Annotated in this window: 50 protein-coding genes and 1 pseudogene (1 of these 51 cut by a window edge); 24 read left to right on the top strand and 27 right to left on the bottom strand. The window is 57.7% G+C overall.

Annotation, left to right across the window (positions count from 1 at the left end):
• From GIR22_RS16830 to GIR22_RS16810, 5 genes are all read left to right on the top strand, one after another.
• Positions 1 to 3022 (top strand): condensation domain-containing protein (locus GIR22_RS16830; RefSeq protein ID WP_246208420.1); only part of this gene is annotated, 3022 nt, incomplete at its 5' end.
• 615 nt (positions 3023 to 3637) lie between these two features.
• The gene (locus GIR22_RS16825; protein WP_154744430.1) at positions 3638 to 4459 is read left to right on the top strand and encodes a helix-turn-helix transcriptional regulator; all 822 of its coding nucleotides are present in this window, start codon (positions 3638 to 3640) and stop codon (positions 4457 to 4459) included.
• Between the two features lie 75 nt (positions 4460 to 4534).
• The gene (gene adeC, locus GIR22_RS16820; protein ID WP_154744429.1) at positions 4535 to 5953 is read left to right on the top strand and encodes an AdeC/AdeK/OprM family multidrug efflux complex outer membrane factor; all 1419 of its coding nucleotides are present in this window, start codon (positions 4535 to 4537) and stop codon (positions 5951 to 5953) included.
• A 742-nt stretch (positions 5954 to 6695) separates the two neighbouring features.
• Positions 6696 to 7757, top strand: a complete 1062-nt coding sequence (locus GIR22_RS16815) for an HlyD family secretion protein (RefSeq protein ID WP_154744437.1) — start codon at positions 6696 to 6698, stop codon at positions 7755 to 7757.
• Complete coding sequence (locus GIR22_RS16810; RefSeq protein ID WP_154744428.1) at positions 7747 to 8787, top strand: DUF2955 domain-containing protein; 1041 nt, start codon at positions 7747 to 7749, stop codon at positions 8785 to 8787. The genes GIR22_RS16815 and GIR22_RS16810 overlap by 11 nt, the downstream gene beginning before the upstream one ends.
• Positions 8788 to 8863: 76 nt before the next feature.
• Here GIR22_RS16810 and GIR22_RS16805 read toward each other — a convergent pair whose 3' ends face one another.
• From GIR22_RS16805 to GIR22_RS16770, 9 genes and pseudogenes are all read right to left on the bottom strand, one after another.
• Entirely contained in the window at positions 8864 to 11074 is a 2211-nt protein-coding gene (locus GIR22_RS16805) for an LTA synthase family protein (protein ID WP_154744427.1), read from the bottom strand.
• A 183-nt stretch (positions 11075 to 11257) separates the two neighbouring features.
• Positions 11258 to 11788 (bottom strand): HvfA family oxazolone/thioamide-modified RiPP metallophore, encoded by a 531-nt coding sequence (locus tag GIR22_RS16800; RefSeq protein WP_154744426.1) that lies wholly within the window; start codon positions 11786 to 11788, stop codon positions 11258 to 11260.
• A gap of 309 nt (positions 11789 to 12097) precedes the next feature.
• Positions 12098 to 12280, bottom strand: a pseudogene (locus GIR22_RS26450) (acetamidase/formamidase family protein); the annotation flags it as partial.
• Positions 12281 to 12289: 9 nt separating this feature from the next.
• A complete protein-coding gene (locus tag GIR22_RS16795) occupies positions 12290 to 13099 on the bottom strand; it encodes an HvfC family RiPP maturation protein (protein ID WP_154744425.1) in 810 nt (269 codons plus the stop codon).
• Complete coding sequence (locus tag GIR22_RS16790; protein ID WP_246208426.1) at positions 13092 to 13958, bottom strand: HvfB family MNIO-type RiPP peptide maturase; 867 nt, start codon at positions 13956 to 13958, stop codon at positions 13092 to 13094. The genes GIR22_RS16795 and GIR22_RS16790 overlap by 8 nt, the downstream gene beginning before the upstream one ends.
• 114 nt (positions 13959 to 14072) lie before the next feature.
• Complete coding sequence (locus GIR22_RS16785) at positions 14073 to 14579, bottom strand: HvfX family Cu-binding RiPP maturation protein (protein WP_154744423.1); 507 nt, start codon at positions 14577 to 14579, stop codon at positions 14073 to 14075.
• Between the two features lie 23 nt (positions 14580 to 14602).
• Entirely contained in the window at positions 14603 to 15229 is a 627-nt protein-coding gene (locus GIR22_RS16780; RefSeq protein ID WP_154744422.1) for a ferric reductase-like transmembrane domain-containing protein, read from the bottom strand.
• A gap of 203 nt (positions 15230 to 15432) precedes the next feature.
• Positions 15433 to 16743 (bottom strand): ATP-binding protein, encoded by a 1311-nt coding sequence (locus GIR22_RS16775; RefSeq protein WP_154744421.1) that lies wholly within the window; start codon positions 16741 to 16743, stop codon positions 15433 to 15435.
• Positions 16740 to 17480: a response regulator gene (locus GIR22_RS16770; protein ID WP_154744420.1), complete on the bottom strand. Its 741-nt coding sequence runs from the start codon at positions 17478 to 17480 to the stop codon at positions 16740 to 16742. The genes GIR22_RS16775 and GIR22_RS16770 overlap by 4 nt, the downstream gene beginning before the upstream one ends.
• Positions 17481 to 17772: 292 nt before the next feature.
• Here GIR22_RS16770 and GIR22_RS16765 point away from each other — a divergent pair, with 292 nt between their 5' ends.
• The 5 genes from GIR22_RS16765 (at position 17773) to GIR22_RS16745 (ending at position 21730) form a co-directional block, all read left to right on the top strand.
• On the top strand, positions 17773 to 18021 hold the full coding sequence (locus GIR22_RS16765; protein ID WP_154744419.1) for a hypothetical protein: 249 nt from the start codon (positions 17773 to 17775) through the stop codon (positions 18019 to 18021).
• Between the two features lie 37 nt (positions 18022 to 18058).
• The gene (locus GIR22_RS16760; protein WP_154744418.1) at positions 18059 to 19285 is read left to right on the top strand and encodes a cytochrome c biogenesis protein DipZ; all 1227 of its coding nucleotides are present in this window, start codon (positions 18059 to 18061) and stop codon (positions 19283 to 19285) included.
• Positions 19286 to 19588: 303 nt separating this feature from the next.
• Positions 19589 to 19807 carry a phage infection protein gene (locus GIR22_RS16755; protein WP_154744417.1) on the top strand — a complete coding sequence of 73 codons (219 nt, stop codon included), beginning with the start codon at positions 19589 to 19591 and terminating at the stop codon, positions 19805 to 19807.
• A gap of 381 nt (positions 19808 to 20188) precedes the next feature.
• The gene (locus tag GIR22_RS16750; RefSeq protein WP_154744416.1) at positions 20189 to 20452 is read left to right on the top strand and encodes a DUF2790 domain-containing protein; all 264 of its coding nucleotides are present in this window, start codon (positions 20189 to 20191) and stop codon (positions 20450 to 20452) included.
• 66 nt (positions 20453 to 20518) lie between these two features.
• Positions 20519 to 21730: a PAS domain-containing sensor histidine kinase gene (locus tag GIR22_RS16745; RefSeq protein WP_154744415.1), complete on the top strand. Its 1212-nt coding sequence runs from the start codon at positions 20519 to 20521 to the stop codon at positions 21728 to 21730.
• 117 nt (positions 21731 to 21847) lie between these two features.
• Here GIR22_RS16745 and GIR22_RS16740 read toward each other — a convergent pair whose 3' ends face one another.
• From GIR22_RS16740 to GIR22_RS16730, 3 genes are read right to left on the bottom strand one after another with little or no spacing between them, the layout of a single operon-like run.
• Positions 21848 to 22624, bottom strand: coding sequence for an alpha/beta fold hydrolase (locus GIR22_RS16740; RefSeq protein ID WP_154744414.1), 777 nt, complete (start codon positions 22622 to 22624; stop codon positions 21848 to 21850).
• Between the two features lie 23 nt (positions 22625 to 22647).
• Positions 22648 to 23154 carry a cytochrome P460 family protein gene (locus GIR22_RS16735; protein WP_154744413.1) on the bottom strand — a complete coding sequence of 169 codons (507 nt, stop codon included), beginning with the start codon at positions 23152 to 23154 and terminating at the stop codon, positions 22648 to 22650.
• A 25-nt stretch (positions 23155 to 23179) separates the two neighbouring features.
• Positions 23180 to 24256 (bottom strand): alpha/beta fold hydrolase, encoded by a 1077-nt coding sequence (locus GIR22_RS16730; protein WP_154744412.1) that lies wholly within the window; start codon positions 24254 to 24256, stop codon positions 23180 to 23182.
• Positions 24257 to 24630: 374 nt separating this feature from the next.
• Here GIR22_RS16730 and GIR22_RS16725 point away from each other — a divergent pair, with 374 nt between their 5' ends.
• Both GIR22_RS16725 and GIR22_RS16720 read left to right on the top strand, forming a co-directional pair.
• On the top strand, positions 24631 to 25149 hold the full coding sequence (locus GIR22_RS16725) for a Rid family detoxifying hydrolase (protein WP_154744411.1): 519 nt from the start codon (positions 24631 to 24633) through the stop codon (positions 25147 to 25149).
• 33 nt (positions 25150 to 25182) lie between these two features.
• Positions 25183 to 26118, top strand: a complete 936-nt coding sequence (locus GIR22_RS16720) for an MBL fold metallo-hydrolase (RefSeq protein WP_154744410.1) — start codon at positions 25183 to 25185, stop codon at positions 26116 to 26118.
• Between the two features lie 43 nt (positions 26119 to 26161).
• On the opposite strand, the gene GIR22_RS16715 is transcribed toward GIR22_RS16720, so the two are convergent.
• A complete protein-coding gene (locus tag GIR22_RS16715; RefSeq protein WP_154744409.1) occupies positions 26162 to 27112 on the bottom strand; it encodes a GlxA family transcriptional regulator in 951 nt (316 codons plus the stop codon).
• Positions 27113 to 27216: 104 nt separating this feature from the next.
• Here GIR22_RS16715 and GIR22_RS16710 point away from each other — a divergent pair, with 104 nt between their 5' ends.
• The 6 genes from GIR22_RS16710 (at position 27217) to GIR22_RS26770 (ending at position 32338) form a co-directional block, all read left to right on the top strand.
• On the top strand, positions 27217 to 28017 hold the full coding sequence (locus tag GIR22_RS16710) for an SDR family NAD(P)-dependent oxidoreductase (RefSeq protein WP_154744408.1): 801 nt from the start codon (positions 27217 to 27219) through the stop codon (positions 28015 to 28017).
• Positions 28018 to 28146: 129 nt separating this feature from the next.
• Positions 28147 to 28566 carry an organic hydroperoxide resistance protein gene (locus GIR22_RS16705; protein ID WP_154744436.1) on the top strand — a complete coding sequence of 140 codons (420 nt, stop codon included), beginning with the start codon at positions 28147 to 28149 and terminating at the stop codon, positions 28564 to 28566.
• A gap of 79 nt (positions 28567 to 28645) precedes the next feature.
• Positions 28646 to 29014: a response regulator transcription factor gene (locus GIR22_RS16700; RefSeq protein WP_154744407.1), complete on the top strand. Its 369-nt coding sequence runs from the start codon at positions 28646 to 28648 to the stop codon at positions 29012 to 29014.
• Between the two features lie 84 nt (positions 29015 to 29098).
• Positions 29099 to 29728 carry a response regulator gene (locus GIR22_RS16695; protein ID WP_178122316.1) on the top strand — a complete coding sequence of 210 codons (630 nt, stop codon included), beginning with the start codon at positions 29099 to 29101 and terminating at the stop codon, positions 29726 to 29728.
• Positions 29729 to 29865: 137 nt separating this feature from the next.
• Positions 29866 to 31191, top strand: coding sequence for an epoxide hydrolase family protein (locus GIR22_RS16690; protein ID WP_154744406.1), 1326 nt, complete (start codon positions 29866 to 29868; stop codon positions 31189 to 31191).
• 535 nt (positions 31192 to 31726) lie between these two features.
• On the top strand, positions 31727 to 32338 hold the full coding sequence (locus GIR22_RS26770) for a TetR/AcrR family transcriptional regulator (RefSeq protein WP_154744405.1): 612 nt from the start codon (positions 31727 to 31729) through the stop codon (positions 32336 to 32338).
• Positions 32339 to 32421: 83 nt separating this feature from the next.
• On the opposite strand, the gene GIR22_RS16680 is transcribed toward GIR22_RS26770, so the two are convergent.
• The 7 genes from GIR22_RS16680 to GIR22_RS16650 all read right to left on the bottom strand — a co-directional run bounded on the left by GIR22_RS16680 (position 32422) and on the right by GIR22_RS16650 (position 39122).
• Complete coding sequence (locus tag GIR22_RS16680) at positions 32422 to 33387, bottom strand: transporter (protein WP_154744404.1); 966 nt, start codon at positions 33385 to 33387, stop codon at positions 32422 to 32424.
• 272 nt (positions 33388 to 33659) lie between these two features.
• A complete protein-coding gene (locus tag GIR22_RS16675) occupies positions 33660 to 35039 on the bottom strand; it encodes an MFS transporter (RefSeq protein WP_154744403.1) in 1380 nt (459 codons plus the stop codon).
• A gap of 10 nt (positions 35040 to 35049) precedes the next feature.
• Positions 35050 to 35532 carry a VOC family protein gene (locus tag GIR22_RS16670; protein WP_154744402.1) on the bottom strand — a complete coding sequence of 161 codons (483 nt, stop codon included), beginning with the start codon at positions 35530 to 35532 and terminating at the stop codon, positions 35050 to 35052.
• Positions 35533 to 35543: 11 nt separating this feature from the next.
• On the bottom strand, positions 35544 to 36578 hold the full coding sequence (locus tag GIR22_RS16665; protein WP_154744401.1) for a zinc-dependent alcohol dehydrogenase: 1035 nt from the start codon (positions 36576 to 36578) through the stop codon (positions 35544 to 35546).
• On the bottom strand, positions 36575 to 37426 hold the full coding sequence (locus GIR22_RS16660; RefSeq protein ID WP_154744400.1) for a fumarylacetoacetate hydrolase family protein: 852 nt from the start codon (positions 37424 to 37426) through the stop codon (positions 36575 to 36577). Before GIR22_RS16660 ends, GIR22_RS16665 begins: the two co-directional genes overlap by 4 nt.
• Positions 37427 to 37486: 60 nt before the next feature.
• Entirely contained in the window at positions 37487 to 38248 is a 762-nt protein-coding gene (locus GIR22_RS16655; RefSeq protein ID WP_154744399.1) for an SDR family NAD(P)-dependent oxidoreductase, read from the bottom strand.
• A 103-nt stretch (positions 38249 to 38351) separates the two neighbouring features.
• On the bottom strand, positions 38352 to 39122 hold the full coding sequence (locus GIR22_RS16650; RefSeq protein WP_154744398.1) for an SDR family NAD(P)-dependent oxidoreductase: 771 nt from the start codon (positions 39120 to 39122) through the stop codon (positions 38352 to 38354).
• Positions 39123 to 39183: 61 nt separating this feature from the next.
• Between GIR22_RS16650 and GIR22_RS16645 the strand changes: the two genes are divergently transcribed.
• Positions 39184 to 39612, top strand: coding sequence for a lipocalin-like domain-containing protein (locus GIR22_RS16645; RefSeq protein WP_154744397.1), 429 nt, complete (start codon positions 39184 to 39186; stop codon positions 39610 to 39612).
• A gap of 281 nt (positions 39613 to 39893) precedes the next feature.
• Positions 39894 to 40796 (top strand): LysR substrate-binding domain-containing protein, encoded by a 903-nt coding sequence (locus GIR22_RS16640; RefSeq protein ID WP_178122315.1) that lies wholly within the window; start codon positions 39894 to 39896, stop codon positions 40794 to 40796.
• 72 nt (positions 40797 to 40868) lie between these two features.
• On the opposite strand, the gene GIR22_RS16635 is transcribed toward GIR22_RS16640, so the two are convergent.
• A complete protein-coding gene (locus tag GIR22_RS16635; protein ID WP_154744395.1) occupies positions 40869 to 41744 on the bottom strand; it encodes a LysR substrate-binding domain-containing protein in 876 nt (291 codons plus the stop codon).
• Positions 41745 to 42110: 366 nt separating this feature from the next.
• Here GIR22_RS16635 and GIR22_RS16630 point away from each other — a divergent pair, with 366 nt between their 5' ends.
• From GIR22_RS16630 to GIR22_RS16620, 3 genes are read left to right on the top strand one after another with little or no spacing between them, the layout of a single operon-like run.
• Positions 42111 to 43451 (top strand): MFS transporter, encoded by a 1341-nt coding sequence (locus GIR22_RS16630; protein WP_154744394.1) that lies wholly within the window; start codon positions 42111 to 42113, stop codon positions 43449 to 43451.
• Positions 43448 to 43795 (top strand): RidA family protein, encoded by a 348-nt coding sequence (locus tag GIR22_RS16625; RefSeq protein WP_154744393.1) that lies wholly within the window; start codon positions 43448 to 43450, stop codon positions 43793 to 43795. Before GIR22_RS16630 ends, GIR22_RS16625 begins: the two co-directional genes overlap by 4 nt.
• Before the next feature lie 45 nt (positions 43796 to 43840).
• Positions 43841 to 45232 carry an FAD-dependent oxidoreductase gene (locus GIR22_RS16620; protein ID WP_154744392.1) on the top strand — a complete coding sequence of 464 codons (1392 nt, stop codon included), beginning with the start codon at positions 43841 to 43843 and terminating at the stop codon, positions 45230 to 45232.
• Between the two features lie 55 nt (positions 45233 to 45287).
• Here GIR22_RS16620 and GIR22_RS16615 read toward each other — a convergent pair whose 3' ends face one another.
• The 3 genes from GIR22_RS16615 to GIR22_RS16605 are packed head-to-tail and all read right to left on the bottom strand — an operon-like array spanning position 45288 to position 49557.
• Positions 45288 to 46715, bottom strand: a complete 1428-nt coding sequence (locus tag GIR22_RS16615) for an aldehyde dehydrogenase family protein (RefSeq protein WP_154744391.1) — start codon at positions 46713 to 46715, stop codon at positions 45288 to 45290.
• Positions 46716 to 46724: 9 nt separating this feature from the next.
• Positions 46725 to 48026 carry an omega-aminotransferase AptA gene (aptA, locus tag GIR22_RS16610; protein WP_154744390.1) on the bottom strand — a complete coding sequence of 434 codons (1302 nt, stop codon included), beginning with the start codon at positions 48024 to 48026 and terminating at the stop codon, positions 46725 to 46727.
• A gap of 31 nt (positions 48027 to 48057) precedes the next feature.
• Positions 48058 to 49557, bottom strand: a complete 1500-nt coding sequence (locus tag GIR22_RS16605; RefSeq protein ID WP_154744389.1) for a serine hydrolase domain-containing protein — start codon at positions 49555 to 49557, stop codon at positions 48058 to 48060.
• A gap of 189 nt (positions 49558 to 49746) precedes the next feature.
• Here GIR22_RS16605 and GIR22_RS16600 point away from each other — a divergent pair, with 189 nt between their 5' ends.
• A complete protein-coding gene (locus tag GIR22_RS16600) occupies positions 49747 to 50625 on the top strand; it encodes a GntR family transcriptional regulator (RefSeq protein WP_154744388.1) in 879 nt (292 codons plus the stop codon).
• Between the two features lie 56 nt (positions 50626 to 50681).
• On the opposite strand, the gene GIR22_RS16595 is transcribed toward GIR22_RS16600, so the two are convergent.
• From GIR22_RS16595 to GIR22_RS16585, 3 genes are all read right to left on the bottom strand, one after another.
• The gene (locus GIR22_RS16595; RefSeq protein WP_154744387.1) at positions 50682 to 51962 is read right to left on the bottom strand and encodes an OprD family porin; all 1281 of its coding nucleotides are present in this window, start codon (positions 51960 to 51962) and stop codon (positions 50682 to 50684) included.
• Between the two features lie 114 nt (positions 51963 to 52076).
• Positions 52077 to 53708: a dipeptide ABC transporter ATP-binding protein gene (locus GIR22_RS16590; RefSeq protein ID WP_154744386.1), complete on the bottom strand. Its 1632-nt coding sequence runs from the start codon at positions 53706 to 53708 to the stop codon at positions 52077 to 52079.
• A gap of 2 nt (positions 53709 to 53710) precedes the next feature.
• Positions 53711 to 54051, bottom strand: the final stretch of a protein-coding gene (locus GIR22_RS16585) for an ABC transporter permease (RefSeq protein ID WP_154744385.1). Its footprint extends 526 nt past the window's final position; only the last 341 of its 867 coding nucleotides appear in the window; its start codon lies off the right edge, out of view; its stop codon occupies positions 53711 to 53713.

Raw genomic sequence — 54051 nt, 5'->3', positions numbered from 1 at the left:
TATTGAGCTGGGGGAAATCGAAAGTGTCTTGATGGGCTGCCACGGTATTCGTGAGGCGGTGGTGATCGCTCGCGAGGACGGCCAGGGCGAGTCCGACAACACGCGCCTGGTGGCGTACCTGTGTGGCGAGCCGGCCAGCGCTGAATACCTGCGTAGCGAGCTGCTCAAGCACTTGCCCGAATACATGGTGCCAAGCGCGTTTGTGCATCTCGACGCCCTGCCCCTGACCGCCAATGGCAAGCTCGACCGCCGCGCCCTGCCCGCGCCGGGCCTGGAATCCATGGCGAGCAAAACCTACACGGCACCACAAGGGGAAACCGAAATCGCCATCGCCGAGATCTGGAAAGGCTTGCTGCACCTGGATCAGGTCGGTCGCCATGACGGTTTCCTTGAACTGGGCGGCCACTCGCTGCTCGCCGTGCAACTGCTGTCGCGGCTGCGTCGCAAGCTTGGCGCGCGGATCACCCTGCAAGAGTTGTTTGATGCCCCGACCGTGTGTGGCCTGGCTTCGCGGGTGAACGCCGCGTCACCGACCGAGGCGCAGTCGATTCCCCTGGCGAACCGCTCGGGCCGACTGCCGTTGTCGTTTTCCCAGCAACGGCTGTGGTTCCTCGATCACCTGGACCACGCGGCTGGCGCTGCCTATCACCTGCCGATGGCGTTGCGCCTGAGGGGTGCGCTGAACAAAGCGGCGCTGCACTCAACCCTTGATCATCTGGTAGCACGCCACGAAACCCTGCGCACCAGCTTCGAACTGGTAGACGGCGAGCCGCTGCAAAAAATCGCCCCCGTCGATTATCGCTTCCATTTGCAAGAGCAGGATCTGCGCGAGATGCCGGTCCTGGAACGTGCAGTCAACCTGACCCAACTCGGCCAGGCCAATGCAACGCAGTTGTTCGACCTGAACCAGGGGCCGCTGATGCGCGGCCATCTGGTGCAGTTGGCAGACGAGGAACATGTGCTGTTCATGACCCTGCACCACATCGTATCCGATGGCTGGTCCAACAGTGTCCTGGCCCATGAAGTGAGTGTGCTCTATACCGCGCTCAGCCAAGGGCAAAAGGACCCGTTGCCGGCCCTGGCGCTGCAATATGTGGACTACGCGGCCTGGCAACGACAATCCCTGGAAGGTCCGGCGTTGCAAGCGCAGATCGACTTCTGGCGCCAACATCTGGAGGGGGCGCCAAGCCTGTTGAACCTGCCATTGGATCGTCCGCGCCCGGCCATTCAACGTTACGCCGGCGGTATCGTCGAGTGCACCTTTTCACCCTCCCTCAGCGCCGACTTGCGTGCGTTCAGCCAAGCCCAGGGTGCCACGCTGTTCATGGTGCTGCTGGCCGGCTGGTCAGTGCTGATGAGTCACCTGAGTGGTCAGCCCGATGTGGTGGTGGGCACCCCGGTAGCCAATCGGCCGCGTCCAGAGCTGGAGCCGTTGATTGGCTTCTTCGCCAACACCCTGGCCTTGAGAGTGACCACCGAGCGTGAAACGACGATCACCGATCTGGTGGCCCGGATCAAGCACCTGACACTGGCCGCCTACAACCACCAGGACTTGCCTTTCGAACAGGTGGTGAGTGCCCTGCAACCGACCCGCAGCATGAGCCACAGCCCCTTGTTCCAGGTAATGTTGAGCCTGAACAACACGCCGCCGGCACCGCTGGAACTGCCGGGCCTGGAAGTGGAGTCCATAGAAAGTGCCCACAGCACCACGCAGTTCGACCTATCGCTGTCACTGATCGACAACACCGACCGCATCAGCGGCAGCATGCAATACGCCAACGACCTGTTCGACACCTCGACCGTGCAGAACATCGCCGAGCTGTTTGCCAACGTCCTGGAACATTTGGTGGCCGACGCACAGCAGTCGATTGGCAAACTGTTGGAAGACACGCCAGCCCTGATTCGTTCGGCCAATGCCGTGGCGTTGCCGCACGCGGTCGAAGACAGTGAGGTCCTGGCACTGCCTTATGAAGCCCCTCAAGGTGACACCGAAATCGCCATCGCCACGATTTGGCAGGATTTGTTCAAGCTCGAACGCATCAGCCGGCATGACGACTTCTTCAGCATCGGCGGTATTTCGTTGATGGCGGTCCAGATGACTTCACGGTTACGCAAGGTCCTTGGCAAACCGGTTGCCGTGCGCGATCTGTTTGTCGAACCCACCATCGCAGGCTTCGCCAGAGCCCTCGATGGTCAGGCCCGACCAGGTATTCGCAGCAACCTGGTACCGATTCGCCGCACGGGTTCCCAACGTCCGCTGTACCTGGTCCATCCGTTGGGCGGTGAGGTGCAATATGCTCGGGACCTGGCGCCTTCACTGGATCCGCAGGTGCCTGTCTATGGCTTGGCCGCCAGCGGCCTGGTGAACGGAGAGTCGCCGCTGTCCGATATATCGGCTATGTCTGCGCGCTACCTGACGGCAATCCGTCAGGTCCAGCCAAAAGGTCCGTATCGGATCGCTGGTTGGTCGGCCGGTGGCCTGATCGCTTATGAAATGGCCCGTCAACTGCAGGCCGGCGGTGAGCAGGTAGAGTTCCTGGGCATCATCGATGCCTCGGCACGCCCGGAGCCGGTCGCCGCAGAGTCCTTGAGCGAGGGGCAATTCCTGATGGCCTGGCTGCCCGAGCAGATTGATCCCCAGGTGCTTCAACAACTGACCGCGCTGGCGCAGGACGCTGCCATTGAGACGATGTTGGCGCTGTGCATGACCCACCGTCTGCTCCCGGAGGAACTGCCTCATGACATCGATGCCGGGTTATTGCGCAGTCACCTCGGAGTGGCTTATGCGACGCGCCAGGCCATTGGTGCCTACGTTAGCCCGCCCATTTCACTCAAAGTGTCGCTGTTCACGGCGAGCGAGCAGAAACGCAGCGATCCGACCTTGGGCTGGGGGGCGTTGCTCAAGGATCAGGTGAGCGTGAAAGCGTTGCCCGGGACGCATAACACACTGGTCAAGGCCCCACATGTCAGCGCGCTGGGCGAAGCGATTTCCCATGCACTGAACACCACTACTGCCTCATAAACAGAGCAGGACGGCACAACAAGAACTCTTGTTGTGCCGTCCTGGTTGTTTAATCAGGAAAAGCGTTTGTCAACGGCAAAATGTCGATGGCACGGCCAAGTCACACTGTGACTGCTCGGATCAAAATAGAAAATCGTTCGAAAAGCTAGATATCTCAAACGACTCTGGAATTTTTATTTCGTAAATTTCGCCAAAAAAACCTTCGCAGAAAAGTGGCATCTGGAAAACCGCGCCCACTCTCCCCTTTGCCCCTATCACGCTTAACTCATTCTTTTAACTCAATAATTTTCATGACGGAGGCACTCAACCAGAAGCCGTCGCTGCGCGTGACCAAGCCTAAAGCCCACACAAATCATGTTATTTCGAGAAAATCGTCAAATAAACAGCGCCAACTCCGTGACGCAATGTCCCGGTTTTCCACTACAGACTTTTCCTACGCTGAAACGCTTAATCGCCACTACGAGCTGAATCGTTTTTTGTGAATGGATTTACACGTGATGTTGACTCCCAGGGATCAAGTCCATAAGCAGCCTCTGCAGTTTGGAAAATCGGGTGGGTTTCACCCCTCGACAGCCACTGAACTGCGAGCGGTTTGCAATATGCAGGATAAGCATAATGAATCAACGTGTGGGCGTTAGAGGCGTGGACAAGGCATATCTCTACTCAGAACTGGGAAAACTGATTTCCAGTCTCGGAAACGAGAGTTTTCTGATCAACATGCACCAACTGATCGAAAAGTCAGTGCCTGTCAGTCGGATCGTCTTAAGTGAATGGACCGTTGATGACACCCAATCCAGGGTCGTCGATGTGCAACTGCTGGGGTCTGCCGGCCTGCAGGAAAGCGCGCAAATGCAATCCGCCTGCCCCACCAGCGCCAAACAGCGCAGCGACCACCCGCTGGTCCAACGCGTGCTGGAGATAGAAGCTCCGCTGCTGATTCACCTGAACGCACGAATGAAGGATAAAGAAGGCAACAGTTGCCTCGGCACCTCTCATCAATGCAGCCTGATTTCACGCAAAGCTAACCGTCGTTGTGTGATCTCGTTGCACCGCCCAAACATTAACCGCGACTTCACCCTCCAAGAATTGTCCTTCTTGAAATACCTCTCGGAGGCGCTGCTGCCGCTGGCGGAACGGCATGCACACGTCAATCGCCAGTCCTGCATCAAGGCCTCTGGCAGTGCCAACTCGCTGATTTCCGTTGACCAGACGCAATTACAGCGCGAGTTCAATGAACGGTTGATCTCTTGTGACGTGAGCCTTTCAGTACGGGAAAAAGAAGTCTGCCTGGGGCTCCTGGCCGGGAGTACCGTACCGGAAATGGCGGAAAAACTCTGCGTTAAAAACAGCTCCATAGAAACCTATCTGAAACGTGCTGCAGCCAAACTGGGTGTCAGCGGACGGCATGGGCTGGCCAAGTGGATGATCGGCTCATGACGGCTCGCCTCGAGCGCATGAGCGGTAGTGTCCAGCAGGTAACACGCAGTAATTTCCAGACAATGAGGCTGGCTGATGTATAAATCCCTGAGCTCCTTGGTGGCCGCCGCAATCGCTCTTGGCGGCTGCTCGCTGATCCCGCAATACCAGCGCCCCGAGGCCCCGGTTGCCACGCAATTCCCGCAGACCTCGGCCTACGCTCCAGCCAGTTCGGGGCCGCTTGCCGCCGACCAAGGCTGGCGTGAGCAATTCCACGACCCCGTACTGCAACAGCTCATCGAGCGCTCGTTGCTCAACAATCGTGACCTGCGTGTGGCGGCCCTGAACGTCGAAGGCTATCAGGCTCAATACCGGATTCAACGCGCCGATCTCTACCCGGCGGTCAGTGCCACTGGCAGCGGTTCGCGCCAGCGGGTGCCGAGCAGTCTATCGTCCACCGGTGACCCCGCGATCAGCAGCTCCTACTCGGCGACCCTGGGCATCAGCGCCTACGAACTGGACTTTTTCGGACGTCTGCGCAGCCTCAGTAAAGAAGCCTCGCTCACCTACCTGTCCAGCGAAGAAGCCCAGCGCAGTGTCCAGTTGAGTCTCGTGGCCAGCGTGGCCAATGCCTATTTGACCTGGCGCGCCGATCAGGAGCTGCTGATGTTGACCCAGGACACACTCAAATCCTACAAGCAAAGCCTGGGCCTGACAGAGCGCAGTAATGAGGCTGGCCTCGCCTCGGCTCTGGACCTGAGCCAGTCGCGCACCTCGGTGAAAAGCGCCGAGGCCAGCCTGGCCAAATTCCAGCGCCAGGTCGCCCAAGACCTCAACAGCCTGATCCTGCTGGTGGGAGCCCCGGTGTCGGCCGACCTGCCCGGCCGCCCACTGGCGTCTGAGCTGCTCGCCGAAGTCCCTTCGGGCCTGCCTTCAGACTTGCTGCAGCGGCGCCCGGATATTCTCGAAGCCGAATACTTGCTGCAAGCGGCCAACGCCAACATTGGAGCCGCTCGTGCTGCGTTCTTTCCGAGCATCAGCCTGACCGCCAATGCCGGCAGTTCAAGCAGCGAACTGTCCGGGTTGTTCAAGGCCGGTTCGGGGGGATGGCTGTTTGAACCACAAATCAATCTGCCGATATTCAACGCCGGCAGCCTTCGGGCGAGCCTGGATTACTCGAAAATCCAGAAAGACATCCGCGTCTCGCAATATGAAAAATCGATTCAGACCGCTTTCCAGGAAGTTTCCGATGGCCTAGCGGCACGCAAGACCTACAAGCAACAATTGCTGGCGCAACGCGACTTGGTGCAGGCCAGCCAGGATTACTACCGTTTGGCAGAGCGGCGCTATCGCATTGGCGTCGATAACAACCTGACGTTTCTTGATGCGCAACGCTCTCTCTTCAGCGCCCAACAGGCATTGATCACCGACCGGTTGGCGCAGTTGACCGCCGAGGTCAGCTTGTACAAGGCATTGGGTGGGGGCTGGGTAGAACACACAAACAGCGCTTTGTGAGGTCACTGAACATGGGCACATTCGAACCTGGGGCGTTTGTTCGCTTACGCTCGGGAGGTAAAACGATGGTGGTCAAAACCCCCTCTTCGACCTCCCAGCTACCCGATACATTGCTGGTTCTTTGCGAGTATTGGTCCAAGAACCGGCTGGTGCAGGGTTTCTATACCGCACGTGACTTGATCCTCGCGCCCCCTGAGCAGGGTCGCGAACGATCATAGCGGTGTAGTCGTTGCGCCAGCCAGGAAGGATGCTGACTTCCTAGATACTCACTTGAACTGGCACACCCGTCTTGGGCTTGGCACTGCTCGTTTTATTTGCTCTCATGTTGGCCCTGCTCAATCTGCTATCGGATTACAGCAAATCGGGCCTCATTCTTTACTTGCCTCTCCCACCGTCAACAGCAGACAGATATCGCAATACAGGCAAAGACTCCTCCAATTGAGCCTGAATCTTTTGCATGACGCCCCGCATCAGCCGGCAAGTATCGGCGGGCGGCATCCTCAGCGGGCATTGCCTTGGCGACGCAGACTATTCCCGACTTGAATTGGGACTATCAAAAACTTAAATAGTCCTATTGTTCCTGCGCTGGGTAAAATCTGTCATCAAACACCTGCGCCTCCCCCCTTTCATCCCTTTGATTTTCTCACGACCCCTGGGCGCATCGAGCTCAGGACGACGATTAAATAATCAGGGATCGACATTCCTCCAATGGATCGCACATGACCGTTTTATGCAAGTTGCCATGACCCCTGACCAACGATTTTCCCGGCACGTCCGTTTTGCCATTTTGATATTGACCGGCCTGTTCATCTATTTCCTGGTAGCAGACCTCTATATGCCGCTCACCCCCCAGGCGCAATTAACGCGCTCTGTTGTGCGTATCGCGCCACGGGTATCTGGCCAAGTGATAGAAGTGACCGTGGTCAATAATCAACATGTCGAGGCCGGGCAGTTGCTGTTCCGGCTGGACCCCCGTCCTTTTGCTTTAAAGGTCAAGGAGGCGCAGTTGATGATCGAGCGCGCCCGACAGGACTACTCGGAGCGTGATGCAAACCTGGGCGCAGCGCAGGCCGATTTGTCAGCCGCCAAAGCTAAAGTTCAGGAATTGGCGGCTCAGGCGGGTCGTATTCGAACCTTGCATGAAAAGAACTTCGTTTCCACGCAACTGCGGGATCAGATCAACGCCAGCCTGATCATTGCCCAGGCACAGGTACGGGCCGCGTCCAGCACTATTGATCAAATCAAGGCGCGCAGAGGTGGCCCTGGCGACGACAATGTTCACATCCGCCAGGCGCATAACACGTTGGAGCAGGCCCGGCTGCAACTGGACTACAGCGAAGTCAGGGCTGAACGTGCGGGCGTGGTAGGCAATCTGCAACTCAGTCCGGGGGCGTACCTTCAGGCCGGCGCATCCGTCATGGCATTGGTGGAAGACAATGCCGATGTCACTGCCGACTTCAGAGAAAAGGCGTTGCGCTATGCGCAGCCAGGCACAACCGCCTCAGTGGTGTTCGATGCCCGGCCAGGGGAGATTTTTGCGGCGAGCATCAGCCACCTGGAGTCGGGGGTGAAAGAAGGCCAGATCGACGCAAACGGCGACCTGGCCGCCCCCCTGCAATCGGATCGCTGGGTAAGGGATGCGCAGCGCCAACGCATCCACTTGGTGTTCAGTGGCGACCTTCCACCCTCGCTGCCTTCTGGAGCGAAGGCAACCGTGCAGCTGTTTTCCAGCGACAATGTTGTGGCGCGCATAATGGGTGCGCTGCAAATCCGCCTCGTCAGCATTATCCATTATGTCTACTGAACCTGGCGGGCTCCATCGCCTGAGCGAAAATGACCTGCGTCAATGCCTGCGCATTGCCGGCGGTGGTACGTTGGGGCTGTTGATCTGCAAGGTGCTCAACCTGGAGTATGGCGCTTTTTTTTGCGTCTATCCGATGTTGGTCCTTGGTCTGGTTCCGACCTTGAATGCCCATCTGGTCCGACAGTTCCTGGCCCAGGGCGTGGTGGTCAGCGTGGAGGTCGGGGTGCTTTATGGACTGTTCGGTGATCGACCGGTGTTGGCGGTGCCCATCGTGTTCCTGTTGTTTCTATACCGCTTCGCATTGATGGCGAAAGGGCCACTGTTTTTTTTCAGTGCTTTAAGCGCGGTGTTTCTCTCGATTTTGCTGCACTTTTCCAGCTATCCACAAACCGATGTCATCGATCTGCTCTGGTGCAATGGCGCGGCGATCTGGCTCTCTGCGACGATCGCAGGCTTGATGTTTTACCTGTTTCCCGATGCAACACCCCGCGCGCCCAGGCAATCGATAGAAAAAGACCTGCCCAGCCAACGCCATGAAGCGCTGCTTGGCGCAACGGTTGCTACCGCGTCGTTTGTCGCCTTTCAATGCCTGGACTTGAAAGACTCATTGTCCGCGCAAGTGGCAAGCATCCTGATCCTGTTTCCGATGCACTGGAAAGGCGCGCATTTTGCCGGACGGATTCGTGCAATAGGCACGCTCATGGGATGCGCAGTGGGCTTTATCATGCAGTTGCTGCTCTACAATCATCATGACATTTTACCCCTGGTGCTCGTGATGTTCTGGGTGGCCTTGATGGTCTGCGGCCGCTGGCACTCCATGGAAAAAGGCGTACCGGGAATAGGCTTTGGCGCCATTACCACACTGGCAATTTTATTTGGCCAATACCTGACACCCTCCCATGACATCATGTTCGATATCTTTTATAGATTTACCTCTGTGTCGGTCGCGGTAATCCTGACCCTGACGCTTGTTTTCCTGATCCATGGATTTCTCAATCGGTTTGCCGTGACTCGGCACATGAGCCATTGATCTGGCCAGCGCTTACCCGGCCAGGGCTGGCGCAACTTTCAGCGCCATCAACGCTGCATGTCTTTTTCAGCGTTCCCTAGCTTGATTGAGCGCTGAGATCGACCGCAGGCTCATCTAGCACCTCTGGTGCTCCTGGCAACTCGGTAACGACACTGAAGTCACTCACCTCAACAGCACCGAGACCATAGCCTAGTAAATGGAAGGAGAATGCCTTGCGTGACTGCGGATTTTCAAAACTAAAATCCATTTCCAGCGGCTGATCAGCAGTGACTGTCATCTCTGCCGGCAGGCCCAGTTGGACATCCTGTTCGAATTCCTTGGCCTTGAGCTGTATGTGGGCGTCCTGTTGTGGATCCAGCGAGCGCACGGTCAGGCGCACGCGAGTGTGCGAGCCCTTGGGCATTTCCAGATACTGCGCGCCAATAAGGTTGTCGGCCCAGTCATCCTTGATTTGTGCTTTAAGCGGGATAATAGCGGGACTGCCGAATTGGTAGTGCTGGTTCAACTGCGTGCGGAGCAACGAATGATTCAGCGCTGTAGCTCTTGCTGTGATTTGTCGGGCACGACTGCCTGTGTATTGACCATTAAAGGTCGCCCGTTCGGCAATAAAGCCTTCACTGGCGTAATACCGACAGCGCTGTTGAAAGTCGCACTCGGTCAAGGTTCCCTGCCCATCGTGATAACGCAGCTTGCCGTTGGTGAATGAGATGATTTCGCGGCCTGTTTCATAGTCTCGAAACAGGGAGCGGCCGCTCAATGCCGAGGGGACCGGCAAGGCCAGATAGTCGAGTATCGAAGCGCTTAGATCGACATGCCCGTACACGCCTGACTTCACCTTGGGCAATTGCGCCTGTTCAGGGGCCAGCATCAGGTTGAACCCCCAGGAGGAAGCCAGGCGCACACCATCGATGCCGTGGGATTCGTCCGAGGTGATCACCACCAAAGTGTCTTTCAGGATGCCTTGTCGTTCCAGGCCGCTGAGGAACTGTCCAAGGGCATCATCCAGGTACCCGACGGCGGCCTGCTTGGGTGTTTCATAGCGCTGCAGGTACTCTTCAGGGGCCGAGTAGGGCTGGTGGGTGCCAACGGTCAGCAGCGTCAACATCCACGGCTTTTTCTGCTTTTTGAGTTGGCCGACATAATCCAGCGCCCCTTCGAAGAACGCCTTGTCATCTTTACCCCAAGGGAACTCCAGATAGTTGCTGTTAGTGAACCATTCCAAACCATGGGTAGCATCGAAGCCGATATGCGGCATGATCTGGTCCTTGGCCATGAAACGCAGGCCAGCCCCCTGAAGGTAGTGTGTAGCGAACCCGTACTTGTGCAGTTGGGCTGGCAAGCAGGCTTGGTTACGCTCGCTCTGGGTCAACATTTCGACCCCTTTGGGGGTGCCGTTGTCCAGCTTGTCGTAATCGCCGCAAAGCATGGCGTACAGGCCGCGAATGGTTTGGTGGCTGTGCAGCACATAGTCTGGGGTGTTCATGCCACGTTCTGCCCAGCGACTGAGATTAGGCATGAGGTTTTCTTGATAGCTGCTGTGCAGGGCCTGGCGATTGACCCCAACGTAGGCGCCGGGAATGCCTTCCAGCGTGATGATCAACACATTGCGCGCACGTCCCGGTGCCGCGAGCAGCTTCTGGCCAGCAAGATCGAGTTGAGTGAGCCCCTCCATTTGTGGCGGGACATCGACAACGTCACCCTCCAACCACTCTTCTGCGCGTATCTGAACCCCGCCAACGGTCTCGGCCAGCAACTGATGCGGGAGGCTGAACAAACGCCACTGATCCTCTTCCGAGGGGTATAGGTGCTGAGCGCCCCAATGGGCCAATAACAACAGCAGCGGTGCTGCCCACGCGCTCCGTGGCAAGCCTTGTACGGGAATGGAGCGCCCGACCCAATGGGTTATCAGCCAAATCACCAGCCCAAGTAACAGCGCTGCGGCGAACCAAGGTTGGGCGAAACCACCACCGGTGGAGTTCTCCAGGAACTGAGGGTCGACCAGGTAGTGCAGGTCTGAGGCGTTTGGAAGTCTACCGACCGCGCTGACCAGTTCGGCGGTAGCCAGCGTCATCACCCCCCAAGCCAGCAATACGGGAAGCGCTAGCCACCAGGGACGGCGATGCAGCAGTACGATGAGCAGGCTGGCTATTCCCAGGTCTGAAAGGTAGCCGAGCGGATTCGACCAACCCAGTGCCGCACGCAGGCACCAAGGCAGGACCAGGAGCAATCCTGTCAGAGCGATGAGGCGTGCATGGGGGTGCCGTAACCAGTAACGGATGACGTTCAAAAAAAGACCTTCCAGACATTAAATCTTCATATAAGTGTGCTGGATAGTACCAAACGATGGGGGAGTAGTGACTAAACGTGCCAGGCATTTATCCTTCGACAGAGGCCCTGGCGCAGTGCCATCAGGGCAAACCGCCCTCCCCGGCAACAGGCGCAGGGAGGGTGGAAAGCGCAGGTGCCGGAGTCAGCTCCGGGCTTTGCTCAGGCGGCTGAAAAGCTCGGTTGGCACTTTCTTGCCGTTGGACGTGTACTGGTTGCTCCTGAACGTGTAGACCTCGCCCTCGGAGAGATAACCATCTTTGTTGGTGTCCATCGCCTTGAACTCCTCACCACCTTTCGGGGCTGCGGCCAGGAGTTCCTTGAGCGAAACAAGGCCATCGCCATTGGTATCGGTGCGGGCGAAGGAGTCGTCGCCGCACTTGCCTTCCCCACATTTACCTTCGGCCGTGGTGGCTTTCGCATTGGCTTCGCTGGAGCCGCATTTGCCTTCCCCGCACTTACCTTCGGCCGTGGTGGCTTTCGCATTGGCTTCGCTGGAGCCGCATTTGCCTTCACCACACTTGCCTTCCCCGGCTTTGTCCGCCGCGGCCAATTGGTAGCCCTGAGGCAATGCCTCCACGGCAAAGGCGGCGGACGACGCCAGGCTCATGCCACCGGCTAAAGCAATGGCGGCCAGGCCGAGGCTGGTTTTGTTCGAGAACGGGATACGGTACATAGTGTTTCTCCAGATGCTGTGTGCGGCCAGGCCGCGGGTCATGCCACAAGGACGGGTAAGCACAAGGCGAGGTGGGAGAAGCCGGGAATCCCGTTGGCATCCTCCACCTCGATAGGGCAAACCTCATTCGGGCAAGACCATTTAGCCGCAGCAATGTATCTACGATGTATCGAGTGGAAACAACATTTGTAAGCCAACTCCCAAATGCCATGTCCGGATACAGCGAGATACAAGAAGCACGGATCCGGCTCGTCACCGGAGCCTGGTTGTATCAGGTGCTTGTGGGAGTCCCACGCTGATCAAGGCGTAGAAGGACGGTGTGATCATTGGCCCCCAGCAGCCCGGCGGCGTACCCGTGATCAGGGTTCCACCATCGGATAAGGGGCCCAGCATTGGCAGGCCGGGACCAATTATGCCGTTGGTGTAGGTCTGGCCCTTTAGCCTGTCCACTGCTGGACGCTCGGCGTTCATATCAGGTTGGGCTTTGACCATTTATTACGCCTATGCCCACATTGCGTGCGCAGTGATGCCGCTCAAATCAGGCGTGCTCGCCACGCCGACGACGGCCTGTTTATGCAGTCGGAGCAAGAGCACCAGCGCGTCGGCAACAAAGCTGGCCAAGTCTGGCGCGCCAGCCTCCCCGGCCAATGCCTGCAACTGCTCTTGGCCATCTAGCCCAGGGAACTGCTCGATCCGCTGCAGCAGACGCCATGCCAGCGGGCTGAGCTCAGAGAATCGCACCTGCCCACCCGGCACACGGCAGATCAGGAGTAACGTTGGCGGCTCCGGTGCTGCGGCTGGCAGGTGACCAGGCCCAAGCCGGTGTACAGCCCATGTGTAGGCCAGCGGCCAGGCGAGCGGTGACAACCGAAGCGGGCGTTCGAGTAACTGCTCGGCATCGCCTGCCTGAAACGGCGCCGCATCGACCTGTTGCAACGCCATCTCCACCCACTCGTAATGGGCGAGTTCGGGCAGGAACGGGTACCAGGGGTGTTCCTGGCCTGGCGACTCCTCCAGGCTGGCGACGAACGCGACAAACTCCCGGGCAACTTCACCGAAGTGCGGCGTTTGCGATCGGTAGTCACGCAAGAATCGTCGCACCAGGGCACGCCAACCGGCATCACCCAGCACGGCAATCAATACCGGAAATGTTCCGCCCAACAAACCCAGCAGGTTGTTGATAATCAGGTTGAGATAGACTTTCGCCCGTACGGGGTCCATCCCCGCCGGGGGCGCATGGCCGTCCGGGTCACGCAGGTAACGGGTCAGCGCGAGCTGTTGGCTGTGCAAACTCGGGGAGAAGTCAGCCATCGACGGCCACCCGCACCATCGCACCCGCTTCGCCTTGCAGCCGCCTGATGATATCCAGCTCGGCGACCAGCGCGTTGTAAGGTGGAAAGTTGAAATCGCGTTCGAGTAGCGTTGGTTTCGTACCAAACAACCCATAGGCTTGGGCCAGCAACGACCAGACTACCGGTTTGACCGAGGCACCATGGCTGTCGATTATCAAGTCATCGGCTTCGTCATAGTGTCCGGCCACATGCATGGCGATCACACGGTTTGGCTCCACACCTGCCAGGAAAGCCTTCGGGTCAAAACCGTGGTTCACCGAGTTGACGTACACATTGTTGACGTCGAGCAAGAGGTCGCAGTCGGCTTCGCGCAGTACCGCATTGGTGAAGGCCAGCTCGTCCATGTCCTGATGTGCAGCGGCGTAGTATGAGACGTTCTCCACCGCCAGCCGACGACCGAGGATGTCCTGTGCACAACGGATGCGCGCAGCGACGTGATGTACCGCCTCCTCGGTGAATGGTAACGGCAGCAGGTCGTAAAGATGTCCGTCGTCGCTGCAATAACTCAGATGTTCGCTGTAAAGCGGCACATTGAAACGATCGAGAAACCCGCGTATCTGCTCAAGCAAGGCTTTGTCGAGCGGCGCACTGCCACCTAGCGATAGGGACAGGCCGTGACACGACAGCGGATAGCGCTCGGCCAGCGACTGCAGGGCCTCGCCGTGAGCGCCACCGATACCGATCCAATTTTCCGGGGCCACCTCCAAAAAGTCGAAATCACCGGAGGGTGCGTCACGCAGCATGCTGAGCAGTGCACGGCGCAACCCAAGCCCTACGGCAGCCTGAAAAGGTGGCCGTGAAGCCTCTGGAGGAGCCATATGTATCGGTGAGGAGATGTTTGTTTGCATGAGTTTGATTCTCCGATCCAGTATTAGAAAGGTGAGGACACCCCTGTACGCGATGGATAGACGCACGGCCGGGTTTCAGCGTGTTTAGCGACGCTTGACGCATCGCTCAATGAGCGCATCCAGGCTCAGCTTGCCGGCGCCCATGAACAACAGCGGCAGCAGCGCTACGAGATAGATCAAGGGCAGTTTGTAATTGCCATAGCCTTTGTTGCTGATGGAATAACCTTGGGCTAGTTCGCTCAATGTCGACCAATCGGCTGGCCAGTGGACTGCGGCTGTTGCCACGACGGTTACCACTATCAGGATAAGTGCCGAGAGGCGTGTTCCCAGGCCTACAAGCAGGGCAATGGAGCAAAGCAATTCGGCCCACATTGAGAGCTGCCAATTCAGCGTCGCCGGCACATAGTTAAATGGAAAAGGAAAGGCAGCCTGGATGCCCTGGAACCAATTTTCACCGTTCCATTTCTCCAGGCCCGCCTCGAGAAATTCCCACGCCAGGAAAACTCGCAGACTTAGTGGTGCGACCCAGTCTCCTGCACGATCAAGGTTAAGGTGCAGCCACTTCAGGGTTGATGAGATGTTTGCGTGCATGGGTTTAATCCTCCGATTGATTGTCATGAAAGTGGCTGCCGGATCTGACTGCGCTTGTTGGCCTGAGCCAGCTTGCCGACCAGGCGGATGGCTATGGCAGCACAGGTGATGCCGAACGGCAGCACGTACCAGGCGTTCATGGGGATGCGCTTGAAGTTGGCGTAGGCGAACACAGCAACGATGATCCACATGCCGGTCGTATGCAGGACCTTCCAGGCTTTCGCCCCCAGCAGGTGTGCCGGGCCTTTGAACGAGGTGAGTGCCATCAGCAGGATGAACACATAGGCGACCGTGCCTGGGGTGTTGTCGATTACCGTACGCACCGGCCAGAACTCTGTATTCAGTTGCCCGTAGGCATAGATCAATACGGCATGGACAAAATGGGAAAAGGCGAAGGCCAGGCCAATAAAGCGTCGCTCGCGCACCAGGGCTTTAGAGAATGACGAGGGGACCAGGACAACAAAGGCAGAGGCGGTAAAGGCTGCGAGAAACAATGCAAAGGATGAACGTGCAGTGGCGCGAACGGCACTGCGTAACCCCTCGATCAGATCCGGCTGCAGCGCCACGGCCAGCGCACTCATCACCAGGATCAACAGTGCGAGCAGGCTGAACAGTTGCCAGCCTTTGAAGGTTGGGGTTTGGGTGATCATGACAATACTCCTGTGGCAAGGGCCTTCGCCATCCGGGGTGCCCGGATAGCCAGCCGAAGGTTGGGAGTCTTGCAAGAGCATGTACGCCAGTCATGTCTGAAACCGGCCGTTGCGCAACATTGTGTGTGTACTGCAGCGGTCGATACAGTCCCATACAAATGGCCAGCCGGCCTGAACCAAAACCGCCGTACATCGGTGTTGTTCTATTGGCCCCCGGCCAGGGTCAGGGTTACGCAGAGGCCACCGCCCTCGCGGTTGCCCAGGGTCAGCGAGCCGCCAATGGCCTCGGCCAATTGCTGGGCGATGGCCAGGCCCAGCCCCGTGCCGCCACTGCTGCGGTTGCGGGAGCTTTCCACGCGGTAGAACGGTTTGAAGACTTCGTCCAGCACGTCTTCGTCAATGCCGGGACCACGGTCCAGCACCTTTATCGATAGGCCCGCCTCTGCCCGGCCTTCCACCAGTACCTCGGCGGCACCGGAGAACTTCACTGCGTTGTCCACCAGATTGACCAGAATCCGTCGCAGGGCATGGGGGCGGGTATCGATAACTGCGCCATTTTTTCCTGCAAGCGTCACCGCCTGCCCGGTGTCCTGATAGTCGAAGACCAGGCTGTCGAGGAACGAGTCCAGGTTGATGCGACAACTGGTCTCGGTGGCGCCATGGATGCTGCGTGCATAGGCAATGCCTTCGCGCACCAGGTGTTCTATTTCATTGAGGTCATGGACCAGCTTGTCCTTCTCGGCCGACTCGTCGGCGAATTCAGCACGCAGCTTCATTCGGGTAATGGGTGTTTGCAGGTCATGGGAGATCGCTGCGAGCAGTTGCATGCGCTCCTTGAGGTAGGCGGCGATGCGCTCCTGCATGGTGTTGAAGGCTTTGGCAGCATGAGCCACCTCTGTGGGGCCGCTTTCATCCAGGTGCACGGGATGTGCATTGGGGTCGAGGTTCTCTACCGCCTCGCCCAATCGGGTCAGCGGCCGAACCGCGATTCTGACGGCGAGCCAGGTGCAGCCGATCATCAGCATGAGTTGACCGAGCAGGACGAAGGGCAGCCATGGCGACAGTGGCACCATGGCGGGCCAGACGTCGATGGTGACCGGGTTGCCGTCACTTAACTGCAACTGCACCTGGAAGTGTTGCCTGAGGCCGGGAATCTCAACGAATGTCAACGCGTAATCATGGCCGATGGCGGCTTCGATCGAGTTCACTGCGATGGGTATGTTGTCCTGATCCATCGGCACACCGGGCTCGCGCTCGCTCAGCAGATAGCCGTAGGTACGGCGCTGCAGACGATCGAGCCAGCCCGGGCGCTCGTCGGCAGGCAAACGGTCGAGGATGGCGATGGAGGTCGAGACGTCGGTTTCAAGGTTGCCCAGCATCGTCGACTTCGCGCTCTGGTAGCGCTCGTAGTACTGGGCACCGAACGACAGGGCTTGCGTGAGAATCAGGCCAACGAGAAAGATCAGCGACAGGCGTGAGGCCAGGGTGCGCGGCCAATGCAGCGCGACGTTCATGGCTGCTCCGGGAGGATTTCGACGGGAAAGGTGAACACGTAGCCTTCACTGCGCACCGTTTTGATATAGGCCGGGTCGCGCGCGTCATCCAGCAAGCGCTGGCGCAGGCGGCTGACCAGCAGGTCGATGGAACGATCGAACAGGTCGGCATCGCGCCCCTGGGTCAGGTTGAGCAATTGATCGCGACTGAGCACCCGCTGTGCATGATCGAGGAATACCCGCAGCAACCGGTACTCGGCCCCGCTCAGGGCCACCAGGGTGCCGTCTTGATCAAGCAGGTGGCGCGCGGTGGTGTCGAGACGCCAGCGACCGAACCCCAGTAGCCGCCCACTTTCGCTGACCACCAGGTTGGGCGGCAGCATCCGTGTACGCCTGAGCACGGCGTTGATCCGCGCGAGCAGCTCACGGGCAGAAAACGGCTTGACCAGGTAATCATCAGCCCCCATCTCCAAGCCGATGATGCGGTCGGTTTCGTCGTTGCGCGCGGTAAGCATCAACACGGGAGTCTTCTTGTGCTTGCCGGCGCGTAGTTCGCGACACAGCAATAGACCATCGTCGCCCGGCATCATGATGTCGAGCACGATCAGGTCAACCTGATTGGCCTCCAGGAAGGCCCGCATCTGGCGGCCGTCTGCCATTACCGTGGTGCGCAACCCGTTCTTCTTCAGGTAGTTGCCCACAAGCTCTCTGATCTCGCGATCGTCATCAACGATCAACACATGATCGACATGCTCCATACCCTCAACCTCTCAGTGTGTGCTGGTTACCCAGTGTAACGAGGCGTCAGGCTTCTGCCCGCAAGCCTTTGTATTGCAGTGTATCGGGCGCGTCATGGATACACGCGTATGCAAATCGGGGCGATCGTATCCCACTGTATCGCAACCCCTCTTCGACACTTAATGAATTCAACAGCGGTAATGCCCGACACATCCGAGATACCCGGCAGGCATCCAATGGGCTCCATCGAGGCGTTATCACTGGCCTCGGCAATCCCACAACGATCTACCCATTGAATGCGAGGAAAAGATCATGAACCACATAAAGAGCTTTTTGACCGCGGTTTCCTTTTCCATTGCAGGTGCCGCCGCGCACGCCAACGCAGCTATTGAACAGAGTAGCTGTGGCAGCGCCACATGTTTTCAACTGACGCCCGTGAGTGGAAAAGACACGCATGCCCGCCTTGCTACTGACGGCGCCAGCCGCACTGCGCAAGAACAACCGGTGCACGACCAGACGGCCGGAAGCACTCCTGAAATCAACACCCGCGCGCCTCGTTGATCGGGGCGCTTTGTGAACACATTTGCCAGGTGATCTCATGCTCCTTATCGCTTTCCTGGGCGGCATCTTGACCGTCCTCAGCCCCTGCATTCTTCCGGTGGTGCCGTTTCTGTTCGCTGGCACCGACCGTAAGCGCTCATCAATCCTGCTCACCCTCGGGGGTATGGCCCTGACTTTCGCCTTGATCTCCAGCCTGGCCGTGGTCGGCAGCGAATGGGTCATTCAAGCCAGCAATGCCGGGCGGTATATTGCGCTCATGGTGATGGCACTGTTCGCGTTATCACTGATTTTCGCACGGGTCGGCGGATGGCTGGCACGCCCATTGGTGGCGCTCGGTAACCGAATTGCCCCCAACACACGACAGATGTCTGGTCCGCTGGGCTCGGTGATGATTGGTGTCGCCACCGGGCTGCTGTGGGCGCCATGCGCCGGGCCTATCCTCGGGGTAATTCTGACGAGTGCCATGCTCCAGGGCGCTAACGCGCAAACCAGTCTTTTGCTGGTTGCATACGGCCTGGGCAGCGCCCTTTCGCTCGGCATCCTGATCTTCGCCGGCCGCGGGCTGGCCAAACGACTGAAACCGTCGATCCCCATCACTGGCATGCTTCGACGCTTGGGTGGAGTAGCCGTCCTGGCAACAGCAGCGGTGATCGCCACCGGAACCGACAACGTGCTGCTCGCCAGTACATCTTCCGAAGGTGTTGCCAGCATAGAGAGGCGTGTGCAGGAAACCATCCCGAAAATTATCGATTACTTCGCCAGCCAGGTTAAGGCAGACACCTCATTGGACGCGGCTAAAGGTGCTATGCCCTCGATAGCCGGTGCCGTGCAATGGCTCAACTCGCCAGAGCTGAGCAACGAATCACTGAAAGGTAAAGTAGTGCTGGTGGATTTCTGGACCTATGACTGTATCAACTGTCAACACACCCTGCCTTACGTTAAGAACTGGGCGCAAAAGTACGAAAAGGATGGACTGGTGGTGATTGGCGTCCATACGCCAGAGTACGGTTATGAACGCATCATCGATAACGTCAAACATCAGGTAAAAAAACTCGGTATCACCTTCCCGGTAGCGATCGACAACAACTATGCGATTTGGCGTAATTTTGATAACCAGTACTGGCCGGCTCATTACTTGATCGATGCAAAAGGTCAGGTGCGTTACACGCACTTTGGTGAGGGGCGCTACGAAGCACAAGAGAAGATGATTCAGCAACTGCTGGAAGAGGCCCATACCAGTACCACTTCACCCACAGCCGCCTAACCGTTAAGCCAATAGTTCATGGATGAGTCCATGAACTATTGGCCTGTTCGTTCAGGATGGCTGCATAGCTATCAAGACCACTTTGCAACAACTTCGCCTACGTCGAGAAAGCGGCACGCTGCCCACACTTCACCCCCTTTCAAAATATTGTGTACCCGTCTGTATCAGAACCCCGGACGGATACGCAGGCACCGATTTCGAGGCGCTCAAGCACACATCACCGATACACCCAAGCGTTTAACTATGTTCATCGGATAGCAGCAGCTACCGACCCACTCAAACCAAATACGCGGAGCAACTCCCATGTTCAATTTCTCGAAAGTTTCATCCCTGGCACTCGGTCTGGCACTGGTAGGCGGTCTCGGTTTATCGAATCTGGTGTCGGCCAATACCCTGAGTGCGGTGTCTCACGGCCAGATCCCGCAATTGCTTGTGGAAGGCGGCGCTGATCGCTTGAACCAGAATCGTGTGGCTGAGGGCGGTGCAGACCGCTTGCAAGAAGTGCGCGAGCGTGTCGCCTAACGCAGTGCGCGACGGTGTGATCGTTGCCATGTTCGGCTAGAGATATCAGCGGTATTGATTCCGATAAGCCAACACCCCAAGCCCGGAGGCCAAAAGCCCTGGGCTTTTTTGCACGTAAAAAAAATACTTCACGGATTACCGGGATAGACGCTATTGGCCGTCATGAAAATATTGAGGTGAGAGGCTTATTTACGTGCCCTCTTCCGGCAACGTTTGTATTTACGTGTATCAGCAGTCACCCAAGATACGCACCGAATTACACGAGCCTGTTTGCGACACAGACGAGATACCTCGCGGGCTTCTAATAGGTTCCATCGAGGCAAACCCAAACGCCTCGATTCAATTGAACGACCTACCCATTAAAGCCTTTAGGAAACCACAATGAATACTAAAACTGTCGTCGCCGCTTGCCTGTTTGCCGCACTGAACATCTGCACCCTGTCGGCCCACGCCGAAGCAGATATCACCCCCAAAACCTACACCTACGGCACGCACCTGGACATCAAGAAGGTCGTGTCGCTGAAGCAGGACGCCACGCCTTCCTGCGGAGTGGTGAATGCCCGGATGACCTACCTGGACTCCCAGGACAGAACCCAGGTCCTGGATTACAGCAAGGTTTCTGACAGCTGCAACTCAGACAGCTGAGCCCTTCGCTTGCCCATTGCCCAAATCGATCCTCGAGTACAACCACCTGTCGTTGAAGGTCCAGGTATGAACAATCAGTTGAACCGCGTCATCGAGGCACTGCCTGCCATCGCCTGGATGGCAACGGCAGAAGGCGGGATCGATTTTTTCAATCAGCGCTGGTACGACTACACCGGCCTTGAACTTGAGCATGACCAACGCCGGGGCCTGGAGGCGGCCGTCCACACGGAAGACCTCAGCCGCCTTGTCCAAAGTAGGCAAACGACAGCGCCATCGGAGCTGGTCCACGAACTGGAGATACGACTGAAGCGTTTCGACGGTGTTTACCGGTGGTTTCTGTTAACCCTGTGTACATTGCCCGCTACCACAGACCTCGCTTGGATAAGGTGTGGAATTTGCACCGATATCGATGACCGAAAGCGAGCCGAGGCAGCACTGGCCGAGTGCAGGCAGCACCACCTCAGCTACATCGCCCGCACTGACTTCGAGCGCACTCAGTCCGAAGACACCCTGAATAAGATGCGATCGGAACTCGCTCACATGACCAGGGTAGCCAGTCTCGACACTTTGACCGCCTCGATTGCCCATGAGGTGAATCAGCCTCTGTCCGGCATCATCACCAACGCTAGCACTTGCCTGCGCATGCTTGTCGCCGATCCACCGAACATCAACGGTGCCCTGGAAACCGCGCGCCGTACTATTCGCGATGGTAACCGTGCTGCGAATGTGATTTCACGTCTGCGCACGCTGTTCAGCAAGAACGTCGTCAATGTTGAAGCTGTAGACCTGAACGAATCGACCCGCGAAGTGCTGGCGCTGACCTGCAGCGAATTGCAACGCAACGACATCACCACGCATCTGGACCTGGCCGACAATCTGCCACGGGTCCCCAGTGACCGAGTGCAACTGCAGCAAGTCATCCTCAATCTGTTACTCAACGCCTGCGAAGCCATGATCGACATCGACGACCGCCCGCGCCTGCTGCTGATCCGAACCGGACATGACACGCACCATGTGCGCCTGGAAGTGCGCGATGCGGGATGCGGTGTTGAGCCTGGCGACCTCGAAAAAATCTTCGATGCCTTCTACACCACCAAACAGGTTGGCATGGGCATGGGGTTATCGATCAGCCGGTCGATCATTGAAAGTTACAACGGCCAACTCTCGGCTACCCGCAACGATGGTCACGGTGCCACGTTCTGGTTTGCTCTTCCGCGCCAATCATCTTGCGAACCAACACCTGCAAGCCCACCTCATCTGACAATGACTTTTCAATGAAACGGCCAAGGCAAAGCTGCTGGTAAAATCTGACCGACCATTGGCCGCACCGGCGCAAGAGTTGCTGAATTGGGTGCTGCGACGCCTGCCGACGCTCACGTTAGAGCCCGGCCAAAATCACTTTGTCGCGGCCGCTTTTTCAATCATTCGAGCCACCGGTTCCGGACTTGAAACCAACACGACGTGGGACGCCCCTTTCACGACTTCCACAGCCTTGGCTTTGGCTCGCTTGGCCATGAACTCCATGGCCTGCGGTGGAATGTTTTTGTCCTTGTCGCCATAGATGAACCAGGACGGAATACGCTTCCAGGCCGGCGTGCCTGACTTCTCGTTCAGCGCCGCGTCGGTTACCGGGCGCTGAGTCGCCGCCATTACCGCGGCTTCTGCGGCGGTGACGTCAGCAGCGAACTGATCGTGGAATTTAGCCTGCTGGATGTACAAATCCTTACCGCCATCAACCAGCACGACAGGCGCCGCGAGAGTTGGGCCAAGGGTACTTCCCGGGAACTTGCCGGCCAGCTCGGCAACGGTCTCACCCTCCTCCGGCGCGAACGCACTGACGTAAACCAGCGCCTTTACATTGGCCTGGTTGTTGGCTGCCTCACTGATGACATTGCCGCCATAAGAATGGCCGACCAGTACAACGGGCGACTTGATGCTGGCCAGCAAAGCGGAAACAGCCGCACCATCACCCTTTACGCTGCGTAATGGATTGGCTGCGGCAACAACCGTGTAGCCATCTTTTTCAAGAATTTTCACCACGCCACTCCAGCTCGATGCATCGGCAAAAGCGCCATGCACAAGCACCACAGTGGGTTTTTCATTTTCCGCGAACGCGTTGGTACCGATGATCAGGCTGGCGGTAACTGCCAGTGCGGTCACTAATTTTTTCATTGAGAACTCCTTGGATGACTGGATTATGGCGCGAAACGTGTGAAGACAAAGTCGTGGTTCTGCACTCGCGCCTGGTGGCAGGCAAAGCAGGTTTTGTGCTGGGTTTCATCGGCCGGCTTGCCGTCTATAAAACGGCCAAAACCCCAGCCACCGGTTGATGCATATTTTTTTGAATCCTTGACCATGACCTGAACGGTAGTGGCCGCACCGGGAATCGAGGCCGGAGGGAATTCAGGGGACTGGATGTGTTGCCAGGCAAGCTTCACCAACACTGTGCCGTCAGGGAACGGCAGCATTGACTCCTGATAAGCCTTCATCGCCAAGTTGTTGCCTAGAACCGCTCGAAGTTCGTCCAGCGGTGGCGCTTCCTGTGCCGGTGCTACCAGCGACCATTTGCGATAACCATCAGGAAGCTTGACGCCGAAGATCGGTGAAGCAGCGCCTTGACCGGTGTCGCCCAGGGCAATACCGGTCAAGGCCAGTGCGGTGCATGCAATGGCGGATAAAATTGCCAGGTGTTCAAGTTTCATCGCTGCGCTTCTCTTCAGCCTGCTATCAAAGATGATCGGCATCGATCACAGCCTGAGCGAAAGCCTGCGGCGCTTCTTGCGGCAGATTGTGACCAATGCCGCCGCTGATTAATCGGTGCTCATACTTTCCAGTGAAGCGCTTGGCATAGGCCTCGGCAGGTGGATGTGGTGCGCCATTTGCGTCACCTTCCATGGTGATGGTTGGCACGCTGATGGATGGAAAGGCCGATAGTTTCTTCTCCAGCGGGTCATACTTGGCCTCCCCTTTGACCAGGCCCAGACGCCAGCGGTAGTTGAAAATTGTTACGGCGACGTGGTCGGGATTTTTCAAAGCTGCGGCGCTTCGGTCATAAGAGGCGTCGTCGAAGTCCCACTTCGGCGAGGCCAGCTTCCAGATCAGTTTGGCGAAGTCGTGGGTGTTTTTTTCGTAGCCCAGGCGGCCGCGTTCCGTCGCAAAGTAGTACTGATACCACCACTGCAACTCGGCGGCAGGCGGCAGCGGTGTCTTGCCTGCTTCCTGGCTGCCGATCAAGTAACCGCTCACCGCCACCAGCGCTTGCACTCGCTCCGGCCATAATGCGGCGACGATGTCAGCCGTGCGTGCGCCCCAGTCATAACCGGCGAGCACCGCCTTGTTGATTTTCAACGCGTCCATAAAGTCGATCAGGTCGCTCGCTAGCGCAGCAGGTTGACCGTTGCGAACAGTCTTGTCCGACAGAAAATGTGTCCCGCCATAACCGCGTGCATAAGGAATCAATACACGATAGCCCTTCTGCGCCAGCGCAGGCGCCACGTCGGTGTAACTGTGAATATCGTATGGCCAGCCGTGCAGCAAGATGACCACAGCCCCATCGGCTGGACCGACTTCGGCATAGGCAACATCCAGCAGCCCGGCCTTGACATGCTTCAACCGGCCGAACGAGACGTTACTTCCTGCAGTGATGGACCCAATGGTGCCCGCTGGCACGTCGGCGGCGCTCGCTTGCGATGAGGCTACATTCAAAGCCCCCAACTGCATCAATGCGCTTGCCAGAATGGAGCGGGTGAGCAGGCGCCAATGCCGCCGCGTTGTGGATGTGTGGGTCGATACAATCGTGTTCATGATGAGTCTCCCTTGCAACGGCTGGTCGGCTGTTCCCATGCAACGACTGTTGCCGGGGCTGATCGCGGGCCAAAACACAGGCCCGGCTGCGATCACTGCGACTGTTCGGCTTACGCAGACTGATCAGACCATCCTGTTGCTGCCAGCGCTATTGCACGATGGTGTCGATCGGCGCCTTGGTATTGCGCTGGGATCTGCCCTAAGCAGTTGGAAAACACGATTGGCTTCATGTATCACAGAGTGTCCAGAGGGCCCTGGGATACACCGCCTTTAATTCACCGATACTCTTGAAACAGCCCGGATACATCGTTGCGCTCAACTGTGAGCCAGGCAGGAGGGATGCCCTCTCCTCCTTGATCGCAGGAGCGACTCCAATGTTTAAGACCGACGTCCCATTGATTGCATTCGGCATCAGCAGCACCATCAAACGCTACTGGCCTGTCTCCACTGCCCTCGCGATAGCGCTGGCCGTGCATTCGTCATTCTCCGCCGCCAGCCCGCAACACGCTGAACAGCGAAACCTTGTGACCGCCAATGCCCCCACCGCGATAGGTCCGTACGCCCAAGCCGTCAGGGCCGGGGAGACCTTGTACCTGTCGGGGCAACTGCCAATCGACCCTGCCAGTGGCGCCTTTTTAGCCGATGCTCCGATCGAGGTACAAACTTCGCGGGTACTGGACAACATCCAGGCCGTGCTGGCCGCCGATGGTCTGGAAATGCGCGACATCGTGTCCACCACGGTGTACCTCAAAGACTTGAATGACTTCACCAAAATGAATGAGGTATACGCCAGCTACTTCAAGCAGTCGCCACCGGCCCGGGTCACCGTGCAGGTCAGTCGTCTGCCGAAGGATAGCGCTATCGAAATTTCATCAATCGCTCAACGCCGTTAATCCGTGCCCAGGCACCGGTTGAGGAGCGCGCCAATGGTTTCCCTATACGATCGGCTGAGTTACTTCGCAGGCGTGCTATTGATGGCAGTGCTCTGCGTGTGCTTGGAAACCTGCCCAGCCAGGGCCGCGCAAGCGCCCGTGGCGCCGCTGGAACTGCTGGTGCTTGGTTCAGGCGGGCCAGGGGCCGGGGGCCGGGCCGGCGCCGGTTACGTGCTATTGCTCGATGGTACGCCGCGCATCCTGCTGGATGCGGGGCCGGGAACGTTCGTACGCCTGGGTGAAGCCAGGCTTGATGTTCGCAACCTGAACATCGTGTTGCTGACGCACCTGCATGCGGACCACGTTGGCGAACTGCCAGGGTTCGTCAAGGCCCGGGCTGTGGCCGCCCGCTCAGACATTAACTTCGATGTGTTCGGCCCCGGCACGGCGCCGTCGTTTCCGTCCACCCGCCAGTTCATTGATTTGATGTTCGGCCAGCATGGCGCTTTCGGCTACTTGCAGGATTTCGCCGGTACAGTAACGTTCAGCACCACCGACCTGGACAACATCAGCAGCGTTAAAACCCTCTACAGCCAGGATGGGCTGGAAATCCACGCCATCGCCGGTCATCACCGCGATGCACCGGCGGTGATATACCGCGTCGACTACAAAGGTAAAAACATCACCTTCAGTGGTGACATCGATGAACACGGTCATGCCGCGCTAAGGCAGATCGCCAAAGGTTCCAACCTGCTGGTGTTCAATGCGCCAATACTTGATCCGCCGAATTCACCGGCCGCGTTATACGCCTTACATACGGCCCCGGTTGATATTGGCAGGATCAGCGCGACGGCTGCTGTGTCGAGCCTGTTACTCAGTCACCTGTCCCGCGACATTGATGAGTCTCGCGATGCCGTGACACGTTCCATTGGCCGTAGCTACCAAGGCCCGGTGCAGTTTGCCAAGGATGGGTTGCGGATCCGGCTATGAATACGCTTGATCGCTGCAGCGCAGCCCTGGCCTCTTACCCACTTCAAGCTTTGTCGCGGCGCGCATCACGCCGCAGAGCCAGGGGTGTCACACCAAAACCGCGCAAGAATACTTCACGCAAATGGCGGCGGTCGCGAAAACCGCTTTCCCTGGCAATGGTGTCCAGGCTATGGCGACCCTGCTCGATCATCAGCCGAGCGGCTTCAAGACGCAGAGATTCAATTGCCTTGGCCGGGGACTGGCCGGTTTCCGCCGTGAACACCCGGGTAAATTGACGTGGGCTCAGGTGCACGCTTTCCGCCAGTTGCTCAACGCTCAGCGAATTGGCCAGGTTACGCCGCGCGTAGTCCAGCGCACTCTGGATACGATCCGACTTGGGGGCCAGCATCAGCAACTCGGAATGTTGTGACTGTCCGCCCGAACGCCGCTGGTGCATGACCAGCTTGTGCGCCACGGAACGAGCGACATCCACGCCCAGATCTTTTTCCAGCATGCCCAGCGCCAGATCAAGGCCCGCGGTCATGCCGGCAGATGTCCAGAGAGGACCATCAATAATGTAGATGCGGTCATCCTCGACCTTGATGTCCGGATGCCGACGCTGCAACTCCTTAGAGTAAGCCCAGTGCGTGGTGGCGCGACGGTCGGCCAGCAACCCGGCCTCGGCCAGCACGAAACCACCGGTGCAGATTCCCGCCATGCGTCTCGCCTGAGCACCGGCTTTCCGGGCAAATGCCAGCAGTTCAGGGGAAGACGGGTTCGTAAGCGGCGTATTCACGCCGGTGAATATCCAGGTTTCAGCCAGCCCTGGAATGCTCAATGGCGACGTTTCGACGAGCATGCCCAAGGATGAGCGCACCAGTCCGCCCGCCACGGAAAAATTCTCGATGGCATAAAACTGATCGCCGGCTACCACGTTAGCGTACTCAAACACTGCCTGGGATGCCAACGACATCACTTGAAAGCCGTCCGCCAGTACATAGCCGATACGGTGCATGTCTGCCTCTTGATTCAACGTCCTTAAATACGACCATAAACGTCATTTAAGACACCGTCAAATCACTTCACTATCTCGATACCGCAACCACTCCAGAGAACGAAATGACAAACAATCATCAAGGTACCGCTTTGATCACTGGCGCCTCGTCCGGCATCGGCGCCGTGTATGCCAATCGACTCGCCCACCGTGGCTACAACCTTATCCTGGTGGCGCGCAACCGAGAGCGGCTTAATGAATTGGCCAAACGCATCACTGATGAAAGCGGGCGTACTGTCGAAGTACTGGTTGCCGACCTTAACGACCCTGCTTCCCTAGCCAATGTCGAACGTAAACTAAGGGAAGACGCCAGTATTACCTTGCTGCTCAACAACGCAGGCGTTGGCACCCACACCGCGCTGCTTGACAGCGATGTAGACCAAATGACGCGGATGATCGCACTGAACGTCACTGCGCCTACCCGGCTGACCTACGCCGCAGTGCCCGGCTTCATCGCGCGAGGCCAAGGCGCGATCATCAACATTTCGTCCATCGTCAGCATCTCGCCGGAAATCCTCAATGGGGTGTACGGCGCGAGCAAAGCTTTTGTCACTGCGTTCAGCCACTCGCTCCATAGTGAGCTTGCCGACAAGGGCGTGCGCGTCCAGGCTGTCTTGCCGGGCGCCACCGCCACAGACTTCTGGGCCATTGGTGGCCTGCCCGTAGAACATCTGGACCCTGCCATTGTGATGTCCGTCAGCAATCTGGTCGACGCCGCATTGTGTGATTTCGATGGCGGCGAACTGATCTCTATTCCTTCGCTGCACGCTCTCGAGGCCTGGCAAGCCTATGAAGCCGCACGCCACAACTTGTCGACGCAGTTGTCCAGTAATACCCCAGGTTCTCGCTACAACATCAATCGTTGAACCCTGGAACCCAGGCTGGAACACTTCAGGTTTTCCAGCGTTAAACCAACACGATGGTGTTATAGAAGCCACGCGCTGCTTCTGGTTTGATGACCGCTCCCATTATTGTTCAGGAGTTCTGCCATGCCTATGCCCGTGACCGCCGATAAAGTGCTCTACACCGGTAAAGTCCACACCACAGGCGCCCGTGATGGTCGTTCGCGCAGTGATGACAACCATCTCGATATCCAACATTCGGCGCCCGGCTCTGCGCGGCCCGGCACCAACCCCGAGCAACTGTTCGCGGCAGGCTGGTCAGCGTGTTTCGAAGGGGCGATGCAACTCGCTGCACGCTCGATGAAAGTCAAACTGCCGGAAAAGACCGCCATCGATACCGAGGTCGACCTGTGCAATGTCGACGGCGCCTACTTCCTACAAGCGCGCTTGAACGTCAGCATTCCAGGCCTTGACCGCGAGACCGGTCAGGCACTGGTGGATGCAGCCCATCAGACATGCCCTTACTCGAAGTTATCCCGGGGCAATATCCACGTCGAGATCACACTGGTTTGAGTGCTTCATCACTTGGCACACGGCGGCTTGATTGTGTGTCGACGCTTGCCTGCATGGATCACTTGATGAGGTCTGAACCATGACCCCGCGTGTGCTGGTATCTGTGATCGATAACGACGAGTCGGTGCGCGAATCCTTGCCAGACCTGCTGCGCGAGTTTGGCTATGACGTCGAGGCCTTTGCTTCGGCCGAAGCCTTTCTCGCCTCCGACTGCCTGGACGAGACCAAGTGCCTGATCCTCGATATGGTGATGCCGGGCATGTCGGGGCCGCAGTTGCAGCAGGAGCTGATCTTGCGTCGCCGTGAAATGCCGATCATCTTCATCACCGCGTACGCCGACCGTCAGCGCCTACACTTGCCATTGATCAGCAGAGTCCAGTGTTTGACCAAACCGTTCAGCGACGGCGATCTGTCGATGGCCATGCATGCCGCTCTTAAGGACTCATGAGCATCCGTTCCGCATTCTGCTCCATGACCGCCAAGGACATACAGGCGTCGCGCGAGCCTTCTTGAACCGATTGAGGTGAGCACTGTGTCGAACGATATTCCGTATGTGTTCGTGGTCGACGACGATATTTCGATACGCGAGTCTTTGGAAGCACTGATCAGTTGTGCCGGCTGGCGCCCGGAAACCTTCGCCAGTGCCCAGTCGTTCCTCGACCATCCTCGTCCTCGGTCGCCCAGTTGCCTGCTTCTGGACCTCAACCTCCCGGACCTCAGCGGCCTGGACCTGCAATTACGGATCGCCGCCGACCGTGCCGACATGCCGATCATCTTCATCACCGGCTGCGGCGATGTTCCCCGCAGCGTGCAAGCGATGAAGGCCGGGGCGTTCGACTTCCTGGTCAAGCCGTTCGGTGAAGACGTGCTGCTTAGTGTTATCGAACACGCCATCCAGCGCAGCCACAGTACCTTGGACCACGATGCTGAACTGCAAGTTTTGCGCGCCTCCCAGGCGACGTTGACCCGGCGCGAACACGAAGTCATGGGCCTGGTTGTGGCGGGCTTGTTGAATAAACACATTGGCGTCGAACTGCACATCAGTGAAATCACGGTGAAGGCCCACCGCGGCAAGGTAATGCGCAAGATGAAAGCCACATCGCTGCCAGACCTGGTCAACAAAGTGACACGGCTGCGCGCGGCTGCCGGTGCCCGGCGTTAAGGTATAAGCCGAAGAGATGAGTACGGCTAGAAACGATCGATACCATCGTGCAATTGTTGAGTTTTTCCCGGTTTGTTTTGATGTATGGGCGTTATGCGATTGCATACGCCTGCCAAAACCACACAAGGAGAAAAACAATGTCTGCGGTATTTTCAGCGCCTGTGCGGCGCACCTTGATAGCCGTTTCAACGACTGCCGGCGCCCTTGCGCTGGCCTTGCTCGCAGCCCCCATTTACGCGCAGAACAACCCGGTTGCCGGTGTTACTGCGACTGCCGGGAAAAGCGAGGCTATTCGGCCCTTCAACGTGCATATTCCAGAGGCGGCCGTGGTGGATTTGCGCCGTCGCGTGCTAGCCACCCGCTGGCCGGATCGCGAGACGGTCAATGACCAGTCCCAGGGCGTACAACTGGCCAAACTGCAAGAACTGGTGAAGTACTGGGGCACCCAGTACGATTGGCGCAAAGTCGAAACCAAGCTCAACGCACTGCCGATGTACGTCACCCAGATCGACGGCCTCGACATCCAGTTCATCCACGTCAAATCCAAGCACCCGAACGCAATGCCGTTGTTACTGACCCACGGCTGGCCGGGTTCAATCCTCGAGCTGACCAAGGCCATCGGTCCACTTACCGACCCGACGACCCACGGCGGTGTTGCTGAAGACGCCTTCGACGTGATTATTCCCTCGATGCCTGGCTATGGCTTTTCGCAGCGCCCGACCACCACCGGTTGGGGGCCTGATCGTATCGGCCTGGCCTGGGATGTGCTGATGAAGCGCCTGGGTTACACCCGCTATGTGTCACAGGGAGGCGACTGGGGCTCGGTGGTTGCCGACGCCATGGGCCGCCAGGCACCCAAGGGCTTGCTGGGCATCCACGTGAACATGCCGCCGACCGTGCCCGCCGACGTCGCCAAAGCGATCAACGATGGCACACCACCTCCCGCCGGTCTTTCGCCTAAGGAAAAAGCCGCGTTCGATTCCCTGAGCACCTTTTTTGGGAAAAACGCCGCCTACGGCGCGATGATGGTCACCCGCCCGCAAACCGTTGGTTATGGCCTGAGCGACTCGCCGGCCGGCCTTGCCGCGTGGATGTTCGATAAATTCAACCAGTGGACCTACAGCGGCGGCGATGCAGAAAAATCCCTGACCAAGGATGAGATGCTCGACGGCATTTCGCTGTACTGGCTGACTAACAGCGCGATTTCATCGGCACGCCTGTACTGGGAAAACAATACCAACAACTTCAACTCCGTCGAGCAAAAGACCCGCGAGATCAAGATCCCTGTGGCAGTCACCGTGTTCCCCGGCGAAATCTACCAGGCCCCGAAAACCTGGACCGAGCGCGCTTACCCCAACCTGGTCTATTTCAATGAAGTCGATAAGGGTGGCCACTTCGCAGCCTGGGAACAACCTGAACTGTTCGCCAAGGAACTGCGCGCGGCGTTTCGTTCAGTGCGTTGAGCACCCTGACCTTTAGGCGACATCTCGCTTCGGGAGTCCATAAGCCGGCTGTTCAGGCGGCGCAAGGATGAACTATTAGTGCACCTTGTCCTTTACCGAGTTGTTCGCCGAACGGGAGTTCTCGCAAGCCAGCTTCAGTTGCTCATGAGCCCTTGGCGCCATCGGCGCTGTCATCATGGCCCTGTACGTTTCGCACTCGGGAGTATCTGAGGCTGGCTGGTTAGGCTGGACAGTACTTTCTTCAGATGACGCACAACCGGCAAGCGCTACCAAGGCTACAGTCGCAATTAAAGTTCGCATGTGATCCCTCCGCTTAAAACGTGACTGTAGCACTGGGAAGAGTGAAATAAAAAACCGGCTTTTTGTTTTCGGGTTTTCATATTTCTTTCATAACCGTGGGTCTAGGGTGATCCCGGCTCCGTGTAAAAACCTTTAAGCCCGCCTTCTGCAGAAGCCACTGTACGAGACCTCTATCCCATGCCTAGATTTGTATCGCCTCTTTTATTCGCCCTCGCTATGGGCCACAATCGCCGACATGCCTAGAAATGACCCTCCAAACACAGCAAAAGCCCCTCTTGAAAACCCTGTTTCAAGAGTCCAGGCTGGGCGCCCTCGTTCAACCGAGGTGGATCAGCGGATACTCAATGAAACCCTCGATGTCATTTCAGAGAAGGGGTTTTCTGGCGTAACGGTCAATGAAATTTGTTCCCGTGCAGGAATTAGTCGGGCTACGTTCTATCGGCGTTACCCAAGCCCCGCAGAAGCGCTCGCAGACGCAATTAATGCTAACTTCAAATTCGATGCCCTGCCTCATTCTGAAGATCCCGTCGAATATCTTCTGGAATTCGTCCAGTCCATGGAACGGTCTTATTCCGACCCTCGCATTGCTCCTGCCATTGGCTTTTTGATAAGTGAGTGCAATGCGAAACCCAATGTTTACGAGCGACTGCTGGCGGGAGTGAGCGAGCGGCGCGTTCACGTACATAACGCACTCACAACGACCGGAATAATATCCGAACCTCCTCCTCATATTGATTTGGAGGAGATCCTCGTCATCCTATCCTCGCTTGCATGGACTGCCTCGGTGACTCGACGAAAACTGGACCCGGACGTTATCAGGACAGTCATAACAAGACTTGTTTTATAACAACCGCCAATAGTGCGCACCGACCAACAGATGCAGAACCCAGCATGTGAGCCGCCATCAAGCTTCTACTGATTGACGAAGGCTCAAAGAGGAAAGCCTAATGTAATTAAAAACTCGGTCACCGAGAGTGTATTTCGCGCTTGAATGGGCGCACTAAACTTAAATTTTACCGTAGAAGGTGTTCCAGGAATTGCGTAGGCGACCACAGGCCCTCCGCGTATTTCCCGCAGCCTGCTCCCATGTTTCCCGACAGTGCGCCCCTCCATTTTGTCATCGTCGAACTGATAATTCATAAATGCTGTCAGCCCATACTGCCAACGACCATTACGAATACTTGCGGCAGTGTCAAAACTCCAAACCGTGCCACTTTCATATGACGTATGCCTATTTTTAAAAGCATAACCCGCTTGCACTCTTGCCGAGTACTCAATGCCGTCACCCAAAAAGCCAGGCTGGGTCAAGTAACTTACGGCCATGCCAGGAATCGCATAATGGGTTCCTCTGCCAGGCGTAAGGTTTTTATGCTGATCGTAATCACCGAGACCGAAAATCATCGAGTAGGCAACCTGGGCAGTTAGACCATAAGGCAATGGACTGCCTTGAACCTCATTGCCAGTCGCGCCAATCACCCCAAAGTTTTTACTCCATTTTATAATATCCAGGTAAGGATCTATCATTCCCGTAAAGCTTTGCTGATCACCGTTCAATTCAAAGTTTCCGGCCACGTTGTAGCCAAGCCGTACTCCCGAAGCAATGGTGCCGCCCAGCCACTGTTGCGGGTATACGTATTGCACGGAAAGGTAAGTCGCCAAGGCGTAGGCGTTTACGCTTGCTTGTGGTTTTTCTTTACCATCATTGCCATGGGAAGCATGGGTAGAAGACCTCTGTGTTGCGATGCCGCCATAAAACCCCGGTTTACTGGGAAGGTAAGCCGTTCGAATATCCGAGCCACCCAGTGAAGGACCATTTGCACAGTATGCAATCGATGGAAGCAAGAGCAACAAACTTATCGTAGAACTTGCAACAACTGCGTTTACTTTCATTGCCATAACACGAATCCCCACGTCATTTTATTTTTATTAATCGTTGGATAAACCATGTCTTTATTTACTTAAAACCAATAGCAGAGCGCATCACTTCACAGCTCGCAACAACAAGCAACTCAAAGCCCGCCAACCACTTGAATACCCTAAAGAGATAAGTACCCAGCAAGAATACTTATTGACGCACACGCCCCCGCCATCAGGCCAACCGTGCAAGTACTGGCAACACGGCAACCACTCGAATCTATAAAGACAGGGGCGAGGACGACTTAATTACTCTATTGGCATTTATTTTTCTCAACAAAGTACATCCCTACAAATCCGATCAACAACAATGCCACCAGCGCCACAAAACCAATCTGTTGTGTTCCACCCCATGCGGTCACAACACCTACTAAAGCAGAGCCCAACCATATCGTCACTGTTCCAGACAGTGCATAAAGCCCAAACCAACTGCCAATAGTTGCGGGGGTGGCGAGGTTGGCAAGCATTGATCGGCTAGACGCATAACAAGCGCAAGTACCGATCGCGTTCAAGCACCCTATCGCGACGAAGGCAATCTCGGGAAGCGTGGTGAACATTGGTCCATCCCATACAGGACCGCCCTCATAGGGAAAATAGAGAAACCTGTCCGGCGCCATGCCGATGAGCATGACCTGTCCGATAATAACGATTGCCAATTCAACCTGGATTGCCCGGCGAATCCCGAGCATCCGGTCAAGTCGTCCACCGACAAGGCCACCAATAGCCAGGAAGCAACTGACGAGTATCCCCAGCGTCGTGAGTTCAAGGGCTTTCCATTGCATAACCCCAGCGGCATAGACCCCAGTAAAAAGCAGGATCGCCGTCAGCCCATCCGCATAGATCATTCGCGAGAATAGGAAAATCGCCATTGGCCGGTGGTTGGTCAGCGTTTTCAGTGTGGCCTTAAGCTGGGCGAACCCTTCGCTGAGCCTGGTTCCAACGCCAAGCGGTGCATCGTGCCCAAACAGAAATAACGGCAGGACTCCCAAAGCCATTACCACCGCGACGATGGGACCGACTATTCGCTCAGTCTCATGCGTGGCGGCCGACAGCCCAAAGAGCGGAACCCCAGGCAACCATGCTGCCGACATCTTGACGGGCAAGGCAAAGGCCCAGAGCACGAAGGCGAGCAAAGCAACCGAGATAGCACTGCCCAATGCGAGCCCCAACCCTGATGTTGCCGAGATCCGCGTCGATGGTGAGGCAAAAGGGAGCAGTGAATTATGAAGCACTTCACTGTAGGAGAACAAAACCGCAGCCAGGAAGATGATCGCACAGGTCATGCCAAAACCAAGACCGTCTGGAGTCGCCCACCACAGGCTCGCACAACACAGCGCCAATGCAGACGTAATCACCGCGAGCATCGGCTTGCGCCGGCCAGCTCGATCCATAATGGCACCGAGCAAAGGGGCTGTTAGAGCCCCGAAGAGACCGTAGGCCATGATGAGCTTCGCGACGACCTCCTGACCTTTGACAGGATCCCCAACCAATACCGTCGCGAAATAAGGGATGAAAATATAGACTTTTATAAGGATGACATAGGGTGTGCGCACGCCTTCATACAGAGCCCAGGCCCGGGCAGAATTTGGCAGGCGGGAGGCAGTCACTTGATCGCACGCTAAGGTAGTAGTCATCGCAGTGCACCTAATTCGTCTGGCCGGCGATGGCAATCAATCGTTCATTCTCTGCGAGAATCGCTTGGGGCGATGCGTCGAGATTGATCGGCTTGCCGAAAGGTTGGGGGACATCTATCCCGGTTTGCCAATAGATCTCCATAGGATTTCCTTCGGGGTCGGAAAAGTAGACACCTATCGCATTGCCGTGGGTGATGACCATGCTGATCGGCGACCCGTATTCCAACAGGCCTCGATAGAGTAACTGCAGCGATGGCAAGTCTTTCACACGCCACGAAATCTGGTTGATCAACTTTGTACCGCGCGGAGCAGTACGCCCCTTTGCAAGCACGATCTCATGATGCTCAACATCGGGACGCGACGAGAGGAAAATCGCACCCAGTTCAATTGCCTCATCGGTGAGAATGAGGCCAAGCACCCGCGTATAGAAATCACGCATAACCTCAAGGTCTTCAACGTAAATTCCGGTATGGCCAAGTTCTACAATGCCCATGATTCTCTTCCTCAGTTCACGCCAATATTGGGAGCAAGCAGTACCTTGAGTTGTGCGCCCTGAGGATCAAGCAGCGCATCGAACATCGCATCGGCCTGGTCAAGAGGAACAATTGCTGTCACGATTTCTTCGGCTCGAATACGGCCGGCAGCGAGGTGCTCGATTGCCTCCTCCAACTCCTCCTGGGTACAGCTGGCCGAGCCGACGATCTCCACTTCTTTTTGCACAACCGAATATTGGGAAATGACAACAGACGCCTTGGGCACACCCTGCAAAACAATCCGCCCGGTATAGGCAATCAGCTCGACAGCTAGCCCCATGGCGTCGACATGGCCCGAACATTCAAAGATGACCATCGGGCGCCGCTCACCCAAGGCTGCAACGCCAACTTCATTAACCTGACGCAGGTCAACCGTGCGATAGCCCGACTTTTCCATCAGGCTGCGCCTCGCGGGGTTAGGGTCCACAAAAACGATATTGATCATGCCGCGGGCTTTGAGCGCGGCGGCAGTCATTGCCCCAATCGGCCCAGCGCCGAGAATGCAGATAGCATCGCCTGGTTTGGCAGCGGATTTGTTAACCCCATGAAAGGCGATCGCCAGTGGCTCGGCAATGCCCGCCTGGTCGAAACTCAGGCCTGGAGGAATTCGATGCAGCAATGTTGGGCTGACAACGATGTATTGCGCATAACCGCCCTGAGCGACGCCATGGCCGAGCGCGGAATCGAGGTGGTCAAGACACAAGTAATCGCGGCCTGCAATGCACATCTCACAGCCCCCACATGGGCTGCCATGGTAGAGCGCAACAGGCGTGCCCTCCTGCCAGCCTGTCACCCCCTCGCCTACTTCAGCAACCGTGCCGACAATTTCATGCCCCAGCACACTACCCACTGCCCAGCGCGGATTCAGGCTGGTACGGGCTACCAGATCGGTTCCACAAATACCGCATCTTTCGACCCTCACCTTGACCGTACCAGGTTGCGTCGCGGGCTCTTGAATCTCGACCACTTCGATTGTCCGATCAAGCGAAATACGCGCAGCCTTCATACAATTTGCTCCTGGATAACGGGGTTGTTGAGCGTCCCAATACCTTCGACCCAGCTACTCAGAGTGTCCCCAGGCTTCAGGAAAATCGGTGGTTTGCGTGTGGCACCGACCCCCTCCGGGGTTCCAGTGAAAATCAAGTCCCCTGGGTAGAGGGGTACCAGATGCGAGATGTACTCGATCAATTGCGCGACCGAGAAAATGAAGTCACTCGTGCGTGATGCCTGCATCGTCACGCCGTTGACCGCACAACCGAGTGCAAGATCATTGGGGTCTTCGAACTCGTCGGGGGTAACAATGACAGGACCCACCGGCCCGAACCCCGGGAGCGACTTGCTCATCGAAAACTGTGGCATCGGCCCAAGACGTTGTAGCTGACGCTCCGAAATGTCCTGCCCAACTGAAAGGCCGGCGACATAGCTCCAGGCGTCAGCGGCCAGAACGTTGCGTGCAGCGCGCCCCATGACGACCACCAGTTCGACTTCCCAGTCGACCCGCTCGTGGCGGATGGCGATTGGGTCACACGGACCGGTGAGGCAACTGGCAAACTTTGTAAAGATCAGCGGCTGCTCGGGTGGAGCAACGCCTGCTTCAGCTGCATGCGCACGGTAGTTGGCAGCAATGGCAAAAACCTGCCGGGGATGCCTCACCGGCAATTCAAGAGCCTCTGGGTTTATGGGTACATAGATGTCATCAGGCAGGCCCTGTGCCCAATGACGCAGAGCCTCCCAGCATTCGAACAACAGGTGTGGATCGGCAGAGAACTGGCCTGCCGAAGAGGTTGCAATATCGACACCGCGCCCATCGATTGTCACCAACCACGCCCGGCCATTGATTGAACCCAGTCGCATTGTGCTTACTCCATTGTTATTATGATACACAACGTATCGTATTGTGATTTTGCCGTCAACTCACCACGGCATGGTCATACCGCCATTGGGACGAAGAATTTGTCCGGTCACGAAATTGGCCTTATCGGATGCAAGATAGAGGCACTGATGCGCTATATCTTCGGGTGTGCCGACACGGCCCAATGGCGCACGCTTGATCCAATGTTCAAGATAAGCGGCCTGGTCGCCCTGCCCCGTTCCAGCCGCCTCCATCGACAAAGCCGTCGGCACGAATCCGGGTGCGACGGCATTTACGCGAATGCCGTCAGCACCAACCTCATTGGCAAGCACCTTAGTCAGCATCGCAATGGCTGCTTTGGATATTGAGTAGCTGGCATTGGTTGGAATAGCCAAGTCGATGGCCGAGGACACCATGTTGATAATCGCACCACGCCTGGCCGCGGACATCGCTGGCAGTACCGCCTGTGTGCAGTAGAGCGTGCCCTTGAAATTGACTGCAAAAATGCGCTCAAACGCCGATACGCTCATCGCCTCGATACGCTGCCCAGAACTTGGAACGCCTGCGATGTTTGCGAGGATATCGACACCTTGCGTGGCAAAGACTTCGAACACACTGCGCACGGCGGTGCGATCCGTGACGTCAAGGCAAGCAGCTTCGCCGCCGATAGTCGCCGCCAACTCGTCCACCGCCTTGCCATCCATATCGACACAAAGTACATGGGCACCTGCTGCCGCGAAGAGTGTTGCAGTCGCTCGCCCAATACCCGAGCCCGCGCCCGTCACAATGGCGCGCCGGCCAGCGAGAGAAAGTTGATTGATCATATGAACTCCGAATGAGAGGCAAACAACCTATTGCTACGACCAGTCCCACTGAACCAGCCAGCCAATGCCTCGTGCCAACGCGCCAGACGGTGAACCTGGGCACTCACCATGGCATCGACATCCCACCATTGGTGCGAAGCGTCTGCCCAGTGACATAACTCGCCGCATCGCTTGCGAGGTAGAGGACCTGGGCAGCGACATCGTCGACCGAGCACAGCTCACCCAGTGGAGACTTGGCGCGCCACCAATCGAGATACCGTTCACGCCCTTCAGGATCATTGGCATACCGAACGAGACTGAGGTCGCTGGGAACGAAGCTTGGTGCGACAGCGTTCACACGAATCCCATCGCTGGCGACTTCCGCAGCCAATATCTTGGTCAGCATCGAAATGGAGGCTTTGGCGACGGCGTAACTTGCAATACCGGCCGGGGCAATGTCGATCGCCTCCGAGCTCATATTCACAATAACCCCGCCGCCCACTTTGCGAAGATGGGGAATCGCCGCTTGGCAGCCGTATAAGACACCACCGAAATGCGCCGCGAACATGGCATCGAACGCATCGTCATCTATGTCCACGACCCGTTGCGACCGCCCAGGTACTCCCGCCAGGTTGCACACAATATGCAGGCCATCAACCGCCACGCTATCGATGGCCGCAATAACGGCCGAACGATCAGTAACATCAAGAGTGACCGCCCTTGCGCCTATTTTCCTGGCAACTATTTGCGCCGCTTTCTCACGTATATCGGCGCAGTACACCTGCGCCCCTGCCAACGCAAGAGCAGTCGCTACCGCTTCGCCAATCGCACCGCCGGCGCCAGTGACAAATGCCGTACGCCCATCGAGGCGCCAGGAATCAAAAGGACTGGTCATTCAACTGACTCCCGTGATAATTATATTCGATACAAACCGTATCGATATAAGGAAAGTCGCAATGCCAAATGAAAACTTCATCGGTGTCTGGCAACTGATTGACTATGTGGTGCAGATGGAGGACGGCACGTGCCTCATGCCATTGGGTTCGACGCCCTATGGCGTTGGAATCTATACCCCGGATGGTTGGATGTCGGCCCATCTGATGCGCAATGACCGAACGCCGTTGGGAGGTAAAAAGCCGGGAGTAGATGCGATTCCTGCTGACATTTTGTCTTTGATGGTCAGCGGTTATATCGGCTACGCAGGGCGTTACACCGTCGATCACAACGCCGCCACCGTTACTCATCATGTCGAAACGGCTTTGCTGCCCGACTGGGTCGGAACCAAGATGGTTCGCGAGTTTTGCTTTGAACGAGAAATACTTGTTCTGCGTCCTCCGCAAGTGGGTGGCGCGGCCTCGGTACTGCGGTGGCGACGCGCTAGCTAATAGATTCATAGAGTCCTCTTTTTCACCAATTTCGATACATAACGTATCGAATATAAGCCAGCATAAAATACCCACGTCAACCGGTATTTTTTCGACTTATCACTCTCGATTCATTGGGAAAATAGTTACGCAAGGCGGGTGAGCCGATCGCCACTTAGGTCGATTGGTCAGGCCGTGATAGAGTCAATCAAGCACTAAGCCCTTATGATTGGCGGGTGAGCAGAAGATCAACCAGGTCGTCTGCTCACCCTACTCCCCGTGTTTTGTCAGCAGGTGCCTGTGTGGACATCAAGCAACTCAAATTCCTGATCGCCCTGGAGCAGACTCGTCACTTCGGCCAGGCTGCTGCGCGCTGCCATATCACCCAGCCGACTTTGTCCATGCGCTTGCGCAACCTGGAGGATGAGTTAGGCCTGGAGCTGGTCACCCGTGGCCAGCGCTTTGAAGGTTTTACCCAGGCCGGCGAAAGGGTCCTGGCATGGGCCCGGACCCTTCTGGCAGCCCATGACGGCCTGTTCGCCGAGGCCGCTGCCTGCCGTGGCCAACTGGTGGGTAACTTACGTCTGGGCCTGGTGCCGCTGAGTGGTTTTAACCCGATCAATTATGTGCAGGGGCTTTCCCACACATTTCCCGAGCTCAAGTTCAGCCTGTCTTCCATGAGTTCGGACCGGATCATCGAAGGCCTGGGCAATAATCAACTGGATCTAGGCATTTGCTACCTCGATCATGTCAGCTCCCACCTTCTGGATTTCTTCGAACTGGGAGAGACCCGTGTCGGCTTGCTGTACGACACGCGCCACTTCCAGTTCGAAGGCAGCGAAATGAGCTGGGAAGACGCTGCCCAGCTGCCTTTGGGGATGATCAGCAACGGCATGCACTATCGCAAATCCATTGACCTGAGCTTTCGCAGCCGCGGCCTCGACCCACAACCCATCCTTGAGACTGACTCGACCCACCAACTATTCCAGGCGATTCATGAAGGCTTTTGCTGCTCGATCATGCCCCTGGACGGTGGCTGGGAAAAGCCGATTGAGACCCTGGGCTTCATCAACCTCCCGGATGCCAGTGTCCTGGCGCCCCTGGGGTTGGTGATGCGCAAGACCGAGCCGCGCTCGGCCATTGCCGAGAAGTGTTTTGCCGAAGCCAAAAGGCTGTTTGGCACAGGGGGCAAGGCCCCTCAATAACGAATAAGCATCCTGGCGATCATTCTCCGGACGGTCAGCAAAAACCAGAACCTCGTGATACCTGATAGCAACTCAACTGCCTTGGTTCGACCGGACCATCTCGAGAAAGGTCTCAATGATCCGGCGCGTACCCTGGGTACGCAGGCACACCAGAGTCTCGGTCATGTACCGTTGGCAATCCACAATTGGCAAGCTTCGCACGCTGCGATTGCCACCGAACTCCGCCGCCGAGACGATACCTACCCCCAGCCCGCCGGCGACTGTATCAAACACCGCCTCACGTCCTTCCACTTCGATGGCCGGACACACGCGTGCACCGACGCGCTTCATCTCTTCCTCAATCGTCTGCCTGGTCATCGAGCCCCGTTCGCGTAGTACCAACGGTGTGTCATCTAGGTCGGCCAAAACAATAGACTCCCGTGTGGCCCAAGGGTGTGCCGGCCCGACGAAGGCCACCAGCGGGGCCCTGCTGAGTACATGACAGATGAGTCGTTCATCTTCTATCGGACGGCCGAGCACAGCGAAATCGGCCTTGTATTCGAACAGCCGCGACAGCGCTTCGTCGGTATTGCCGGTCACCAAACTGAAGCGAATCGCCGGGTAGCGCTCAGTGAACAGAGCAATAAACGGCAGTACATGCACCGGAGAGTCGACCGCCAAGGTCAGGCTGCCAGCCTGTAACGCCTGTGAGCTGGACAGCAGCTCTTGCGCCTCGGAGGCCACGGCATAGAGCCGTTGGGTGATTCCAAGCAACTGCTCACCTAGCTCGGTGAGCTGTACTGAACGCTTGGTACGGTAGAACAGCAGCACGCCGAATTGCTCCTCCAGCTTGCGTACTTGGTCGGAAACAGCCGGCTGACTGAGAAACAAGTCCTGCGCTGCACGTGTAAAACTTCCCTGCTGCGCGACCGCATGGAAGGCCCGTAGCTGGGCGTTGGAAACGGCCATATTCCTTCCTATAAATAAGCTGTGATTATTTTAGATATACTATAAATCGATTTTATTTATTACCTGCAACTTGTTTCTATCACCTCCAGCACAGCAGCACACGCCGGAGATGATCATGAACAAAGCCAAGTTCTCGCCGCCTCCAGCAAACCTCAAGAATTTGTAGTACGAGACCAATCCCGCAGTACTCAACCATGGACGTCGCAGGGCGGCACCACCTGGCTGCGTAGCGAGTAAGGAAGTAGTTGCTCGCGGGTCCCGTTACATCTGGATCTGACCGTTCAACAGAACGGTGCAAGAAGTGCTTTTACAAAAAAAATCGCAAGTCATTGAACTGCAAGCACATTTAATTCAGAGGGCCGTGACATGAATCATACGACCGACTTATCTCCCTTCAAGATCAGCAGCCGCAAGCGTTGGCGTTTACAGATTTTCGCCATCACCTGGCTGGCCTATGCAGCCTTCTACTTCACTCGCAAGGCCTTCTCGGTAGCCAAGCTGGGCATCGGCGACGACCCCGATTTCATGATGGAAAAGGCCGTAATGGCCAACCTCGACGCTCTGTATCTGGGTGCCTACGCTATTGGCCAGTTCACCTGGGGTATCCTCGCCGACCGTTTCGGCCCACGCATCGTGGTTTTCGGCGGGCTATTGATCTCGGCCCTCGCCGCTGCCGCCATGGGCACCTTCGCCACCCTGCCGATCTTCGCCACCTGCATGGTGGTGCAGGGCTTGGCGCAGTCCACCGGCTGGTCCGGCCTGTGCAAGAACATCGGCAGCTTCTTCGCCACCCATGAGCGCGGCCAGGTATTCGGGCTTTGGAGCACCTGCTACGCCTTCGGCGGCCTGGTGGCCTCGCCCTTCGCCGGCTGGTTGGCCTATGAGGTCTATGGCGATTGGAGAGCGGCGTTTATTTCCACTGCAGCAGTGGTGGCCGCGGTCGCTGTTCTGTTTTTAATCTTCCAGCGCAACACGCCGCAAGATGTTGGTTTGCCGCCAATCGAGCCATTGAGTGCGGAGGACGCCAGCAATGGCCAAGCGCGCCCAGGTTTTGTCTTCTGCCTGCAAACCATCATCAAGAATCGCACCATACTGGTGCTCGGCCTGGCCTACTTCATGCTCAAGCCAGCCCGCTATGCCATCCTGCTCTGGGGCCCGGTGATGGTCTACGAACGCATGCCGGAGATCGGCAAAGTTGCTTCCGCCGTGGTACCCACCGCCTTCGAGATCGCCGGTTTGGCCGGGCCCATCCTGATCGGCTTGCTGTCGGACAAGGTTTTCGGCGCCCGCCGCTTCCCTGCCTGCGTGATCAGCCTACTAGCGCTGACCGTCAGCCTGGCGCTGTTTGTGCCGGCGCTGCAGACCGGCAGCGTGCTGGTGGTGGTCGCCCTGTTGTTCATGATGGGCCTGACCCTGTATGGACCCGACTCGATGATCTGCGGCGCTGCCGCCATCGACTTCGGCAAGGGCTCCGCCGGTACTGCGACAGGCTTCGTCAACGGTTGCGGCTCGATCGGGGCCGTGCTTGGCGGCCTGCTCCCTGGCTACTTCGATACCGAGACGGTATTCATCTGCTTCACCGTCTCCGCTCTGATCGCCACAGCGATGATGATCCCGCACTGGAATAGCCGCCCACAAGCCCAGCAGCCAGGCCTCGCTGACACAAAACCCTATTCAACGCTTCCCAAAAGCTGGAGAGCTCCATGAGTATTGAACGTTTTGAAATCGCGCAACGCCGCTCAGAGATGGTTGTGCACGACAATACCGTTTACATCGGAGGTCAAGTCGCCGAGGACACCCAGGGCGATATAGAAGCTCAGACGTTCGAGATTCTGGTCAATCTCGAGCGCTTGCTGCTCAGTGCTCGCAGCGACCTCAAGCGCGTGCTCTCGGTACGTATTCTGCTGGCCCACAGGGATGATTATGAAGGGCTCAACCGGGCTTGGGATAGCTTCTTCCCTGAGGGACATGCCCCCACCCGTGCCTGCACTTTGGCCGAACTGGTCAACCCGGATTGGCGAGTGGAAATGATCGTAATCGCTGCACGCTGATACCGCCCACCGGACTCTTCCAACCCAATATATCGGAGGCTCTCCATGAGACCTTACTGGCTCGACAGGGCGCTCGCACAAGACACCTCTGGGCCATGCCCAGCCTTGCAACAGGACACTCAAGCCAATGTCTGTATCGTCGGCGGCGGTTATACAGGCTTGTGGACGGCCATCATGCTTAAGGAGCAGAACCCCGAAATCGACGTGGTCATCATTGAAGCTGATATCTGCGGCGCCGGTGCCAGCGGGCGCAATGGCGGCTGTGCATTGTCGTGGTCGGCAAAGTATTTCACTCTTGAGCGACTGTTCGGGGTCGAGGAAGCAGTGCGTCTGGTCAAGGCTTCAGAGCAGAGCATTTATGCCATCGGCGAATTCTGCAAAAAGTACTCGGTGGATGCCGATTACCGTCTCGACGGCACGCTTTATACGGCGAGTAATCCAGCACAGGTCGGTGCAACTGACGGGGTCATAGCAGCACTGGAGCGTAACGGTATTAACTCGTTCAGCAAACGCGCATTGGTCGACGTGCAGAGTATGGCCGGCTCGAACAAACACCTGGAGGGCTGGTTTTCACCGGCGGCGGCTAGCGTACAGCCTGGCAAGCTGGTGCGTGGTATGCGTCGGGTAGCACTAGAGTTGGGTGTGCGGCTTTATGAAGGCACACCGATGAGAGAGTTGGAAGAAGGCAAACCCGCCACTGTGGTAACGCCCCATGGTCGGGTCAAGGCAGACCGTGTAGTGCTGGCCATGAACGCTTGGATGGCTCGCGCTTTCCCGCAGTTCGAGCGCTCCGTAGCAATAGTCTCCAGTGACATGATCATCACCGAACCGCGCCCAGACCTGCTGAAGAAAATGGGCCTGACCTCCGGTGTGTCCGTCCTCGACTCACGGATATTCGTGCATTACTACCACAACACTCCGGATGGTCGGATCATGCTCGGCAAGGGTGGAAACACCTTCGCGTATGGTGGCCGCATGCTGCCGGTATTCGACCAGCCTTCGCCCTATGAGAGCCTGCTGTGCAGTACCCTGGCTGAGTTCTTTCCGGACTTCAAAGGGGTCGCGATCGAGTCCTCCTGGAATGGCCCATCAGACCGTTCGGCCACAGGTTTACCGTTCTTCGGTCAGTTGAACCAGAGCACTAACATTTTCTATGGGTTCGGCTACTCAGGCAGCGGCGTCGGCCCCTGCCATATGGGCGGGCAAATTCTGTCCTCGATGGTGCTTGGAGTGGATAACGAGTGGACCCGATCACCACTATTGAAGGGGCCTCTTGGCTATTTCCCGCCTGAGCCGATTCGTTATCTGGGCTCACTGCTGGTGCGTAACGCAATCCGTCGCAAGGAGAATGCTGAAGACCACGGACGCCGCCCTCGCCGCCTGGATATCGGCTTGGCGAAGTTTGCGGCGGCGGCCGGAAAGGCTGACAAAGGTTGAAGCGAGCCACCGTTAGCTCCAGGCGGCCACACGCGCCTGGCACCCAGGGGCTCGGCTACACGGTCGGCTGAAAACCGAACATCGATTTCAATTCCAGATACTCCTCCAACCCATGCACGCCCCACTCCCGACCATTGCCCGATTGCTTGTAGCCACCGAATGGCGCGCCGTTGTCGGCCTTGCTGCCATTGAGGTGGACCATACCTGTGCGCAAACAACGGGCCACACTGCGGGCGCGCTCCAGGGTGCCTGCACTGACATAGGCTGAGAGACCGTAGGGGCTGTCATTGGCAATAGCGATGGCATGGCCTTCGTTGTCGTAGGGAATGATGACCAACACCGGTCCGAATACTTCTTCCCGGGCAATCGGCATGTCCGGGTGAACGTCAGCGAACACCGTTGGCTTGACGTAATAACCCTGAGTCACCCCATCGGGACGGCCAACGCCGCCACACACCTGCCGTGCGCCTTGGTCCATGGCGGCACCTATCAAGGCCTGGACCCGCTCGAACTGCGCGAGGTTGGCCAGTGGGCCCATGGCCGTGTCCGGGTTGCTGCCGTCGAAACAGATGTGAGCAGCCACTTCCCTGGCAATCTCCACCGCCCGGCCTTGCAGCGCTCGTGGGATTAACATCCGGGTCGGTGCATTACAGGACTGCCCGCTGTTGCGAAAACAGCTACTGACCCCGTGGCGTACGGCGGTGTCGATATCGGCATCGGCAAGGATCAGGTTGGCGGACTTGCCACCCAGCTCCTGGGATACCCGCTTGACGGTGTCTGCTGCGGCCTTGGCCACGGCGATACCTGCGCCAGTGGAGCCGGTAAACGAAACCATGTCGATATCAGGATGACGGGCGATACCGTCACCAATGGTCGGGCCGTCGCCATTGACCAGGTTGAACACCCCTTTGGGCACGCCAGCCTTATGCAGGATATCCGCCAGTAGCATCGCTGACAGCGGCGCTTTCTCGCTGGGCTTGAGCACCATGGTGCAGCCAGCGGCCAGGGCGGGTGCGAGTTTGCAGGTGAGCTGGTTCAGTGGCCAGTTCCAAGGGGTGATCAGGCCGCAGACGCCAATCGGTTCGCGACTCACCAGGGTGCTGCCGTGAGGTCGGTCGAAAGGGTAATCGCGCAGGACATCAAAGGCCCGTTGCAGGTGCCCCAGGCCCGCCGGAACGTGGGCACTGCGGGCCAGTGACAGCGGTGCACCCATCTCCTGATGTACCAACAAAGCCAGGGCCTCGCTGTGCTGGCGATAACCGTCGATGATTGCCGCCAGCAATTCCAGACGCTGCTGGCGCGACCATTGCCCATAGCACGCAAATGCGCGCTTTGCCGCCGCCACCGCCTGGTCGAGATCTGCGCGGGAGCCCAGGCTGATCGTGGCGATGGCGCACTCGGTGGACGGATCGATCACCGCCAGGGTTTCAGCGGCACAAGGTTTGACCCATTCGCCGTCAATATAGAAATCCAGATAGTTCATCGAGCCTCCTCAGGCAATTGCGTCGAGTGCGCAATGCAAGGTGTCGAAGATCAGGGCGATCTGTTCTTCGTTGACGATCAACGGTGGCGATAGCACGATGTTCTCACCCGAGGCACGTACCAGCAGGCCTGCATCGAAACAACGCTGGGCCGCTTCGGCTGCACGAGCGCCGGGGGCACCGTCACGGGGCTTGAGCTCAACCGCGCAGAGCATGCCGATGGCGCGCACGTCCAGTACCAGGCCCTGCTCGCGCAGCGCCAATGCCGCGCTCTGCCAGACCGGCGCGATGTGCTGGACATGGGCATTGATGCCCAACTCTTCATGCACCGCCAGGGTTGCCAGGCCTGCCGCGCAGGCCAGTGGATGAGCCGAATACGTGTAGCCATGCATCAACTCAATGGCCTGCTCGGGGCCATTCATGAACGCTTCGTACACCGTGCCACTGACGAGTACGCCGCCCATGGGCACTGCGCCGTTGGTCAGGCCCTTGGCCAGAGTCATCAAGTCGGGGGTCACGCCGAATGTTTGAGCCGCAAACGAGTGGCCCAGCCGGCCAAAACCGGTAATCACTTCGTCGAAAATCAGCAGTACGCCGTGGCGGTCGCATATTTCCCGCAGTCTTTGCAGGTAACCCAGGGGCGGCGCGTAGACACCACCCGAACCGGTCACCGGCTCGACGATCACCGCCGCCACCGTGGCCGGGTCGTGGATGTCCAGCAGTTGCAGCAACGTATCGGCATAGTGAGCGCCCTGTTCAGGCTGGCCAGAGCTGAACCGCAGGCTGGCGTCATACGGCAGCGGCAGGTGTGCCACATCCCCCAACAAAGGTCCGAAATCGCGCTTCTGGCGGCCGATACCGGACACCGACAGCCCACCAAAGCCCATGCCGTGATAGCCCTTGGCGCGACCGATCAGCTTGGTCCGACGGCTATCACCCCGGGCCTGGTGGTAGGCACGGGCAATCTTCAGGGCAGTGTCCACCGCCTCGGAGCCCGAGTTGGTGAAAAACACTTTATCCAGGCCCGCTGGCGCTATCGCCACCAATTGGTCGGCCATGGTCAGCGCCGCCGGGTGACTCATCTTGAACGACGACACAAAATCCAACCGACCAGCCGCTTCGCGAATCGCCTCGACAATCCGCGCCTGGCCATGACCGGCATTGACACACCACAACCCGGCCATGGCATCGAGCACCTGGCGCCCGTCGGTGGTGGTGTAGTGCATGCCCGCAGCACTGTCGAACAACATCGGTTGGCGATTGAATGGACGCATTGCGGTAAAAGGAGCCCACAGGGCCGAGGTCTGGTTCATGGGGATGTATTCCGTAAAGTGAATGAAGCGCTCAGAGCCGCGAACCGGTCAACGTCGGGCGTTGCATGGAACCGGCATTGGTGTTGACGCCGCGATCGAACAGCAAGCACCCGTCTTGAACGCGGCAACTGACGTGGTCGGCGAAGGCGGTTTCGACGAAGCGCCAGTCCATTAGCAACTCGCCATCCGCCGCCCAACAGCCGTGGGCGATCACCGGGGTTTGTTCTGGTTGATATTGATGGTGCAAATAGTTGCCGGTGAGGCTGGTGCTGGACTCGATGGGCTGCTGCAAACCGATACGCAAGTGGTGCGAACCACGGTGGTCCACCAGGCTGAAGTCGCAGTAGTCTGCCTGGAAATCGAATGCTATTTCACGAACCCCATCTTCGTTCGGTTCAATGGCAAAACGCCCTTGCAGCGCCAGGGCACTGGACGACTGCTTCAGGCCCTGCAGCATGGGCAGGCGCAGGCCCTCGAGCAGCGCATCGAGTTGTGCCTGGCAGGCCTTGGGATCCGTTGCGTCACGTCCCAACGCCGGGAATAAATGCTCCCAGAGCGCCGCGTGCAAACGTCGCTCGCCCAGGCGCAAGCCGCAGGTGAAGGCGATCACGGTGTCCTGCTCCGGCAGGACGATGCAGTACTGGCCAAAGACGCCTGAGGCGTAGTAACCCTCGTGCTTGGTCATCCACCACTGGTAGCCGTAACCCTCACGCGGCACTTCGTTGGCGGCGTCTTTGCTGCGCGGCAGGTACTGCTTGCCGTCGAACTCCCCCATCCACACGTCTTCGACCTGATTGCGGGTGGCCTCGCCAATCCATTTCGGCGACAGCAACTGGCGGCCCTGCCACTGGCCCTGATTCAGATGCAGTACGCCAAATTTCAACGAGTCTTCGGTGGTGCAACTCAGACCGTTGCCCCCGGAATTGAAGCCTCCGGGCGCCAGGTCCCACTCCAGTGGGTCCAGGCCAAGAAAGCCAAGGACCCGCTCCTCCAGCAGGGCATGCATCGTTTGCCCGCTGACCTGCGTGACAATTGCCGACAACATGAAACTTGAGGCACTGCTATAGATGAACGACTTGCCAGGTGGCTCATCCACCGGTTCTTGCAAGAAGGCTGCAACCCAACTGCTTTGCAGGTTGCGCCAGGCGCCGCCGGAGATGCCCCGTTGATGGCCGGTGCGCATGGTCAGCAGGTCTTCCACGGTCATGGCCGCGAGGTTCGCACTGACCTCCACCGGGCACAGTTCAGGGAAAAAGCTGATCACGGTGTCATTGAGCTTCAAGCGCCCATCATCCACCAGCAGACCGACAGCGGTGGCAGTCCAGCTCTTGGTCGCAGAATGCTGCACGTGCTTGCGCCGGGCCGAGTACGGTTGCCAGAACGCTTCTGTCACCACAGCCCCCTGGCGATAGAGCATGAAACTGTGCAACTCGAGTCCCGCTTCCGCGACTGCCGCGAGGAAATCAACAATGCCACGGGCATCGACTCCCCTTTCATGGGGCAAGGCTCTGGGCAGGGGTACATAGGTCATAACAAAGCATCCTCAAAATGGCCACTTCATGCATCGACAGTGTTTTTATATTTCAAATAATACAGATAAAAATTTATCGGTAGCGCCTACATGTATTTGAGCGGCCTATAATTCAGTTTCCGCTGTATCGAAGCTTTCCATGGTTTTCGGTTATCCTTCCCACCCCTGTCACAGGAACGTCCACGCGCCATGTCTCAACTCACCTCGCTGCAGACCAAAGTCGCTGGCCAGATCCTGTCCGCCATTGCCTCGGGCGACCTGCAACCCGGTAGCCACCTCAAGGAAGTCGAACTGACCCAGCGCCTGGGTGTGTCCCGTTCGCCGATCCGCAGTGCCCTGTCGTACCTGGCTGAACAAAAGCTGATTGAGCCGTTGCCCCAACAGGGTTTTCGCGTACCGCTGCAAACCACCAGCGGCCTGGCGCAACAGGCCAGCGAACTGCACAACGAGGAAGATGACCTGTACACCCGGGTGATTGACGACCGGTTGAACCAGTTGTTGCCCGACCAGATTTCCGAAAGCGATCTGTTGCGCCGCTACAACGTCGGCAAAAGCGTGCTGCGACGTTGCCTGCTGCGTCTCTCCGATGAAGGCGTGATGCAGCGCAAGCACGGTCATGGCTGGTTGTTCCTGCCGACCTTGAGCAGCCCGCAGACGCGTTTTGAGAGCTATCGCTTTCGCATGTTGCTGGAGCCAGCCGGGTTGCTGGAGCCGAGCTTCAAGATCAACGCCGAGCAATTCCGGCGCTGCCGCGAACGTCAGCTTGAACTGCTTGAAGGGCAGGTCGACGGCCAGCGCTTTTTCGAAAGCAACGCCGAGTTCCATGAGCTGCTCGCCACTGCGTCCGGCAATACCTATATCCTGCAAGCGATCCAGCAACAGAACCGTCTGCGCCGCCTGACCGAATTCCACTCGGCCAGCAACGTCGAGCGGGTCAAGGTGTCTTGCCGTGAACACCTGGCGATTCTTGATGCCCTGGAACAGGGGGATCACGAATGGGCTTCGACCCTGCTTCATCGGCACCTGGAAGTTGCCAGTAAAATGGGGGTCGCACGGAATAAGGGATGATGCGTAGGGCCCACGGAGCAATGCCGGAGCGAGGGAACCCTGTAGGCCCATATTCATCACCAAAGCGCCACGGTATAACCAACAATCACCCGGTTTTCACTCATGTCCCGCAGGTAGTTGGCTTTATTCAAGCCATTGCGCCAGCGCAGGGAAACTCCCTTGAGCGCTCCCGACTGAAACACATACCCCAAGTCGATATCCCGCTCCCACTCACGTCCCTCACCCTCAAACCCCTTCACCTGGGCCTGATCACCCCGGGCCCAGCGTGTCGAGAACGTCAAGCCGGGAATCCCCAGCGCTGCAAAGTCGAAGTCGTAACGGGCATGCCACACCCGCTCATTGGTCTGTGAGAAGTTGCTCAGTTGATACTCGGAGAACAGATAAGTGTTGGTGCCGTCCACATAGGTAAACGGCGTATCGCCATACTGTTCCTGGTAGCCGCCGCCCAGGCTGTGGCCCCTGTAGCTATACGTCAGGCGAGTACTCAGTGCGCGGTTGTCGACCTTGCCCGCCAGCCCTGCACCGGACTTGTCCGCATCGAAATAGCGGATGTCGGTTTTCAGCGTGCCGTCACCGAGGGCGAAGCTATTTTTCATTCCCACATAGTGCTGCTGGTAGATATTCTCCAACTGCGCAAAATGGTAAGTCAGGGTCACGTTCGGATTGACCTTGTAATCACCCCCCAGGAAGCGGAACTGGTCACTTTTGGCCGAGCTCTTGTAGGCACCATTTTGACTGGTCAGGCCCATGTCCTCGTAGTCGGTGGACTCACGCTGCTTGGTCCGGTCGATCTGACCTGCGGTCAATGCCAGGCCAGTGATATCCCCGGAAGTCAGTTGAGTACCGCGAAAGGTCTGCGGGAACAGGCGACTGGTGTTGGGCTGCAACGTGGGCAAGTCCGGCAGCAGATAACCGCTGCGTAGCTCGCTCTTGGCAAAGCGCACTTTGCCGGTCACGCCCAACTTGGAGTACTCATTCTGGGCGCGCTTGGCGTAGCTTGGCTTGCCCGGTTCGGCCTCATTGTCCCGTGACAACAGACCGGAGCCCGAGCGGTCCGGGCTGGAGTCGAGCTTCAGGCCGAGCATACCGACCACATCGACACCAAAACCAACCGTGCCTTCGGTGAAACCCGACTTCAGATTGAGGATAAAACCCTGGGCCCATTCCTCGCGCTTGGACTGCCCGGCATCTTCGCGGTAGTCACGGTTGAAGTAGTAGTTTTTAAGCTCCAGATTGGCCTTGCTGTCCTTGATGAAGTCCGCATAGGCCGGGGCACATAAGAGGCCCCCGCTCATAAGGCCGACGCCTTTCAAGATCAGGTTCAGATTATTATTCATGCGCATGGCTCCTGGCAGTCGTTGTGGGTGAGTAGGTCTTATTGTTTTTTTGGACATGGCTTCCCCCATCGCGCCCGTTTCAGGCGAGCGCGCGGGGAGACCGGGGGTGTTAATTCAAAGGTGGGTGGGTCGTATTCGGTAACCGCCGTCGGCCAGTTTCTCCAGGGGGCTGGCGGCTGCCAGTAACTGGCGGGTATAGGGGTGCTGCGGGCGGTCGAAGATTTGCTCCCGGCCCCCCACCTCCACTACTTCGCCCTGATGCATCACCGCCACCCGATGGGCAATGCGCTCCACCGCCGCAAGGTCATGGGAGATGAACAGGCAGGCAAAGCCGTATTGCGCCTGCAGGCGCTCGAACAGTTCGAGGATCTGCTTCTGGATAGTCATGTCCAACGCGGAAATCGGCTCATCGGCGATCACCAACTGCGGATGGCGTACCAAGGCGCGCCCAATGGCTACGCGTTGGCGTTGGCCGCCTGACAGTTGATGGGGAAAGCGCTCGACAAACTGTTCAGCCAGGCCCACGTCACGCAGGGTCTGTGCCACCCGTTCGCGACGCTGGCCGGCATTCAGGCCGGGCTCGTGACGCAAAGGCTCGGCAAGGATCTCACCGATTTTCATCCGTGGATTGAGGGATGAATAGGGGTCCTGGAAGATCATCTGGCATTGCAACCGATGGGTGCGGTTGGCAGCCTTGAGGATATCCACGCCCTTGAAGCGGATCGCACCGGCGCAGGGTTTGATCAAACCCACCAACGAACGGCCGAGAGTGGTCTTGCCCGAACCGCTGCCGCCCACCAGAGCCAGGGTTTCTCCCGGCGCGATGGCTAGACTGGCGCAATGGACGACGCGCTTGAAATGGCGTTTGCCCCAAAACGAAGTCGGTCCCGGATGCTCGATACACACCTGGTCGACCTCCACCAGCGGCCCGCTGCTTTCGGGCAACGTTGCCAATGTGCCACGGCGTGGCAATGCCTCCAGTAACTGGCGGGTGTACTCGGCCTTGGGTGTCAGCAAGATTTCTTCGATACTGCCCTGCTCCACCGATTGGCCATGACGCATTACCACTACCTTGTGGGCATAACGCGCCACCAGCGACAGGTCATGGCTGATAAACAAGATGGCCGTACCCTGCTCCCGGGTCAGTTCGAGCATCAGTTCGATCACGTCCAGTTGCGCCAGACAATCCAGGGCGGTGGTCGGCTCATCAGCGATCAACAACGCCGGGCGCAACAACATCACCGAAGCCAGCATGATCCGTTGACGCATGCCACCGGAGAACTGGTGCGGATAGGATTCAAGGCAGCCTTCGGCATCCTTGATACCGATACGCCGTAGCATGGTCAGGCAACGCTCTCGGATCTGCCCGGCATCCAGGTCGGTGTGCAGCTTAAGGGCTTCACTCATCTGTCGACCGATCTTCAAGGCAGGGTTGAGGGAGACCATTGGCTCCTGGAACACCATACCGATGCTCGCCCCGCGAATGGCCCGCAGCTGTTCGATATTAGCGCTGGCCAGGTCGAGCCCCTGGAACTCCAGGCGCCCGCCACAGAGCTGCATCGGCAACGGCAGCAGGCCGATTGCGGCACGGGCAGCCATGGTCTTGCCGCTGCCCGACTCCCCCACCAACGCAACGATCTCACCCGGCGCCACGCTGAAGCTCAAGTCATCGACCGCCAGCGGTCCGTGCTCACCCACGCGAATCTTCAGGTTTTCCACACTCAGCAGAACAGGCTTGGCTGACATGCTCATTTCCTCATCCGGGGGTCGAGACGATCACGCAGTGCGTCGCCAAACAGATTGATCGCCAACAGCGCCAGGCAGATAAACAGGCCTGGGAAAATCCCCAGCCAGGGGGCTGACGCAATGTAAGGCCGGCTACTGGCGAGCATGTTGCCCCAGGTCGCCGCCGGCGGTGGCACGCCCAGGCCGAGGAAGCTCAGGGCGCTTTCCGAGAGCAGCGCCCAGCCGAACATGCTGGTGGCCAGGACACACAGCGGCGCCAGGCAATTGGGGGCAATATGCCGAACCATGGTGTACAGCTCGGAGTTGCCGATCACCCGCGAGGCTTCGATGTATTCCAGCTCGC

Source organism: Pseudomonas karstica (assembly GCF_009707515.1).
Classification (GTDB): Bacteria; Pseudomonadota; Gammaproteobacteria; order Pseudomonadales; family Pseudomonadaceae; genus Aquipseudomonas; species Aquipseudomonas karstica.
Note: the sequence above shows the minus strand (reverse complement) of the source record. Positions and strands in the feature narration are given on the sequence as shown.

Coding starts and splice junctions, on each gene's coding strand:
- GIR22_RS16605 (WP_154744389.1), bottom strand. CDS start 49,557: ATGACCTATGTACCCCTGCCCAGAGCCTTGCCCCATGAAAGGGGAGTC.
- GIR22_RS16785 (WP_154744423.1), bottom strand. CDS start 14,579: ATGCACGCAAACATCTCATCAACCCTGAAGTGGCTGCACCTTAACCTT.
- GIR22_RS16705 (WP_154744436.1), top strand. CDS start 28,147: ATGCCCGTGACCGCCGATAAAGTGCTCTACACCGGTAAAGTCCACACC.
- GIR22_RS16665 (WP_154744401.1), bottom strand. CDS start 36,578: ATGAAGGCTGCGCGTATTTCGCTTGATCGGACAATCGAAGTGGTCGAG.
- GIR22_RS16770 (WP_154744420.1), bottom strand. CDS start 17,480: ATGGAGCATGTCGATCATGTGTTGATCGTTGATGACGATCGCGAGATC.
- GIR22_RS16655 (WP_154744399.1), bottom strand. CDS start 38,248: ATGATCAATCAACTTTCTCTCGCTGGCCGGCGCGCCATTGTGACGGGC.
- GIR22_RS16755 (WP_154744417.1), top strand. CDS start 19,589: ATGTTCAATTTCTCGAAAGTTTCATCCCTGGCACTCGGTCTGGCACTG.
- GIR22_RS26770 (WP_154744405.1), top strand. CDS start 31,727: ATGCCTAGAAATGACCCTCCAAACACAGCAAAAGCCCCTCTTGAAAAC.
- GIR22_RS16815 (WP_154744437.1), top strand. CDS start 6,696: ATGACCCCTGACCAACGATTTTCCCGGCACGTCCGTTTTGCCATTTTG.
- GIR22_RS16670 (WP_154744402.1), bottom strand. CDS start 35,532: ATGGGCATTGTAGAACTTGGCCATACCGGAATTTACGTTGAAGACCTT.
- aptA (WP_154744390.1), bottom strand. CDS start 48,026: ATGAACCAGACCTCGGCCCTGTGGGCTCCTTTTACCGCAATGCGTCCA.
- GIR22_RS16825 (WP_154744430.1), top strand. CDS start 3,638: ATGAATCAACGTGTGGGCGTTAGAGGCGTGGACAAGGCATATCTCTAC.
- GIR22_RS16660 (WP_154744400.1), bottom strand. CDS start 37,426: ATGCGACTGGGTTCAATCAATGGCCGGGCGTGGTTGGTGACAATCGAT.
- adeC (WP_154744429.1), top strand. CDS start 4,535: ATGTATAAATCCCTGAGCTCCTTGGTGGCCGCCGCAATCGCTCTTGGC.
- GIR22_RS16775 (WP_154744421.1), bottom strand. CDS start 16,743: ATGAACGTCGCGCTGCATTGGCCGCGCACCCTGGCCTCACGCCTGTCG.
- GIR22_RS16750 (WP_154744416.1), top strand. CDS start 20,189: ATGAATACTAAAACTGTCGTCGCCGCTTGCCTGTTTGCCGCACTGAAC.
- GIR22_RS16720 (WP_154744410.1), top strand. CDS start 25,183: ATGGTTTCCCTATACGATCGGCTGAGTTACTTCGCAGGCGTGCTATTG.
- GIR22_RS16680 (WP_154744404.1), bottom strand. CDS start 33,387: ATGGCAATGAAAGTAAACGCAGTTGTTGCAAGTTCTACGATAAGTTTG.
- GIR22_RS16800 (WP_154744426.1), bottom strand. CDS start 11,788: ATGTACCGTATCCCGTTCTCGAACAAAACCAGCCTCGGCCTGGCCGCC.
- GIR22_RS16645 (WP_154744397.1), top strand. CDS start 39,184: ATGCCAAATGAAAACTTCATCGGTGTCTGGCAACTGATTGACTATGTG.
- GIR22_RS16590 (WP_154744386.1), bottom strand. CDS start 53,708: ATGTCAGCCAAGCCTGTTCTGCTGAGTGTGGAAAACCTGAAGATTCGC.
- GIR22_RS16780 (WP_154744422.1), bottom strand. CDS start 15,229: ATGATCACCCAAACCCCAACCTTCAAAGGCTGGCAACTGTTCAGCCTG.
- GIR22_RS16635 (WP_154744395.1), bottom strand. CDS start 41,744: ATGGCCGTTTCCAACGCCCAGCTACGGGCCTTCCATGCGGTCGCGCAG.
- GIR22_RS16730 (WP_154744412.1), bottom strand. CDS start 24,256: ATGAACACGATTGTATCGACCCACACATCCACAACGCGGCGGCATTGG.
- GIR22_RS16630 (WP_154744394.1), top strand. CDS start 42,111: ATGAATCATACGACCGACTTATCTCCCTTCAAGATCAGCAGCCGCAAG.
- GIR22_RS16790 (WP_246208426.1), bottom strand. CDS start 13,958: ATGGCTCCTCCAGAGGCTTCACGGCCACCTTTTCAGGCTGCCGTAGGG.
- GIR22_RS16735 (WP_154744413.1), bottom strand. CDS start 23,154: ATGAAACTTGAACACCTGGCAATTTTATCCGCCATTGCATGCACCGCA.
- GIR22_RS16615 (WP_154744391.1), bottom strand. CDS start 46,715: ATGAACTATCTGGATTTCTATATTGACGGCGAATGGGTCAAACCTTGT.
- GIR22_RS16700 (WP_154744407.1), top strand. CDS start 28,646: ATGACCCCGCGTGTGCTGGTATCTGTGATCGATAACGACGAGTCGGTG.
- GIR22_RS16740 (WP_154744414.1), bottom strand. CDS start 22,624: ATGAAAAAATTAGTGACCGCACTGGCAGTTACCGCCAGCCTGATCATC.
- GIR22_RS16725 (WP_154744411.1), top strand. CDS start 24,631: ATGTTTAAGACCGACGTCCCATTGATTGCATTCGGCATCAGCAGCACC.
- GIR22_RS16795 (WP_154744425.1), bottom strand. CDS start 13,099: ATGGCTGACTTCTCCCCGAGTTTGCACAGCCAACAGCTCGCGCTGACC.
- GIR22_RS16760 (WP_154744418.1), top strand. CDS start 18,059: ATGCTCCTTATCGCTTTCCTGGGCGGCATCTTGACCGTCCTCAGCCCC.
- GIR22_RS16765 (WP_154744419.1), top strand. CDS start 17,773: ATGAACCACATAAAGAGCTTTTTGACCGCGGTTTCCTTTTCCATTGCA.
- GIR22_RS16595 (WP_154744387.1), bottom strand. CDS start 51,962: ATGAATAATAATCTGAACCTGATCTTGAAAGGCGTCGGCCTTATGAGC.
- GIR22_RS16620 (WP_154744392.1), top strand. CDS start 43,841: ATGAGACCTTACTGGCTCGACAGGGCGCTCGCACAAGACACCTCTGGG.
- GIR22_RS16650 (WP_154744398.1), bottom strand. CDS start 39,122: ATGACCAGTCCTTTTGATTCCTGGCGCCTCGATGGGCGTACGGCATTT.
- GIR22_RS16715 (WP_154744409.1), bottom strand. CDS start 27,112: ATGCACCGTATCGGCTATGTACTGGCGGACGGCTTTCAAGTGATGTCG.
- GIR22_RS16745 (WP_154744415.1), top strand. CDS start 20,519: ATGAACAATCAGTTGAACCGCGTCATCGAGGCACTGCCTGCCATCGCC.
- GIR22_RS16625 (WP_154744393.1), top strand. CDS start 43,448: ATGAGTATTGAACGTTTTGAAATCGCGCAACGCCGCTCAGAGATGGTT.
- GIR22_RS16810 (WP_154744428.1), top strand. CDS start 7,747: ATGTCTACTGAACCTGGCGGGCTCCATCGCCTGAGCGAAAATGACCTG.
- GIR22_RS16690 (WP_154744406.1), top strand. CDS start 29,866: ATGTCTGCGGTATTTTCAGCGCCTGTGCGGCGCACCTTGATAGCCGTT.
- GIR22_RS16675 (WP_154744403.1), bottom strand. CDS start 35,039: ATGACTACTACCTTAGCGTGCGATCAAGTGACTGCCTCCCGCCTGCCA.
- GIR22_RS16710 (WP_154744408.1), top strand. CDS start 27,217: ATGACAAACAATCATCAAGGTACCGCTTTGATCACTGGCGCCTCGTCC.
- GIR22_RS16600 (WP_154744388.1), top strand. CDS start 49,747: ATGTCTCAACTCACCTCGCTGCAGACCAAAGTCGCTGGCCAGATCCTG.